This window comes from Anabaena sp. CCY 9910 (assembly GCF_963920875.1).
In the GTDB taxonomy this organism is placed as follows: Bacteria; Cyanobacteriota; Cyanobacteriia; order Cyanobacteriales; family Nostocaceae; genus Trichormus; species Trichormus variabilis.
This window is the reverse complement of the sequence record NZ_CAWUDJ010000010.1, coordinates 57,672-115,342: the sequence shown is the minus strand read 5'-3', so window position 1 is coordinate 115,342 and position 57,671 is coordinate 57,672. Positions and strand designations below refer to the sequence as shown.

At 41.3% G+C, this 57,671-nt stretch carries 45 protein-coding genes and 2 pseudogenes (2 of these 47 cut by a window edge); 24 read left to right on the top strand and 23 right to left on the bottom strand.

The features are described 5' to 3' along the window. Together ACM5QX_RS10600 and ACM5QX_RS10595 are read left to right on the top strand one after the other, a co-directional pair. On the top strand, window positions 1-2,993 hold the 3' portion of the coding sequence (locus ACM5QX_RS10600; protein WP_414753477.1) for an AAA family ATPase. The gene continues 2,350 nt to the left of window position 1, outside the view; 2,993 of the gene's 5,343 nt are visible here — the last part of the coding sequence; its start codon lies off the left edge, out of view; it ends in the stop codon at window positions 2,991-2,993. Window positions 2,994-3,358: 365 nt separating this feature from the next. After that, a complete protein-coding gene (locus ACM5QX_RS10595) occupies window positions 3,359-4,744 on the top strand; it encodes a protein kinase domain-containing protein (protein ID WP_414753476.1) in 1,386 nt (461 codons plus the stop codon). Window positions 4,745-4,781: 37 nt separating this feature from the next. On the opposite strand, the gene ACM5QX_RS10590 is transcribed toward ACM5QX_RS10595, so the two are convergent. Then, entirely contained in the window at window positions 4,782-5,684 is a 903-nt protein-coding gene (locus ACM5QX_RS10590; protein ID WP_414753475.1) for a DUF3365 domain-containing protein, read from the bottom strand. Between the two features lie 112 nt (window positions 5,685-5,796). Here ACM5QX_RS10590 and ACM5QX_RS10585 point away from each other — a divergent pair, with 112 nt between their 5' ends. Next, window positions 5,797-6,651 (top strand): phosphate/phosphite/phosphonate ABC transporter substrate-binding protein, encoded by an 855-nt coding sequence (locus tag ACM5QX_RS10585; RefSeq protein ID WP_414753510.1) that lies wholly within the window; start codon window positions 5,797-5,799, stop codon window positions 6,649-6,651. Between the two features lie 120 nt (window positions 6,652-6,771). Here ACM5QX_RS10585 and ACM5QX_RS10580 read toward each other — a convergent pair whose 3' ends face one another. After that, window positions 6,772-7,200, bottom strand: coding sequence for a hypothetical protein (locus tag ACM5QX_RS10580; protein WP_190565270.1), 429 nt, complete (start codon window positions 7,198-7,200; stop codon window positions 6,772-6,774). A gap of 51 nt (window positions 7,201-7,251) precedes the next feature. After that, window positions 7,252-8,121, bottom strand: coding sequence for a zinc metalloprotease HtpX (locus ACM5QX_RS10575; protein ID WP_011316985.1), 870 nt, complete (start codon window positions 8,119-8,121; stop codon window positions 7,252-7,254). A gap of 382 nt (window positions 8,122-8,503) precedes the next feature. On the opposite strand from ACM5QX_RS10575, the pseudogene ACM5QX_RS10570 reads away from it, so the two are divergent. The 3 genes and pseudogenes from ACM5QX_RS10570 to ACM5QX_RS10560 form a co-directional block, all read left to right on the top strand. Beyond that, window positions 8,504-9,130, top strand: a pseudogene (locus tag ACM5QX_RS10570) (universal stress protein); the annotation flags it as partial. 106 nt (window positions 9,131-9,236) lie between these two features. Then, window positions 9,237-10,373, top strand: coding sequence for a glycosyltransferase family 4 protein (locus ACM5QX_RS10565; protein ID WP_414753474.1), 1,137 nt, complete (start codon window positions 9,237-9,239; stop codon window positions 10,371-10,373). 73 nt (window positions 10,374-10,446) lie between these two features. After that, window positions 10,447-13,026 carry a GAF domain-containing protein gene (locus ACM5QX_RS10560; RefSeq protein ID WP_414753473.1) on the top strand — a complete coding sequence of 860 codons (2,580 nt, stop codon included), beginning with the start codon at window positions 10,447-10,449 and terminating at the stop codon, window positions 13,024-13,026. A 107-nt stretch (window positions 13,027-13,133) separates the two neighbouring features. Here ACM5QX_RS10560 and ACM5QX_RS10555 read toward each other — a convergent pair whose 3' ends face one another. Continuing rightward, window positions 13,134-13,403, bottom strand: a complete 270-nt coding sequence (locus tag ACM5QX_RS10555) for a hypothetical protein (RefSeq protein ID WP_414753472.1) — start codon at window positions 13,401-13,403, stop codon at window positions 13,134-13,136. Between the two features lie 865 nt (window positions 13,404-14,268). Between ACM5QX_RS10555 and purC the strand changes: the two genes are divergently transcribed. The 6 genes from purC (at window position 14,269) to lpxB (ending at window position 21,694) form a co-directional block, all read left to right on the top strand. After that, on the top strand, window positions 14,269-15,006 hold the full coding sequence (gene purC / locus ACM5QX_RS10550) for a phosphoribosylaminoimidazolesuccinocarboxamide synthase (protein WP_414753471.1): 738 nt from the start codon (window positions 14,269-14,271) through the stop codon (window positions 15,004-15,006). A gap of 279 nt (window positions 15,007-15,285) precedes the next feature. Continuing rightward, the gene (locus ACM5QX_RS10545) at window positions 15,286-17,802 is read left to right on the top strand and encodes a BamA/TamA family outer membrane protein (protein WP_414753470.1); all 2,517 of its coding nucleotides are present in this window, start codon (window positions 15,286-15,288) and stop codon (window positions 17,800-17,802) included. A 112-nt stretch (window positions 17,803-17,914) separates the two neighbouring features. Further along, window positions 17,915-18,757 carry a UDP-3-O-acyl-N-acetylglucosamine deacetylase gene (lpxC, locus tag ACM5QX_RS10540; protein ID WP_414753509.1) on the top strand — a complete coding sequence of 281 codons (843 nt, stop codon included), beginning with the start codon at window positions 17,915-17,917 and terminating at the stop codon, window positions 18,755-18,757. A 76-nt stretch (window positions 18,758-18,833) separates the two neighbouring features. Then, the gene (fabZ, locus tag ACM5QX_RS10535; protein ID WP_414753469.1) at window positions 18,834-19,349 is read left to right on the top strand and encodes a 3-hydroxyacyl-ACP dehydratase FabZ; all 516 of its coding nucleotides are present in this window, start codon (window positions 18,834-18,836) and stop codon (window positions 19,347-19,349) included. Between the two features lie 248 nt (window positions 19,350-19,597). After that, window positions 19,598-20,416: an acyl-ACP--UDP-N-acetylglucosamine O-acyltransferase gene (gene lpxA / locus ACM5QX_RS10530; protein ID WP_414753468.1), complete on the top strand. Its 819-nt coding sequence runs from the start codon at window positions 19,598-19,600 to the stop codon at window positions 20,414-20,416. A 123-nt stretch (window positions 20,417-20,539) separates the two neighbouring features. Further along, complete coding sequence (lpxB, locus tag ACM5QX_RS10525; protein ID WP_414753467.1) at window positions 20,540-21,694, top strand: lipid-A-disaccharide synthase; 1,155 nt, start codon at window positions 20,540-20,542, stop codon at window positions 21,692-21,694. Between the two features lie 79 nt (window positions 21,695-21,773). Here the strand turns inward: lpxB and ACM5QX_RS10520 are convergent, their stop codons facing one another. The 3 genes from ACM5QX_RS10520 to ACM5QX_RS10510 all read right to left on the bottom strand — a co-directional run bounded on the left by ACM5QX_RS10520 (window position 21,774) and on the right by ACM5QX_RS10510 (window position 22,889). Next, window positions 21,774-21,971, bottom strand: coding sequence for a type II toxin-antitoxin system HicA family toxin (locus tag ACM5QX_RS10520; RefSeq protein WP_414753465.1), 198 nt, complete (start codon window positions 21,969-21,971; stop codon window positions 21,774-21,776). Then, entirely contained in the window at window positions 21,964-22,188 is a 225-nt protein-coding gene (locus ACM5QX_RS10515) for a type II toxin-antitoxin system HicB family antitoxin (protein ID WP_414753463.1), read from the bottom strand. The genes ACM5QX_RS10520 and ACM5QX_RS10515 overlap by 8 nt, the downstream gene beginning before the upstream one ends. Window positions 22,189-22,304: 116 nt before the next feature. Continuing rightward, complete coding sequence (locus ACM5QX_RS10510; RefSeq protein ID WP_414753462.1) at window positions 22,305-22,889, bottom strand: Uma2 family endonuclease; 585 nt, start codon at window positions 22,887-22,889, stop codon at window positions 22,305-22,307. A gap of 235 nt (window positions 22,890-23,124) precedes the next feature. On the opposite strand from ACM5QX_RS10510, the gene ACM5QX_RS10505 reads away from it, so the two are divergent. Next, window positions 23,125-24,420, top strand: coding sequence for a DNA cytosine methyltransferase (locus ACM5QX_RS10505; protein WP_414753461.1), 1,296 nt, complete (start codon window positions 23,125-23,127; stop codon window positions 24,418-24,420). 257 nt (window positions 24,421-24,677) lie between these two features. Here the strand turns inward: ACM5QX_RS10505 and ACM5QX_RS10500 are convergent, their stop codons facing one another. The 5 genes from ACM5QX_RS10500 to ACM5QX_RS10480 all read right to left on the bottom strand — a co-directional run bounded on the left by ACM5QX_RS10500 (window position 24,678) and on the right by ACM5QX_RS10480 (window position 31,421). Next, window positions 24,678-25,538 carry a CmcJ/NvfI family oxidoreductase gene (locus tag ACM5QX_RS10500; protein ID WP_414753460.1) on the bottom strand — a complete coding sequence of 287 codons (861 nt, stop codon included), beginning with the start codon at window positions 25,536-25,538 and terminating at the stop codon, window positions 24,678-24,680. A gap of 39 nt (window positions 25,539-25,577) precedes the next feature. After that, a complete protein-coding gene (locus ACM5QX_RS10495) occupies window positions 25,578-27,020 on the bottom strand; it encodes an NAD(P)-binding domain-containing protein (RefSeq protein WP_414753459.1) in 1,443 nt (480 codons plus the stop codon). Between the two features lie 475 nt (window positions 27,021-27,495). Beyond that, window positions 27,496-28,734 (bottom strand): acyl-CoA dehydrogenase family protein, encoded by a 1,239-nt coding sequence (locus tag ACM5QX_RS10490; RefSeq protein ID WP_414753458.1) that lies wholly within the window; start codon window positions 28,732-28,734, stop codon window positions 27,496-27,498. 72 nt (window positions 28,735-28,806) lie between these two features. Beyond that, the gene (locus ACM5QX_RS10485; RefSeq protein ID WP_414753457.1) at window positions 28,807-30,153 is read right to left on the bottom strand and encodes an LLM class flavin-dependent oxidoreductase; all 1,347 of its coding nucleotides are present in this window, start codon (window positions 30,151-30,153) and stop codon (window positions 28,807-28,809) included. A 179-nt stretch (window positions 30,154-30,332) separates the two neighbouring features. Continuing rightward, window positions 30,333-31,421: an LLM class flavin-dependent oxidoreductase gene (locus ACM5QX_RS10480; RefSeq protein WP_414753456.1), complete on the bottom strand. Its 1,089-nt coding sequence runs from the start codon at window positions 31,419-31,421 to the stop codon at window positions 30,333-30,335. Between the two features lie 488 nt (window positions 31,422-31,909). On the opposite strand from ACM5QX_RS10480, the gene ACM5QX_RS10475 reads away from it, so the two are divergent. Beyond that, window positions 31,910-32,914 carry an aldo/keto reductase gene (locus ACM5QX_RS10475; RefSeq protein WP_414753455.1) on the top strand — a complete coding sequence of 335 codons (1,005 nt, stop codon included), beginning with the start codon at window positions 31,910-31,912 and terminating at the stop codon, window positions 32,912-32,914. Window positions 32,915-33,012: 98 nt separating this feature from the next. On the opposite strand, the gene ACM5QX_RS10470 is transcribed toward ACM5QX_RS10475, so the two are convergent. From ACM5QX_RS10470 to ruvC, 8 genes and pseudogenes are all read right to left on the bottom strand, one after another. After that, entirely contained in the window at window positions 33,013-33,678 is a 666-nt protein-coding gene (locus tag ACM5QX_RS10470) for an HAD family hydrolase (protein WP_414753454.1), read from the bottom strand. Window positions 33,679-33,818: 140 nt separating this feature from the next. Continuing rightward, window positions 33,819-34,697, bottom strand: coding sequence for a bile acid:sodium symporter family protein (locus ACM5QX_RS10465; RefSeq protein ID WP_414753453.1), 879 nt, complete (start codon window positions 34,695-34,697; stop codon window positions 33,819-33,821). 242 nt (window positions 34,698-34,939) lie between these two features. After that, complete coding sequence (locus ACM5QX_RS10460) at window positions 34,940-37,300, bottom strand: arylsulfatase (RefSeq protein WP_414753451.1); 2,361 nt, start codon at window positions 37,298-37,300, stop codon at window positions 34,940-34,942. Then, window positions 37,290-38,246 (bottom strand): formylglycine-generating enzyme family protein, encoded by a 957-nt coding sequence (locus ACM5QX_RS10455; RefSeq protein ID WP_414753450.1) that lies wholly within the window; start codon window positions 38,244-38,246, stop codon window positions 37,290-37,292. The genes ACM5QX_RS10460 and ACM5QX_RS10455 overlap by 11 nt, the downstream gene beginning before the upstream one ends. Window positions 38,247-38,667: 421 nt before the next feature. Further along, window positions 38,668-39,315, bottom strand: coding sequence for an HAD-IA family hydrolase (locus ACM5QX_RS10450; RefSeq protein WP_414753448.1), 648 nt, complete (start codon window positions 39,313-39,315; stop codon window positions 38,668-38,670). A gap of 310 nt (window positions 39,316-39,625) precedes the next feature. Next, the gene (locus ACM5QX_RS10445) at window positions 39,626-40,537 is read right to left on the bottom strand and encodes an exosortase-dependent surface protein XDP2 (protein ID WP_414753447.1); all 912 of its coding nucleotides are present in this window, start codon (window positions 40,535-40,537) and stop codon (window positions 39,626-39,628) included. A 400-nt stretch (window positions 40,538-40,937) separates the two neighbouring features. Next, window positions 40,938-41,126 (bottom strand): annotated as a pseudogene (locus tag ACM5QX_RS10440) (universal stress protein); the annotation flags it as partial. Window positions 41,127-41,193: 67 nt separating this feature from the next. After that, window positions 41,194-41,685, bottom strand: a complete 492-nt coding sequence (ruvC, locus tag ACM5QX_RS10435; protein ID WP_414753446.1) for a crossover junction endodeoxyribonuclease RuvC — start codon at window positions 41,683-41,685, stop codon at window positions 41,194-41,196. A gap of 171 nt (window positions 41,686-41,856) precedes the next feature. On the opposite strand from ruvC, the gene ACM5QX_RS10430 reads away from it, so the two are divergent. Further along, the gene (locus ACM5QX_RS10430; protein ID WP_414753445.1) at window positions 41,857-43,227 is read left to right on the top strand and encodes a gluconeogenesis factor YvcK family protein; all 1,371 of its coding nucleotides are present in this window, start codon (window positions 41,857-41,859) and stop codon (window positions 43,225-43,227) included. 303 nt (window positions 43,228-43,530) lie between these two features. On the opposite strand, the gene ACM5QX_RS10425 is transcribed toward ACM5QX_RS10430, so the two are convergent. Next, the gene (locus ACM5QX_RS10425; RefSeq protein ID WP_190565236.1) at window positions 43,531-43,770 is read right to left on the bottom strand and encodes a hypothetical protein; all 240 of its coding nucleotides are present in this window, start codon (window positions 43,768-43,770) and stop codon (window positions 43,531-43,533) included. 308 nt (window positions 43,771-44,078) lie between these two features. On the opposite strand from ACM5QX_RS10425, the gene tsaE reads away from it, so the two are divergent. Next, window positions 44,079-44,537, top strand: coding sequence for a tRNA (adenosine(37)-N6)-threonylcarbamoyltransferase complex ATPase subunit type 1 TsaE (gene tsaE / locus ACM5QX_RS10420; protein ID WP_011317014.1), 459 nt, complete (start codon window positions 44,079-44,081; stop codon window positions 44,535-44,537). 1,188 nt (window positions 44,538-45,725) lie between these two features. Here the strand turns inward: tsaE and ACM5QX_RS10415 are convergent. Further along, window positions 45,726-46,898: a patatin-like phospholipase family protein gene (locus tag ACM5QX_RS10415; RefSeq protein ID WP_414753444.1), complete on the bottom strand. Its 1,173-nt coding sequence runs from the start codon at window positions 46,896-46,898 to the stop codon at window positions 45,726-45,728. Window positions 46,899-47,004: 106 nt separating this feature from the next. Continuing rightward, window positions 47,005-48,324: a dihydroorotase gene (locus ACM5QX_RS10410; protein WP_414753443.1), complete on the bottom strand. Its 1,320-nt coding sequence runs from the start codon at window positions 48,322-48,324 to the stop codon at window positions 47,005-47,007. Window positions 48,325-48,615: 291 nt separating this feature from the next. Between ACM5QX_RS10410 and lepB the strand changes: the two genes are divergently transcribed. From lepB to speB, 8 genes are all read left to right on the top strand, one after another. Continuing rightward, window positions 48,616-49,263 carry a signal peptidase I gene (gene lepB / locus ACM5QX_RS10405; protein WP_011317017.1) on the top strand — a complete coding sequence of 216 codons (648 nt, stop codon included), beginning with the start codon at window positions 48,616-48,618 and terminating at the stop codon, window positions 49,261-49,263. 107 nt (window positions 49,264-49,370) lie between these two features. After that, window positions 49,371-50,159: an MOSC domain-containing protein gene (locus ACM5QX_RS10400; RefSeq protein WP_414753442.1), complete on the top strand. Its 789-nt coding sequence runs from the start codon at window positions 49,371-49,373 to the stop codon at window positions 50,157-50,159. Window positions 50,160-50,799: 640 nt separating this feature from the next. After that, on the top strand, window positions 50,800-50,955 hold the full coding sequence (locus ACM5QX_RS10395; protein ID WP_153228449.1) for a hypothetical protein: 156 nt from the start codon (window positions 50,800-50,802) through the stop codon (window positions 50,953-50,955). 45 nt (window positions 50,956-51,000) lie between these two features. Beyond that, window positions 51,001-52,836 carry an EAL domain-containing protein gene (locus ACM5QX_RS10390; protein WP_414753441.1) on the top strand — a complete coding sequence of 612 codons (1,836 nt, stop codon included), beginning with the start codon at window positions 51,001-51,003 and terminating at the stop codon, window positions 52,834-52,836. Window positions 52,837-53,017: 181 nt separating this feature from the next. Beyond that, window positions 53,018-54,430, top strand: a complete 1,413-nt coding sequence (locus ACM5QX_RS10385) for a response regulator (RefSeq protein ID WP_414753440.1) — start codon at window positions 53,018-53,020, stop codon at window positions 54,428-54,430. A gap of 193 nt (window positions 54,431-54,623) precedes the next feature. Continuing rightward, on the top strand, window positions 54,624-55,784 hold the full coding sequence (gene ldpA, locus ACM5QX_RS10380; protein WP_414753439.1) for a circadian clock protein LdpA: 1,161 nt from the start codon (window positions 54,624-54,626) through the stop codon (window positions 55,782-55,784). Window positions 55,785-55,823: 39 nt separating this feature from the next. Beyond that, window positions 55,824-57,563, top strand: coding sequence for a R3H domain-containing nucleic acid-binding protein (locus ACM5QX_RS10375; RefSeq protein WP_011317022.1), 1,740 nt, complete (start codon window positions 55,824-55,826; stop codon window positions 57,561-57,563). Window positions 57,564-57,654: 91 nt separating this feature from the next. Further along, on the top strand, window positions 57,655-57,671 hold the beginning of the coding sequence (gene speB / locus ACM5QX_RS10370) for an agmatinase SpeB (protein ID WP_414753438.1). Its footprint extends 1,021 nt past the window's final position; 17 of the gene's 1,038 nt are visible here — the first part of the coding sequence; it begins with the start codon at window positions 57,655-57,657; its stop codon lies off the right edge, out of view.

Genomic DNA, 57,671 nt, shown 5'->3' with positions numbered 1-57,671 from the left:
ACTATTATGAATTAACTCTTGATCTTCACGTAGAAACTGTAGAATCCGAGTATTTGAATACAAATTTCGAGGAAGCAGAACCATTATTGGCCACTGTTATCACTAACAGTAGAAATATTCTTGATACTGTTAAGGTCTATGAGAAGAAAATTCAATTTTACGTTGGTCAAAATCGAATGCGAGAAGCATTAGATTTAGATTTACAGGTATTAGAAATGCTAGGAATTTCTTTGTCCCAAACTCCACCAACAGAGTTAAAAATTGAAGAATTAATCAATCTGCCAGAAATGATTGACCCTAGTAAGCTGGCTGCAATGAGGATACTAATGACAGCTATGCCTCCTGCTTATTTAGCAGATCCTGCACTTTTACCATTGATTGCTTTTACAATGATTGAGCTATGCTTGCAGTATGGCAATTCATCTTTTGCAGCTTACGCCTATGGTTTTTATGGCCTCATTTTGTGTGGGCCTCTTAAGAATATCGAATCAGGTTATAGATTTGGTAAATTATCCTTACAAATTTTAAATCAATTCAATGCCAAGGAAATAAAGTCTAAAGTTTATGCCTTGTTTAATATTTTTGTGAGACATTGGAAAGAGCATATTCAAGCAACTATAGAACCTTTACAAGAGGGTGTTAAAAGTGGTTTAGATACAGGGGATATTGAATATGTAGGATACAATGGTCTACTAGTTTGTTGGCATCCTTTCTGGAGCGGAGAAAATCTAGAAACTGTTGAACAAAGATTAGATAAATATATTAACTTAGCACAAAAGATACAGCAAGAACACTTTACCGTTTGTTTGCTGATCTTGAAACAGCTACTAACTGAACTTAAACAAGGTCTGAAAAATGAAGTTTACTTAGATGGTGATGACTTCAATGATTCCATAATGCAGAGAATGGCAGGTAACATTACAGCTATATTTTATGCTTATCTTGCTAAAAGTATGTTGAGTTATTTTTTTAAAGATTATAGTCAGGCTGTAAAAAATGCTGAATTAGCACAGCAGTATGAAGTTGCTGTTGGTGGCACCTTTTATTTAATTGAATATAAGTTTTATTACTCTCTGGGACTGCTAGCTCTTTGTTTAAATATAACCTCTGATGCAGATATAAAATCTGCCTTAGAAAAAGTATCAGAAAATCAGCAACAATTAAAAGAATGGGCAGATCATGCACCTGCAAATAATCAACATAAATATGAACTAGTAGAGGCAGAAAAAGCACGAGTATTAGGACAAGTATTAATAGCGATGGAGTATTATGAGTGTGCCATTCAAGGCGCGCATAAGTTTGGATATATTCATGAAGAAGCACTAGCTTATGAATGTGCGGCAGAATTTTACTTTAGTTTGAAGAGAAATGAATTTGCTTGCCTCTACATAACAAAGGCACACTATGGTTATCGTCATTGGGGAGCAATTGCTAAAGCTAGAAATTTGGAATCCAAATATCCAGAATTAACTGCTAAGATATCTAATCAATATCCGGCAGGTTTTATAAATACTAATATTACTACTTCTACTGCTAGTGAGAAATCAGGTGGATTAGATTTAATTACGGTTATTAAAGCCTCACAGACCCTGTCAGAAGTTATTTTACTAGATAATTTACTAGAAAAGTTAATGACAATTTTGATTGAGAATGCTGGCGCTCAAACTGGTATTCTGCTGTTGGAGAAAGCCGGGAATTTATTGATTGAAGCTAAGGCAAGTGTAGATAAAGATGATGTAACTGTTGGTCAATCAATACCATTTGAAGATAGTCAAAAATTACCAATATCTGTGATTAATTTTGTCAGAAGAACAAGGAAAGATGTAGTTCTGTCTGATGCCAGTAATGAAGGAAGCTTTACCCTAGATCCCTACATTGTTAAGCATAATATTAAGTCTATTATCTGTACTTCTATTTTGAATCAAGGTAAATTAATCGGTATACTTTATTTAGAAAACAACTTAATAGTAGGAGCATTTACCGCAGACAGAATACAGATATTAAAATTACTATCTTCACAAGCAGCTATTTCCCTTGAGAATGCTCAACTTTACGCTAATTTAGAAGAAAAGATAGAAGAAAGGACTAGGGAATTAAATGAAAACAACTTGCGCTTAAGGCAAACATTACACGAATTGAAATCGACACAAACTCAGCTTATTCAGACAGAAAAAATGTCTAGTTTGGGGCAAATGGTTGCTGGCATCGCTCACGAAATTAATAACCCTGTAAGTTTTATTCATGGTAACTTAAGTCACATTGATAATTATGCAAATGATTTACTTACTTTAATTGACATTTATCAAACTATTTATCCTGAAGCAACGCCAGAAATTGAAGAGTTTTTAGAAAATATTGACGTTTATTTTATTAAAGAAGATATGCCGAAAACTTTATCTTCTATGAAAATTGGTACACAGCGTATTCGGGAAATTGTGCTGAAACTGCGTAATTTCTCCCGGTTAGATGAGGCTGATATGAAAGCTGTGAACATTCATGAGGGGATTGAAAGTACTTTACTGATTTTACAAAGTCGTCTCCAAGCCAAACCAGGTAAGCCTGCAATAGAGATTATTAAGAATTATGCTGAATTACCAAAAGTTGAGTGTTATACTGGTCAATTAAATCAGGTATTCATGAATATCCTCAATAATGCCATTGATTCTTTAGAAAAGTTAAATCAGGAACATAATTTAGAGGAGATAAAGACTGATCCTAGTGCGATCGCTATTCGTACCGAAGTAGTCAATCCTGATTTAGTCGCTATTTCCATTAAGGATAATGGGTTGGGCATGAGTGATAGCGTTAGAAAAAGAATATTTGACCCTTTCTTCACGACTAAACCTATAGGACAAGGTACTGGTTTAGGATTATCAATCAGTTATCAAATTGTAGTAGATAAACACCGGGGTACCATAGAGTGCATTTCTACACCTGGGCAAGGTGCAGAATTTATCATTCAAATTCCCTGTCGGCAAAAGCAGGTAATATAGTTTAATTGTGTCTCGTTAGTTTATCAGGTTACCTCAAATTTTCCTTCGCATTCCTTAGCGGGCAAGGATTTCCCTATGAATAGGGTATCTCAGGTGTTAGCATTAACGTAGCTGGAATCGGGAATCTAGAGAAGACAGCACAGCCTCTCCTGTCAAAGAGTGGACACTTAGTTTACAGTTTGACTAACATTGATTTAGTAATCCTTAGATAGTAAGTGAAGTAAAAACTTATTCATTCCTTTTTACTAGCTCTTACGTAACAAATATTTATGAGTTAAAATAGTTACATAATTTCTTCATTAGATTTTATTCGCTAATATTAATGATTATGTCAAGATGAATGTAAGACTTAAAAAAGTCATGCAATGTTAGGCACTTTACTAGTCGGTCGTTATCAAATCCGTCAAATGTTAGGCGGAGGTGGATTTGGTAAAACTTATATCGCACTTGACACTCAACGCCCTGGTCAACCTAAATGTGTCGTCAAGCACTTTCAACCTGTAACCCATAACCCAGAGTTTATGGAAACGGCCAGACGGCTGTTCACTAGCGAAGCAGAAACACTAGAAAGACTGGGATATCATGATCAAATTCCTCGTCTTTTAGCATACTTTGAAGAGCATCAAGAATTTTTTTTGGTACAAGAATTTATTGACGGGCATTCACTAAAAGCAGAAATGCCACCTAATCAACCTTGGACGGAAAAAAAAGTCATAGCACTTCTACAGCAGGCCTTAGATATCTTGCAATTCATTCATCTTCATAAAGTAATTCATCGAGATATCAAGCCGGAAAATATGCTCAGAAGGCTACATGATGGTAAGTTAGTGCTAATAGATTTTGGAGCAGTTAAAGAAGTCCAAACACAGATCAGCGCAATTAGTGGGCAAACCGAAATGACTGTTGCTATAGGCACACCAGGATATATGTCTTTAGAACAGTTCCGAGGTAAACCCCGTCTCAACAGTGATATTTATTCTCTAGGTATAGTTTGTATTCAGGCATTAACAGGAGTACATCCCAGAGAACTAGCAGAAGATCCCGTATCAGGAGAAATTCTCTGGCAAAATAATGCGGAAGTTAGCCCTATGTTAGCGTCTGTGTTATCTAAAATGGTACTCAACAACTTTAAACTCCGCTACCAATCGGCTACAGAAGTTTTAGAGGCGCTACAACAGAATTTTCATCTTCAAGCAGAAACTCAAATAACTGTTGCACCATCGACATTGACACAACAGCCTCAGCTTAATCTATCTCAACAGCAAAGATTAGGGTTAAATAGCAGCAATAGTTCTATTCTTTCCGTAGAACAGTATAACTATCTAGAAAATGTACTCACAACTTTCGTTGGTCCCATAGCAGCAACGTTATTGCGAAGAACAGCATCAGCTTCTAGTTATCAAGAATTGATTGATAGTTTGGCTTTACATTTAACAGCCAATCAACAAACTGAGTTTAAGAAGAAAGTAGAACCGCTCCTTGAGCAACCGACCATTAAGTACGAAAATACCTCTAAGAGTGTACCAGAAAAAACCCAACCAACTACAAACTCTGGTATTAATGATACTTTGATCCGTGAGTGTGAACGGGAGTTACTAGACTTAATTGGCCCAATTGCTGTTTTCCTCATTCAAAAAGCAAAAAAATCTACCAGTGCAACAACCTCCCGTGCCGAATTTATTAAAATTATATCGGATGAAATTCCTGATACTCAAAAAGCTTGGCAATTCCAGCAGCGATTACTTCCTTAAAAGTTGATATAAATGCTGCATTTCTTGTTAATATTGTTCATTCATTTTGTTTATTTAGCATATCCATAGCTATTGTTAAGCTATATTTCATGCGATTAAAAGCTGCTGCTAAACCGCCAATTTCATCATTAGTTTTATCTTCAAATTCTGCACTCATGTCTCCAGTACTGACTCTTTGCGCGATGTTTTCAATTTTTCTAATGCGCTGAATTACGGTTTTCTTAATGAGAAAGTTAATTATAATCACAACTATGGCAAAGATAACAACCAAAAATGCCATAATTCCTAACCAAGTACTTTGGGCATTATTAAAGACTTCCTCCGAAGGAACAGAGATAATCTGAGCTGCGACAATCTCATTTAGTTGCCACCCGAAACCATTTTCTGAACCATAAGTTACCAATTGGCTCTTGGGTGCTTTTTCTGGTGTGGAATGGCATTGTAAACAGCTTTGTTCTTTAATAGCCAATGGCCTGGCAATATAAAATACTGTGCCTTCAGGCAAAGTACGAAAGCTAGCAATTTCTGGTAATGAAGGATTCTTGCGAAAGCGTTCCACGATCGCCGCTTCATAGGTATCGGCTTTGTCTCGTAAATTAGTTGGATTCAGTGTAGCTTCTTTATAAAAGAAATTTTGATACTGTTCATTTTTACGTAAGTTTTCAAATACTTCTGTCGCGGAGAAAGCGGGAACTGTTTCTGGAATAAAGGCTGCTTCAGTCTCTAGTTGAGGCAACAGCAAATTTCTGACTCTATCTTGTGTATATTGTCTTACGGAAGTCATTGTGTTCAAAAGAACCAAAGCTTTAGAAATTACTTCTGTTTGCGCCCGATTCTGGAGTATGCTGGATAAAGCAGCCCCACTTACTACAATGCTAATGACAAAAACAATAGTTAATAGTAAGTTGAATTTTGTACCGATCTTTATTTTTTTTAACATTAGTGTAAATTTTTTAGATAAAGCTTTATCAGGGATTGTAGTAAAATACTTTAGCGAAGATAGCTTATAAAAGCAAGATAGTTTATTAATTAAAATTAGTAATGTCTAGTAAATTTTCACGGCGTTTTTTTTTGGACAATCAATTTTCCTAATAGTTAATGCCTGTACATCTCAAAAGCAATCTAATGGTTTATTAACTATTGGTGTAATTAACTATGATGGTGGAGAGAAAATAATCAATCAGTATGCTGGATTTAAGCGTTATTTAGGAGAAAGAACAAAAGCTAAGATTACTTTAGAACCTACTTTTAATGAAAATAAAGCGATTGAACGCCTGGAATCTCGTGCCTGGTCATTAGTATTTGCTCCGCCAGGCATAGCAGCGATAGCAATTTCCCGCTATCAATATATTCCTCTATTCCCTTTAATTGGTGTAAATAATTTGCGTTGCGTTTTCATTACCCGCGAGGACAGCAACATCCGTGATTTACAAGATTTACAGCGTAAAACAGTAGCTTTAGGACAATTAGGGTCAGCTACAGGATATTATTTACCTCTTTATAATCTATATGGTTTAACGCTGGCGGAAATTTTGTCTGCACCTACACCAAGAACTATTATGGAATGGGTAGCTGAAGGAAAAGTAGCAGCTGGTGCTGTTTCTATGGCAGAATTTAATCTTTATAGATCAAAATTCCCAGGAACTAAATTTCGTGTCCTCTACACAGATCCACACTATGTTCCACCTGGTGTTGTGTTGATGGAATCAACTATAGAAAGCAAACGCCAAGAATTCATTCGCAAAGTTATGAGTGAGTTTCCTTCAACTTCGGCTCAAGAGATTGGCTATATACCCAATGCACCAATCCCAAATTACAAATACATGATTAGTGTGGTGGAACGAGTACAACCAATTGCTTCTCAATTGCAAAGTAAGCCGGTACAGTTATTTAATAAAACAATTTAAATTTTTTTTGTCGGCGAGAAAGACTGAGGGCTATAGCTTAGAAAAGTATTGAAGTGCGAAACCCTACCTCGTTTTAGCTGATAGCAAAATAAGGTAGGGTTTTGTGGTAATTTAATATGTCTAACCTTGATGGCGAGGGGCATTGAAGGCTTCCCAGGCAGCTTTGGCGGCATTTTGTAGACGGACACTAAAATCTACAAAATCTTTCATCATTAAGTGCCAATTTTTTTCGGTTTCGTCCTTCAAAACAGCCCAAAAGTATTCTAAGCGATCGCTGCGATCCATAATTCTTTCCCTATCAAGATTTTCTCGTATCTTCCGAACAGCGTTTAAGTAAGTTTCGCGGGTGAAAGTTCCTGCTGATTCAGCTTCAGCTTGCGCGCGTCTTCTGAGTGCTTCAATCAGCGCTTTAGTTTCGCGCTTTACTTCGTCAGTTTCGCCAGCCATTTCCGCTTCCACTATTTCATCAGTTTGAGGACTAATTTCTACCACCACGGTAGATTCAACAATTTCGACAGATTCGATAATTTCGATGTTGTCAGCATTCATAGTTGAAATATCCTTGGAGTCATGAGTTAACAGTCGATAGTTATCTACTACCTAAGCTATTGTCGGCAGTTGTTTTTCTAACTTCAGCAGTGCTTGAACTCTTGCTTCGGTGGATGGATGGCTGGAAAATAAGTTACCTAAAAACTGTCCAGAAATGGAGTTGATAATTAATAGCGGCTCAAAAGCTGGGTTAGCATTTAAAGGTATTTGTCGCGCTGCGGCTTCTAGTCTTTGTAATGCGCGGGCTAGGGCGCGGGGATTACCTGTTAATCTGGCAGAACCAGCATCAGCAGAAAATTCTCTAGTGCGGGATATAGCTAGCTGAATGATAGTAGCTGCTATCGGTGCAAGCACAACAGTTAACAAAACACCTAAAGGATTTCCGCCTCTTTCGTTATCTCGTCCACCTATTCCGCCGAACCATAAGCTATAACTCACCATTTGCGCCAAGAAAGAGATAGCACCGGCAACAGTAGCGGCTACAGCTTGTGTTAACGTGTCGCGGTTAATAATATGTGTAAGTTCGTGGGCAATGACCGCTTCTAATTCATCTTCTGGCAATATATTTAAAATACCTTCGGTGACAGCCACCGCCGCGTGTTCTGGATCTCTTCCTGTCGCAAAAGCATTAGCAGTTTGACCTGGAACAATATACACTCCTGGCATGGGAATATTAGCGCGTTGTGATAATCTTTGCACCATACGATAAAGTCTTGGCGCTTGACTTTCACTCACAGGTTGGGCGCGGTAAACTGCCAAGGCAATCTTATCTGATTGATACCATGAAAGCAGATTTGTCACTGCCGCCAAGCCAATGCCAATAATCAAGCCGCTACTACCGCCAATTACCCAATAACTGATAGCAATTAGTAAGCCACTGAGGGCAGCAAGCAAAGCAAGCGTTTTAAATTGATTTCCCATATTTGCGCTCTCCTGCTAATGCTGTATTGATTTTTTTAATCTTTATCTAGACAACAAGATTACTTTAGTTGCACTTTGATTGTATCTATCTAAACAGGGATTTATCAGGTAGAAATTGCGCTCCAACATGAGTACGGTTTTCCGTCTCAAGTGGCAATAATATCGTGTTAATTATTCAATATCATTTTGGAATTACTGTATTGCTTAATACTATTTTAGAATTAATTAATAGTTATTTAAACGCATACCGCCAAGGTGGAAATTTCAGGTTAGAAGCGCAGAGATTTAGGGAATATTTTGTGTTTTAAAACGTGAAATTTTCTCTAAATGAGGGATAATTTTAGGGTATTTAGGAATTAGTTTGACTCGTTTGAGATTTAAGAGTAACTGGAACTGGCACGAAAGACTGTTTCTGCTACCAGGAAACTCAGCTAAAGCCACAGTGCAAGCCGCTATTGGGGCAATTCCCCTAGCCCAAGGTATTGCGGGAGGAGAGATAATTTTAGCGATCGCCGTCCTGTCAATTCTCATTACTGCACCCTTGGGCGCTTGGGCAACAACTGTCTTTGCACCCAAATTGTTAAGGAGAGGAGAAGTTGACCCGACAAAAGTGACAATAGCTACACGTACTTTATTGCTAGCAGCAGTAGATACATCAAGTTTAGCCATAGAGGTTTTAACCAAAGTTGCAGATTTAGCACGACGCAGTAACGGTGAGGCGATCGTGTTACACGTAGTCAATACCTCGAATCAGCAAGATGTTGAACAAATACAAGCACAAGCAAAACAGCTATTATCCGATATTAGATATAAATTCCTCACTATTACTGGTGCTGTTCCCGAAGAAATTCTTCGCATTGCCGAGACATATAATGCAACGGCAATTGTGATGGGAAAACGGGGGCATCAACCTTGGGAGAAAGTACTGATTGGCTCAGTCTCCCAAACTGTCTTAGAAAATAGTTCCATCCCTGTCATCTTGCTGGACACCCGCCCGAAAAAAAATTAAATCTGGCTGTACAGAATTGATTAGACTACGGAAGACAGTTTACTCTGTTGTAGATATCGAAATTCAACAGAAGTTGGGACTATCTCCCGTTACTGCATAGTTTTGTATGAGAATTGCCTTATTCACCGAAACTTTTTTGCCTAAGGTTGACGGTATTGTGACACGCTTGCGCCACACCGTTGATCATCTACAACGTCTGGGAAATGAAGTTTTAGTGATTGCCCCTGATGGGGGAGTTACTGAACACAAAGGAGCGAAAGTTTACGGCGTTAGCGGCTTTCCCTTGCCTCTGTATCCAGAGTTAAAAATGGCACTTCCTCGCCCAGCTATTGGTTACGCCTTAGAAGAGTTTCAACCAGATATTATTCATGTTGTGAATCCGGCAGTTTTAGGTTTGTCAGGAATTTTTTACAGTAAAGTCCAAAAAATTCCCTTAGTAGCTTCTTACCATACTCATCTACCCAAATATCTCCAACATTATGGTTTAGGAATGTTGGAAGGGTTGCTGTGGGAACTGCTAAAAGGAGCGCACAATCAAGCCACCTTAAATCTTTGTACTTCCACCGCGATGGTGGCAGAACTATCAGGACACGGTATCGAACGAGTGGATTTATGGCAAAGAGGAGTAGACACAGAATTATTTCACCCTGATTTAGCCAGCTTAGAGATGCGATCGCACCTCTCACAAAACCACCCAGAAAACCCCCTATTATTGTATGTAGGTCGTCTTTCTGCCGAAAAAGAAATTGAGCGCATCAAACCCATCCTAGAAGCAATTCCCCAAGCGAGATTAGCCCTGGTGGGAGATGGCCCCCACCGCCAAGCATTAGAAAAACACTTCTCCGGTACAAATACTCATTTCGTCGGTTATCTCACAGGACGTGAATTAGGTGCGGCTTTCGCCAGCGCCGATGCCTTTATCTTTCCCTCTCGCACAGAAACCCTCGGTTTAGTATTACTAGAAGCAATGGCGGCTGGCTGTCCAGTAGTCGCAGCCTGTTCCGGCGGTATTCCTGATATAGTCACAGATGGGGTAAATGGTTATCTTTTCAACCCAAAAGCCGATATTCAAGATGCCATTAATGCAACCGTTCGCCTTTTAGAAAACGCCCAAGAACGTGATACCATCCGTCAAAATGCTCGTCGAGAAGCTGAAAGGTGGGGATGGGCAGCTGCTACACGTCAGCTACAAGATTATTACCAAAAAGTGTTGATTACAGAAAAATTAGCAAAAGTAAGTTGAAGAAAGCAGAGGAAAAGAAAACTATTAGCAACGGACAACGGACAACGGACAACGGACAACTGACCAATAACTAATGACTCTTCCCAATCCTGGTAGCGTTTTGGCTTCGTTAACAGAACTGACTCAAGTTAATCGTACCCACGCTTTATTGCGTCGGGTCAAAGACCTTTCTGTTAACGAATTTGTTTGCCTGCTAGACTTTATCACTGCCGAATTTCAACAGTTTCTCAGAGCAATTGAACTCATTAACAATGAAGCTCTGGAGAATATGCTGGAAAAAGTGTTAGAAGCAATTACACTGAAAATCGGTCAAATTCTGCAAGCAGAACACACAGCTATTTTTTTAGTTGATTATGATAAATGTCAACTGTGGTCAAAAGTTCCTCAAGATAATGGGCAAAAATTTTTAGAAATTCGTACTCCCATTACCGTGGGAATTCCTGGTCATGTTGCTAGCACAGGTCAATATTTAAATATCTCTGAAACTTCTACCCATCCTTTGTTTAGCCCAGAATTAGAGAAACAAATGGGCTATAAAATTAATAATATTTTATGTATGCCTGTCCTTAGCAGTAAAGATCAAATTGTCGCAGTAGTACAATTAGCAAATAAGACAGGAAATATACCCTTCAATCGTGATGATGAAGAATCTTTCCGTGATTTTGCTGCTTCTATTGGGATTATTTTAGAAACCTGTCAATCTTTTTATGTTGCAGCTCGCAATCAACGGGGAGTCACAGCACTTTTACGCGCTACTCAAACACTAGGGCAAAGTTTAGATTTAGAAGCTACTTTGCAAATAGTGATGGAACAAGCCCGAATTTTGATGCAGGCAGACCGCAGCACATTATTTCTGTATCGCAAAGAAATGGGTGAACTCTGGACTAAAGTAGCAGTAGCAGCAGATACCACACAGTTAATAGAAATTCGGATTCCCTCTAACCGTGGTATTGCTGGTTATGTAGCATCTACAGGGGATGCGCTAAATATCGCTGATGCTTATAAAGACCCCCGTTTTGATCCCACAACAGACAGAAAAACAGGTTATTTGACCAGAAATATTTTGTGTTTGCCAGTCTTTAATTCAGCCAATGAGTTGATAGGAGTAACACAGTTAATTAATAAGCAACAAGGAAGTTTTACTGCTTCTGATGAAGAGTTTATGCGGGCTTTTAATATTCAAGCCGGAGTTGCTTTAGAAAATGCTCGTTTATTTGAAAATGTATTACTAGAAAAACAATATCAAAAAGACATTTTACAAAGCTTGTCAGATGCTGTAATTTCTACAGATATGGCTGGGAGAATTGTCACAATTAATGATGCAGCCTTGGAATTACTGGGCTGTCCTTTAGCTGATGCTCATCATAAAAGTAATAAGCTGCTGTGGGAACAAAACTTAATTGGTCGCGTAGTTTGGGAAATTGTGCCAATTGAAAATTTGCAGATGCGCTTAGAAGATAGTTTAAAAAGTGGTGCTAAACATTATGTGCCAGAACAAAGTTTGACGGTGGGAATTTATCAATTACAAATGTCTGAAAGTCGGGTTTTGCATGAAACTCAAGACTACTCTATTTTGACAGTACGCGATCGCACCAACCCAGATATTTTTCTTCCCTGGAATTTACCCCAAACCCCCCAGTCGCAGTTTATCACCCCGGAAAAGTTACAAATCCTCGAACGCAGCATTAATCTCACCGTTAATCCCTTAACGAACCCAGAAGGCGGCGTTCGTGGCGGTTTGGTGGTTTTGGAAGATATTAGTCAAGAGAAGCGCCTCAAAACTACTATGTATCGCTACCTTACACCCCATGTCGCTGAACAAGTAATGGCTTTAGGGGAAGATGCTTTAATGGTCGGTGAACGCAAGGAGGTGACTGTTTTGTTTTCAGATATCCGAGGCTACACCACACTTACCGAAAATCTAGGTGCGGCTGAAGTGGTATCACTCCTGAACCAATATTTTGAAACAATGGTTGAAGCAGTTTTCAACTATGAAGGCACATTGGATAAATTTATCGGCGATGCTTTAATGGCTGTTTTTGGCGCGCCATTACCACTCACAGAAAATCATGCTTGGCAAGCCGTACAGTCAGCCTTAGATATGCGCCAACGCCTGAAGGAATTCAACCAACGACGCATCATTCAGGCACAACCACAAATCAAAATTGGTATTGGTATTAGTTCTGGAGAAGTAGTTTCCGGCAATATCGGTTCTCACAAACGCATGGATTACACTGTCATTGGTGATGGTGTAAATTTAAGTTCCCGCTTGGAAGCTGTTACCAAAGAATATGGTTGTGATATTATTCTCAGCGAATTTACTTACCAATTATGCAGCGATCGCATTTGGGTACGTCAGTTAGATAAAATTCGAGTCAAAGGGAAACACCAAGCTGTAAATATCTACGAATTAATTAGCGATCGCAGTACTCCCTTAGATGACAACACCCAAGAGTTCCTCTTTCACTATCATAATGGTCGGACTGCCTACTTATCCCGCGATTTTACACAGGCGATCGCTTGTTTTAACTCAGCTAAACATATTCGACCCACAGACCAAGCCGTCAATATTCACCTAGAACGCGCCTACAATTATCAGCACACTCCACCACCTCCTCAATGGGACGGCGTATGGACAATTTTCACAAAGTAGGATTGCTAAGTATTGAGTGATGAACAGGGTGTTAGAGTTAATTTTGTACTCCTGCGGAGAACCCGTAGGGTATTTTGAATTTTGAATTTTGAATTGATTCCCCTCTCTCATTGTCCAGCACTTTCAGAGTTATCATCTCCATTTTGAAATGGATTTTCGCCGATTTGTAGTTGTTTTCTGGTGCGTTTTAAGTGTTTCCACAAAGCTTTTATTTGGTCGTAAGCTTCGTCTGGCGACAACTTCCCTCCTGTCTCCAAGTTGCAAATATAACTTACTTTCTGGGCAAATTCCTGTAAATTAGCGTTGAAAACTAAATTTTCTGGCTTTACTTGCCCGTAATAACGGCCACGAGGATAGAGAAAATTGTCTTTGCTCATTATGCTTTTCCCCATTTTATTTAACTCCTTTATGTTTAACATCTAAAGATAAATCTCTAGTAGGCCTCTCCACTGGAATTCCGTAGAAATACAGTACGACGACCAATAGTTAGTTAATTTATTTCATCTTCTCCAATAAATAATATTTGTCTATTTAAAATACTTTTGAGATTTTTATGTGTTGCTGGTTACATTTTTACGAAATTCGAGCTAGTTAGCTATTTTTGCGACGAGTTTAAAACCTCAGATAATAGAAGGCTTTATTTCATTTATCTTATTTACATCTCGATTAAAAGTATCAATGTATACTTGCAGCTAAATACAAAAATTTAATAGTTACAAAAATTATTCTTGGTGTTGGTCCAATCTGAACATTGATGTAAAAAAGTACACACTAAGCTATGCTGCCTTTAATTTGCACAGTCCATTATGAGGTCTATCAACGGTAACAGCCCTGATTAGTAGTTATGCAGTTTAGGTGTGCATTAGCTTACTCTCGAAAGATATCGCCAATCAAGAAGTATTGCTTCTGCTTGAGGTAAGAATTCAGTTCGTCATAGTGATGTGGCAATCCCTAACTTAGGTGAGAATCGCCATATCAGGGGATAGATAGAGCCAATAGGACATCACACCCATCTAACATGAATATTTCTCTTAATTTTGCCATATTTCTCAGGTTAAAGGTCTTAACTTATCATCAGCTATTTTGCCCCGTTGTCAGGTGCAGCATAGATTTTCTGCCATATTCCCCACCCAAAATTGCCTCACTGACTACAGACGAATAGCTAATCGTGAATAACTAAAGATAAAATGGTGAAGCCCGAAAGGACAAAAGCTGCTCATCGCTCAAACTTTACCTCCCACCATGTCTGTTCATTCCAAGCTATACGAAGGCAAAGCTAAAATTCTCTATACTACCGACGAGCCAGAAGTCTTGCTGGCTGATTTTAAAGATGATGCCACTGCCTTCAACGCACAAAAGCGCGGCAGTATCATTGGCAAAGGCAGAATCAACTGTAGTATTTCCAGCCAGCTTTTTCAGCAGTTGGAAGCATCTGGGATCAAGACGCACTTTATTGATAGCCCTACCCCCAACCAAATGCGGGTAAAAGCCGTCAAAATTATACCGATAGAAGTAGTAATACGTAATATCGCTGCTGGTAGTTTATCTCAGCAAACAGGTATAGAGCTAGGTACAGTCTTAAAACAGCCCCTAGTCGAGTTTTATTATAAAAACGATCAGTTAGGAGATCCACTATTAACACGCGATCGCCTGCTGTTAATGGAACTAGCCACGGCGGAACAAGTAGAGGAAATTACTCATCTAGCATTGCAAATAAACGATTTCCTCAAAAACTTCTGGCAGAATTGCGGTATCACCCTAGTAGACTTCAAACTAGAATTCGGTTTGGACTCACAACAGCAAATACTCTTAGCTGATGAAATTAGCCCTGATACTTGCCGTTTGTGGAATACAACAGAAGCCGACCCCAATCGCCGGGTTATGGATAAAGACCGTTTCCGGCGCGACTTGGGAAATGTAGAAGATGCTTATCAGGAGGTTTTACAAAGAGTACTAACAGCAGTAGAAATTAAAAATTAGATGTATCAGAAATAATTTTTGATTATTGCAAAACAAACAAGTATATTTTGGGGCTTACGCATGAAAACGAAAAATCGAGGGTTTAGACAAGGATGTAGGAGTATAGGCAAGGGTATAAATCTTCGGAACCCTTGCACCTCCATACCCTTAGACCCTTACACCCGTTTTCAACAGATAACTTGGGTGCGTAAGTCCTAATATTTGTTATTTTACCTTTGGCATAAGCAATTGCCTGGTATTGGTGTGTGGATGTGAAGAGGAAGAAAGGAATTAAAGACGATGCGTTTATCTCCTGTATTGGTGGCGGCTGTAGCAATCACAGCACCTTTAAGTAGTTCTTTAACTGCAAATGCCCAAACTCCTACAAATTCAGAACAGACATTAGAGGCGATCGCCCCAGCGACAAATCAGCAGTCAGAACAAAATGTGAGTTTAGAATCCCCGGAGAATTTCACAACTGTCAAGGCGCTGGCAGATATACAATCCCCATCAGGGGAATTATCGACAGATAAGTCAAATAAATCCGCAGCAACGACGAAAAAAGATGTGATTGTACCCACTGTAGAGACTTTAGTGGCTACAAATCCGCCCATGCAAGAGAGCAACTCCGCCAGTAAGATAGCGCCTGTAGAAATTGGCAAACCAACATCGAGCGCTGTTTTTAGGAGTCAGTATCAGACAATAAATTATGGTAATTATGGGCGATCGCTGACATCAGGTGTTAGCTCATCACCATCACCACAGAAAAAAGCCAATTTACCCTCCCCAGTTCCTAACCCCCTCGAAACCGGAGCGACAACAGCCAAGCAACTTGTACAAGCCCCAGAACAACCTGCACCCCAACCAGAAGTAGCCCCCCCAAGCACCGAGGAACCAGCCCCAGCCCCAGAAACTACTCCAGGGACGGAAAATTTCAACACTCCTAACGCCACACCTGAAACCACAGAACCCCGTGTATTAGTTTCAGAAGTCCTCGTGAGACCGCAATCAGGACAACTAACTCCCGAATTAGAAGCCCAAGTTTACAACGTAATTCGCACTCAACCAGGACGGACAACCACCCGTTCCCAGTTACAAGAAGATATTAACGCCATCTTTGGCACAGGCTTTTTCTCCAACGTCCAAGCATCACCAGAAGACACACCATTAGGGGTGCGAGTCAGCTTTATCGTCCAGCCCAACCCCGTCTTAAGCAAAGTAGAAATTCAAGCCAACCCTGGTACTAACGTTCCCTCAGTCCTACCCCAGGCTACTGCTGATGAAATTTTCCGCCCCCAGTATGGCAAAATTCTCAACTTGCGGGATTTACAAGAAGGGATTAAAGAATTAACCAAACGTTATCAAGACCAAGGTTATGTTCTCGCCAATGTTGTAGGCGCGCCCCAAGTTTCCGAAAATGGAGTTGTCACCCTGCAAGTAGCTGAAGGAGTTGTTGAGAATATTAGCGTCCGCTTTCGCAACAAAGAAGGACAGGATGTCAACGAACAAGGACAACCAATTCGGGGACGGACACAGGACTATATCATCACGCGAGAAGTGGAATTGAAACCAGGACAGGTATTCAACCGCAACACCGTCCAGAAAGACCTACAACGGGTATTTGGGACAGGATTGTTTGAAGATGTCAATGTTTCCCTTGACCCCGGTACAGACCCCACCAAGGTGAATGTGGTGGTAAATGTGGTAGAACGTAGCAGTGGTTCAATTGCTGCTGGTGCTGGTATCAGTTCTTCTAGTGGGTTGTTTGGTACAGTCAGCTATCAACAGCAAAACCTTAACGGCAGAAACCAAAAACTAGGCGCAGAAGTACAACTTGGCGAACGAGAATTGTTGTTTGACCTCCGGTTCACAGACCCTTGGATTGGGGGTGATCCTTACCGCACCTCTTACACAGCGAATATTTTCCGCCGTCGTTCCATCTCCTTGATTTTCGACGGGAAGGATGAAGATATTAGAACATTTGACCCTGGTAATCCTAATGATACAGACGAGCAAGACCGTCCTCGTGTCACTCGTCTAGGTGGTGGTGTTACTTTCACCCGCCCTCTATCAGCTAATCCCTTTGAAAGAGCAGAATGGACAGCCTCAGCAGGCTTGCAGTATCAGCGAGTTAGTACCCGTGATGCTGACGGCAACTTGAGAAAAGAAGGTGCTGTATTCGACGATAATGGCAACCGTACCAGTGAACTCGTTCCCCTCAGCTTTTCAGGGACGGGAGAAGATGACTTATTATTAGTGCAACTAGGCGCACAGCGCGACCTCCGCAACAATCCCTTGCAACCTACTAGCGGTTCTTTCTTACGTTTCGGCGTAGATCAATCAGTACCAGTAGGCTCAGGTAATATTTTCCTCACTCGGTTCCGGGGTAGCTACAGTCAATATCTCCCCGTTAAATTCACAGGTTTTAGTAAGGGGCCGGAAACCATAGCCTTTAACATTCAGGGTGGCACAGTCCTTGGTGATTTGCCCCCCTATGAAGCCTTTACCCTTGGTGGTAGTAACTCAGTACGTGGTTATGAAGAAGGTGCTTTAGGTAGCGGACGCAGCTTTGTGCAAGCATCTGTTGAGTATCGTTTTCCTGTTTTCTCTGTAGTTAGTGGCGCTTTATTTTTTGACGTTGGTAGCGACTTGGGAAGCAGTACCAGAACTGCTGAAGTGCTGAACAAAAGCGGTAGCGGCTACGGTTATGGTCTTGGTGTGCGCGTGCAATCACCATTGGGACCAATTCGTATTGACTATGGTATCAACGATGACGGTGATAGCCGCATCAATTTCGGTATTGGAGAAAGGTTTTAGGTTGGTCAATGGTCAAGACTTAAAGACTAGGGATTATGGACTGTGGATTTTCAGGGTGTTTACCAAAGATGAATATGAATCACAAAAATCTCTATATACTGACTGTATTCCTATGAAACAGCACACTCTAGCAGAGGCGATCGCTCATACTGGAGTAGGGCTGCATAGTGGTGTCAGTACCCATGTACGCATACTACCTGCTGATGCGGGTAGTGGTCGTTACTTCGTGCGGGTGGATTTGCCAGACTCTCCAATTATTCCCGCCCAAGTGGCGGCGGTGAGTCAAACCGTCCTCTCCACTCAGTTGGGGAAAGGTGAAGCAGCTGTCCGTACAGTCGAGCATTTATTAGCAGCCCTGGCGGGGATGGGTGTAAATAACGCCCGTATTGAAATTGATGGTTCAGAAGTCCCGCTTTTAGATGGTTCGGCCCAGGAATGGGTAACAAGCATTGCTGAAGTTGGCTTAGTAGCCCAAGCAGTTACAGATAACACAGTTTCCGGGGATATTCAACAACCAATTTGGATTCATCAAGACGATGCTTTTGTAGCTGCTATCCCGGCATCCGAAACCCGCTTTAGCTATGGTATTGACTTTGACTTACCAGCCATTGGTAACCAATGGTACAGTTGGTCACTAACTACTGAGTCAGATACTAGCTTTGCCAAGGAAGTCGCCCCTGCTCGCACTTTTGGTTTATTGCATCAAATCGAATATTTACAAAAATCTGGGTTAATCAAAGGTGGTAGCTTGGATAATGCCCTTGTTTGTGGCCCCGATGGCTGGGTAAATCCACCATTAAGATTTGCAAATGAGCCAGTACGTCATAAAATCTTGGATCTAGTAGGAGATTTAAGTTTACTGGGATATTTTCCCCGTGCTCATTTCCTAGCGTATAAAGCCAGCCATAATTTACACATTCAACTGGCACAGCGAATTTTAGCCTTGAGTAACTAAATTTCGGCTTAGAGCTAAAATTCCTTGTTAGACGTACCTACATTCATGCCAAGATTACAAATTAACCACCTTGCCCATGTCAACCCTCTCTGAAGTGAAAGCACCCACATCTACAGAACAACCCGCCACTAATGAGGCGACGACACCACCCGGAATTAAAACGACTTTTACATCTGAAGAAATTCAGAAATTATTACCCCACCGCTACCCATTCTTGCTGGTAGACAAAATTATTGACTACACACCAGGAAAACAGGCAGTAGGTATTAAAAATGTCACTATTAACGAGCCACATTTCACTGGTCATTTCCCAGATAGACCACTGATGCCAGGGGTGCTAATTGTTGAAGCAATGGCCCAAGTAGGTGGTATTGTGATGACGCAACTACCAAACTTGGAAGGTGGTTTATTTGTATTCGCGGGTATCGATAAAGTCCGCTTCCGCCGTCAAGTAGTACCAGGAGACCAACTGGTAATGACAGTGGAACTGTTATGGATTAAACAACGTCGTTTCGGTAAAATGCAAGCCCGTGCCGAAGTTGACGGTCAACTAGCAGCTGAAGGCGAATTAATGTTTTCGCTGATCAACTAACAACTAGCTTTCGTGGTATGGGTACAACCGTGAAGTACCTTTGCTCAATCCTGAAACAGGATATCAGTAAAAAAAAATTGCCACAAGAGCATCTTATAATTTCTTGATTTTCGCCGCTCACACACTCAACTTGCTTCGCCCGACACTTTTGGTCACTGACCATTTACATACTCAGCAACGCCAGAGGCTGAAACTTTGATAACCAAAGCAAAGCACTGGCTCCTCAAGACAGTTCTGGAGATTCACCCTTGAAGACGCTTATTCATCCAACTGCTGTAATTCATCCAAATTCGGAACTGCACCCAACAGTGCAAGTCGGTGCTTATGCTGTGATTGGAGCGCACGTCAAAGTCGGCCCGGAAACAATTATTGGCGCTCATGCTGTGATAGAAGGGCCTTGTGAGATTGGCGCGCGAAATCAGATTTTTACAGGTGCAGCTATCGGCATGGAACCCCAGGATCTCAAGTTTGTGGGAGAACCAACCTGGGTCAAAATTGGTGATAATAACTTAATTCGGGAATATGTCACCATTAACCGGGCGACTGGGGCAGGAGAAGCCACAATTATTGGCAATAATAATTTGCTAATGGCTTACACCCATGTAGCTCATAACTGTGTGATTGAAGACTCCGTAGTTATAGCCAACTCCGTCGCTTTGGCTGGTCATGTCCACATCGAATCACGGGCTAGATTAAGCGGGGTTTTAGGTGTCCACCAATTCGTACATATTGGTAGACAAGCAATGGTAGGTGGAATGGCACGAATTGACCGTGATGTACCGCCATATATGTTGGTAGAAGGCAACCCAGGCAGAATTAGAACTCTGAATCTGGTAGGACTCAAGCGCTCTGGGATGGAAGCCAGCGACTTGCAACTGCTCAAAAAAGCCTTCCGTATCCTTTACCGTTCTAATTTGCTATTTAAAGAAGCATTAGAAGAATTAGAAACCTTAGGTGATACAGAACACTTACAACACCTGCGCCGCTTCCTATTACTGTCGCAAATGCCAGGCAGAAGGGGCTTAATTCCCGGCAGAGGAAAATCGGTTGGGAGTGATGAATCATAGGCAGGAGGTAGGAGGCAGGGAAGCAGAGGGGCAGAGGAGCAGAGGGGCAGAGGAGAGAACCTACTCAAAGATTTTCCCCCTTCCCCAGTCCCCAATCCCCAATCCCTAATCCCTAGTATTAAAATGCGTATATTTATTAGCACTGGCGAAGTTTCTGGCGATTTGCAAGGGGCGCTGTTGATTGCGGCCTTGAAGCGTCAGGCTGTGGCTATGGGGATGGAGTTAGAGATTGTAGCCTTAGGTGGCGACAAAATGGCGGCGGCTGGGGCAACTATTTTAGGCAATACCAGTGGTATTGGTTCAATGGGGATTTTTGAGTCTCTGCCCTATGTTTTGCCTACTTTGATAGTACAGCGACGAGCGATCGCCTATTTAAAACAAAATCCCCCAGACTTGGTAGTCCTGATTGATTACATGGGGCCGAATCTCGGTGTCGGCACTTATATGCAGAAACATTTACCAAATGTGCCTGTGGTGTATTACATAGCACCACAAGAGTGGGTTTGGTCGATGAGTTTGCGGAATACATCCCGAATAGTTGGTTTTACAGATAAGTTATTAGCTATTTTCCCGGAAGAAGCTCGTTATTTTAGTCACAACGGTGCAAATGTTACCTGGGTAGGACATCCTTTACTTGATAGGATGCAGGATGTTCCTAGCAGAGAAGAGGCCCGTGCTAAGTTAGGCATTACACCAGAAAAAAAAGCGATCGCTCTTTTGCCAGCTTCCCGTCGGCAAGAGTTAAAATATCTACTACCGATAATTTTCCAAGCTGCCCAAACTATTCAAGCTAAATTACCAGAAGCTCATTTTTGGATTCCCCTGTCGTTGGAAGTTTACAGAGAACCAATCGAAGCAGCCATCAAGGGTTATGGTTTACGGGCTACAGTCGTATCTGGTCAACAAAAAGAAGTATTTGCGGCGGCTGATATTGCTATTACCAAATCAGGTACAGTTAATTTAGAACTGGCATTGTTAAACGTGCCGCAAGTTGTAGTTTACCGTTTAAGTCCTGTTACTGTTTGGATTGCGCGGAAAATCCTGAAAGGTTCTATTCCCTTCGCCTCCCCACCTAATTTAGTGGTGATGAAACCAATTGTGCCGGAGTTGTTACAAGAACAAGCAACCCCAGAGAATATTACTCAAGCATCGATGGAATTATTGCTTAATTGCGAGCGTCGAGCGCAAACCTTGGCAGACTATCACGAAATGCGCCAATGTTTGGGAGAACTAGGAGTATGCGATCGCGCAGCTCAAGAAATTTTGCAGATGCTTTAGAGTGTGCAGGATCAAGTTGCTTCTCTACAAGACGTTGCACATTAAGCCTTGGTGCAGGCTTTACGCTCCAATTCAAAATTCAAAAAAGGTCAATGGCTTGTATAACCTGTTTCACTATTTTTGGGTGCAATATTTTCCCTGAATGAAAAGGAATCACTACTCTCACTTCTTCTCGAAAAAAAATCCTGTGACTTCCTTTACCTCTAATTTGAATAAAACCTGCATCTAATAAAAGTTTTTCAGCTTCTGTTGCAGTCAAACGTGGCAGCTTAGGCAACTTTTACCTCCAAGGTTATTGTGAAGATTTCCTTGTTCTGAAGCGCCTGTTTTTCTGAATTTGACAAGGTTTCTATATAAAGTTCAACTGCTTCTTTAATATTTACCTGTACTTCTTCTAGGGAATCACCTTGAGATTGACAACCGGGAAGTTCAGGACAATAAGCATAATATCCATATTCATCTTTTTCAATAACAATGCTAACTTTATACGACATATAAAAGTTACCTTTACTAGTTCAATAACTATTATCACCTCTCATTCCCCTCTTGTTAGGAAGGGTCAATATAGTATGAATACTGGGTTTCTCAAATTTATACCAGACATAGCCTATTACGAATTGTCATAACTAGGTAGACTCAACTTAAATCCTGGCAATATATTTTCACCCGATAATTCTGTGGGTAGGTTCTGCATTTCTACGTTTTGGCTTTGACGATATATTTCTACTTGCTGCTGTTGAGGATTAATTAACCATCCTAGCTGCACCCCTGCATCTATATATTCCCGCATTTTTTGGCGCAGCTTTTCCAAATCGTCTGTTGCTGACCTTAATTCAATGACAAAATCTGGTGCAATGGGGGGAAATTTACGTCTTTGTTCTAGAGTGAGTGCTTCCCAACGTTCCCGACGAATCCACGCTGCATCAGGAGAACGGTCTGCACCATTGGGTAATTTAAATATGGTAGAAGAACTGAAAGTATAACCGAGTCCCGTTTGACGATTCCAGATACCCAAATCAATCATTAAATCTGCTTCTCGATTACCGCTTTCACCGCCAACGGGGGGCATAATAATCAGTTCTCCAGTGGGAGTGCGTTCAAATTTCCATTCACTGTTATTTTGACATAGTTGATAAAACTGTTCGTCTGTGAGGTGAACGGTGTCTAGGTTTAATGTCAAAGGACTAATAACCATAGAGATAGTTAAAATAGCGTTGCGTAATACTATGCTAATTCTTCGGGAATTGCCAAAACAGTCCTGAAATCTTGAGTCAAAAGCACTGAGTCACAACAGTTACAGATAAATCACGATGATTTACAGATTCATCTTGTTATAGAATATACTAATTTTAATTTTCCTCAGCATAGTTTGATTCATCGCTGGTTCAACAATCCGTATTACAGTTTGTTTCTTAGCGTCTGCATCATCAATGAGTTCCAGCACCCAGGAATTAAAACGCAACAATAGGCGACGAAGACCCATCGCCGTAGATTTGTTTGCAGGTGCAGGGGGGATGACTCTTGGTTTTGAACAAGCTGGTTTTGATGTGTTGGCGGCGGTGGAAATTGACCCCATTCACTGTGCAGTACATGAGTATAACTTTCCTTTTTGCTCAGTTTTGTGCCAAAGTGTAGAAGAGACGACAGGAAAAGAGATACGCGATCGCTCCAAAATTAATAATCAGGACATTGATGTCATTATTTGCGGCTCGCCCTGCCAAGGTTTTTCCCTCATGGGTAAGCGAATTTTTGATGACCCCCGTAACTCCTTGGTATTTCACTTTCATCGGTTAGTACTGGAGTTACAACCGAAATTTTTTGTGATGGAAAATGTGCGGGGGATAACTCTTGGTGAACATAAACAAATCCTCCAAGCCTTGATTTATGAGTTTAAAAGCCACGGTTATCAGGTGGAAGAGAATTATCAAGTTCTCAATGCAGCTCATTATGGAGTACCGCAGGCGAGGGAAAGATTATTTCTCATTGGTGCAAGGGAAGATGTCAAGTTACCCAAATACCCCAAACCAATTACCAAACCAACTAAATCAAATAACTCAAAAGCCAAGAATTTATCTCGTCTGCCACATTGTCCCACTGTTTGGGAGGCCATTGGCGATTTACCGGAGGTAGAACAATACCCAGAATTGTTAACAAGAGATTGGATAATTGCCGAGTATGGCAAACCCAGTAATTACGCTGCCGTACTTCGCGGTATTAGTACTTTAGCAGATGATTATTCATGCGATCGCCTATTTGATTCTCGTCTTCTCTCTTCTAGCCTCAGAACCAAGCATTCACAGACAACCATCGAACGCTTTGCAGCTACAATCCCAGGTGAAAGAGAACCAATCAGCCGATTCCATAAACTGCATCCATCGGGTGTCTGCAATACATTAAGGGCAGGAACAGATAAATTTAAAGGTTCTTTCACCTCTCCTAGACCAATTCATCCATTCACACCCCGATGTATTACAGTCCGAGAAGCCGCACGCTTGCATTCTTATCCAGACTGGTTTAGATTTCATATCACCAAATGGCATGGTTTTCGCCAAGTCGGTAACTCTGTACCGCCATTACTAGCAAAAGCAGTAGCCAGCGAGATTATTTGCAGATTGAATATATCACCTGTTAAACCCAGTATTCACTATCCATTGGGACAAGAAAAGCTACTACAATTCAACATCTCCCAGGCTGCACAGCATTATTCTAGTTTGAAAGGGGTGTAAGGGTGTCTGACAGGTGTAGGTTTTTTACACTACACCCCAAAACACGGGTTTAGGGTTTAGGGTGTAGGGGTATAAGGGTGTAGGGATTGATGAAACTATTATGCTTGTGTTAGTGCGAGAGTTATCACTCATCACTTTAATAAAGGCGTTGCATAAATGCGGGATGAATTGAGACTTTTGTACAAAGCAGAATATTGATTCTTTGCGTCTTTGCGCCTTTGCGTGAGACAAAAATCATCCCACTAATCAGCAACGCCTTAATAAAAAACAAATGTCCGCAACTCTATACTCTCTCTAGGCCGTGCATCTATAGGACTGCTGGGATCTTCAAAGGCTGTGTGAGCAGCAAAGCGTGCGCGTCCGTCTTCCGCAGAGTCGAAACATTTGATAAATAGAACCTCGTCCCTTCGCATTTGCGGAAAGTAGAACCATTGGTGTTCTGGATTATAGGTGACTGTGTAGGTTTCACCAATGCGATCTCGATACACCAAGTCTCCAGCTACAAGGTCTGATGGTGCAATGCTTTGAGCATCACAAACTGCTAAGGGTGACTCTTGAATTGTGTTAGCGATGCCTCGCCAAACATTGATAATGGCAAACCGTTGTTGTAATAGCCTATCAATGTCTTCTATACCTCGTGCAGCTAACTCCAAACGCGCCCGTGTATAGCCAGATTTAGCGGTAAAGTCGTTATGTACACGCTTCGCCGGCTCTTTAATGTTGTTCTCACCTGGCTTTGATTGCGCCGCATTACGCAGGGTGTGATCAAATATCACAATTTGAGAAGCACCGGTGAGTTCCTTCAGTAATTGCTCTGCTTCTGGATAGTAAACTTGGCGTATTTCTTCCTCGTCATAAAAGTCGCGGACGCTGGTGTTGTAAGCAGTAAATGCAAAACCTTGTTCATCTAGAGAGATTTTCTCTGATATAGAACGAGCATTATAAATTGGCAGTTTATAAGTCTGAAAAGTTCCGTTAGTGCGAGGAACTCCTGGTGGCGGTTCATAGGTGTAGTTGACGGGTTTTTCTGCCATCGGTATCAAATAGCTGAGGTTAGCCTCTACCGATGGCAAGCCGTAGGAAAGCGGTTTATCTAGAACTTGGTTATTTAAGCTCATAGGTTATACCTGTTTGAGAATTATAAAATCTACGCAGATTTAGCTGACTGCCACCTTAGCTGTCTCTTTCCATACTGCATCTGCGTACAGTGATGGCTCGAAGTCTGGTACCACGTTATCACTAGTAATCCGGGCTTCGTGTAATGACCAGTCAGCAAAGAATAAGTCGTGGCTGATACGTGATACTATTGCTGGCACATCACGCCTGATGCTAGGTACATCGCCAATGGGCAGACCGAAACTGACGAAGCCAGCAGGATTGAAAACATGAATATCCTTTAAGTAAGGCGCACTACCAAGGACTTTTTCTTGATATTCATGGGCGTTACCAAGATAAGGGTAAGTACTAAGTTGTTCGTTGTGCTGACCGGCTGGTGGCTCGTAGCGATCGCGCCAAAGGGCAATATGATGGGCAAAATCAGCAAGTTCTGGTCGCTTCGTCGGGTCAACAAAGTAGCCAGTACCAGCGATCGCAAAATCGAACTCGAAAACATTATCATTCACCTGAGCCACAATGCGATCGCCCTGGTTATGAGCCTCTCCCCAAGGTGCAGATAAGTGCAGATGAAAGTTAGAAAATGCAGTTACTCGTTCAATTGCATCTGGCGGTGGTGTAGAGCCAGCCTGATTAAATCGCCAAGCTTGGAACCAACGAGCCGCATCAGGTAGTTGTGCATAGTTATAGTAAGCACCAGGATAACCCCGCACACGAATCACAGGTAAAGATGCGATTTCAGACCGTCGTGCAAACAGGTGTACTTCTTTCGCACCTGATTCCAGTGCTACTCCTGCGGCATCGAAAGCTGAAGCCGCCGCACCCAGAACAGCTACAGTCTTGCCACGTAAATCATGGAAATCAATTTCATCAGAGGTATGTGCATATAACTTGCGCGGCAGAGATGCCAGTACAGATGGTATGTTTGGGCCACCAGTACCAGCTACACCATTGGCGAAGATAATCTTACGTGTCGTTTCTATCTGCGAAACACCGCTCACTTCCAGGTGTAGACGAAAGAAACCTGCTGCTGGCTCAATCCGCACCAACTTCGTCTGATACCTAACTGGAATATTCAAGAAATGCCGATACCAACTGAGATACTCAGCCCATAATACTCGTGGAATCCGGTCAATGGCTGCGTATGCCTCAACACCGTGCCGTGCCTCATACCAAGCTTGAAAAGACAGGGCGGGAATGCCCAGTTCTGGCCCTGGCAGATTTTTTGGTGTGCGTAGCTTTTTCATCCGCGCTCGCGTCAGCCATACACCTGCATGGCCTTCGTCAAGAGCAGCGTCGATAACTGTTACGCGACCAATACCAGCACGTCGTAGAGCAAATGCGAAAGTACTACCACTGCCACTACCACCTACTATCGTCACATTGTGGTCAATGTCTGGGCGATCGCTCACCCAGTTTTCGGGATCGGAGCCGAGTAAGCGCAACGCCTCGCGTGCGGCAAAATCGAGGTCAGTCGTTGTTGTCATATCGGTCTTTCAAGATGAAACAAGATTTTACGAAGATTAGTGCTGAGAGAACCAAAATTTTTAGTCTCCTGCAAAGAGTACAGGTAGATTAAACTGCCTCTAATATGATGAAATACTCTCCAGCTACCAAGCTTGCTTGTAGACTCTGACTAATTGCTATACAAGGGATCAAAAGAGATGCTGTTTAGTGAGAGATTTACCACAAAGTCATGTAGCAATCTTACTCACCAAATATAACTTACACACATTGATACAAAAAATCTGTACTGAAGATCACAATTGCATGATAAACTAACAATTAGCTAAACTAATATTAAGTGTTGCAAACGAATAATTACTGGGTCAATTAGATAAATTTTCTGGTTTTGCATAAATACGGGATCAATTGAGGGTTAACATCACAGTGAATCAATGTGAAGCCAGATGAATTGAAAGTTCGTTCAATCATCTTGCCTGGATGGTAGTGAAACACGCCTTAAAAAAATCCTCTCTGTGGCAAAGGCTTACCATTGATCTCGTAATCGCCAATTGCACGCGCCTTAAAGTGATTGGGGTTATGTGAGGATAAAGTACGGGCATTGCGCCAATGACGGTCAAAGTTAGAGCTTTTCTTGGTTGTCGAAGCCCCGCCGACTTCAAATAGTAAGGTGGCTGAACGTAACGCCAAATCATCAACAATTAATTTGGCTTTGGCTGCATTCAAAGAAGTTTCTAACGCTACAGCCGTTTCTGCTTCTTCACTTTGGGCTTTAGCCGCAGAAAGGCGATCGAGTCCATCGGCTGCGGCTAAAACGATCGCTTCCGCCGCAAAGGCATGAGCAGAAATTTGTCCGACGGTTTGCTGCAAGATGGGGTCATCTGCTGCTTGCTCAGATACGGCATGGTAAAAAGTCCGAGGGCGCTTATGAACTAGGGTTGTGGCATCACGCAGCACGCTACGAATAATACCAGCGTTGATTGCGGTCAAGAATAATTGCGGGACAATATTGTATGGCAGATAATCTTTATCTGTATCTGTCTCAAAAAGTACTTCTTCTGTCTCTACGCGGACATTAGTGAAGTTAGTCGTTCCTGTACCTGTAAGCCTTTGCCCAAAGCCATCCCAGTCATCTACAAGCTCAATTCCCTCACGGTTAGTAGGAATGAGAATGAACGCTGTAGTGCCGTCGGGTACTAGTACACGTACAAAAATCAAGTCTGCATAAAGGCTGCCAGTGCTGTAATACTTCGTCCCATTCAGACGATAGCCGTCGCCATCGGGTGTTAATTTTGTATTCACAACTTGGCCAGCGCCAGCCCGTTTAACTTCCAATTCGGTGGAAGCAAGTCCAATAATTGCCCCATCGGCAACAGCTTTTAGCCAGCGACGATTTCTTTCGGTGCGTTGAGAACGCAAAATTCGCTCTGTGACAGAAAAATGATTCCGCACAATGTGAGCCACGTTCGGGTCAGCATCGCCTAACTTAATCACCACCTCGAATAATTCCCGCGCCGTGCTACCACCACCACCTTCAGTAACGGGGATTCGCAATGCACCCAACCGGGAACGCCGGATTAAATCAACCACATCAAAAGGTAGAATGCGATCGCGATCGCGCTCACTTGCTCCCAGTGCAATAAAATCAAACAAAGCTTGTAGTTCAGGAGATTTAGGCGTAACCGGAGATGAAAATTTGAAGGTGGAATCTATAACTTTTTCTTCAATTTGAGTCATTGTTTTTCTCTCTATTTTTAGAACATTGGAGTATTAGGAAGAGATTTCGATGTTCAATTCAATCAAATGTATTTAGCTAGTCAATGCGGGTGTAGGTTGAAAGAAGCGGTTAGCGGGGCGAGCGAGTCCGAGATTTTCCCGTAGTGTTGTTCCCTCATACTCTTTGCGAAAGATGCCACGCCGTTGGAGTTCTGGGATTACCTCGTCTACAAAATCATTCAGTCCTTCAGGCAGAAACGGAAACATGATGTTAAATCCGTCAGAACCTTCTTCGTTCAGCCATTTTTCCATCTCATCGGCGATAGTTTGGGGCGTACCAACAAAAGCTAGTCCGCCATAACTGCCAATACGTTGAGCTAACTGACGGATAGTCAAGTTCTCGCGTTGCGCCAGTGCCACTACCCGTTCACGGGAACTGCGTCCGGCGTTAGTCTGGGGAATTTCTGGTAAGGGGCTATCTGGATCAAAACCAGAAACGTCGTAGCCCAGCGCACTATTGAGGCTAGCAATGCCACTTTCATAATGTACTAGGCTGTCCAAATGTTCACGTTTGGCACGCGCCTCTGCCACAGTTTCACCCACAATGACTAAAGCACCTGGAAGAATTTTGATGCTGTCTGGGTCACGTCCGATCGCTTGCGCCCGTCCCTTAATGTCTGCAAATAAAGCTTTGCCAGCCTCTAGATTACCAGCAGGTGCAAACACAACTTCGGCAGTTTCTGCTGCCAATTGCCTTCCGGCTTCGGATGCACCCGCTTGAACAATTACCGGCCAGCCCTGAATAGGTCTAGCGATGTTCAATGGCCCCCGCACAGAGAGATATTTTCCTTGATGATTCAAAACGTGCAGCTTGTCGGGGTCAAAATAAATCCCTGCTTCCACGTCCCGGACGAAGGCATCGTCAGCAAAGGAATCCCAAAGACCTGTAACGACATCATAGAATTCTCTTGCTCGTCGGTAGCGTTCGTCATGTTCCATTTCTTCTTCTAAGCCAAAGTTGAGTGCTGCGTCTGGATTGGCTGTGGTGACAATATTCCAGCCAGCACGACCACTACTGATATGGTCAAGAGAGGCAAAACGGCGAGCAATGTGAAAAGGTGCGTCATAAGTTGTAGAAGCAGTAGCTACTAGCCCGATGTGTTCGGTGACACTGGCAAGGGCAGACAGTAAAGTGAAAGGCTCGAAAGAGGTGACAGTATGGCTACGTTTGAGTGCGTTAATTGGCATATTCAGTACTGCTAAATGATCAGCCATGAAAAATGCGTCAAATTTGCCCTGTTCTAGTTTCTGGATGAATTTTTTGAGTGCTGGGAAATTGAAATTAGCATCGGGCAAAGCTCCTGGATAACGCCAAGCACCTGTATGTATACTTACCGGACGCATGAATGCACCCAATTTTAATTGCTTTGATTTACTCATTAGCTCTCCGCATATTTAATTAATGAATAGTGTTTTTTGTTACTGTTAGTTTTTATATATTGAGAAGATGCAATTTAATCTCAATGTTCTTGCCAATCCCCAGTTACCATTTCAATGCACCTCTACATCAAACTCGGCTTCATGTAAATATTTCAAAGCTTGAGTAATCTTTTGACCAGCTAATTCCACATAAAACTGACCAACATGGCGATCGCTGCACTTCCTACTGTTAACGCTCGCACTCTTGGTATGATCTCCCCAGCAAAACGCTCCATTTCTTTGACAAAAGGCTGGAATTGCAGCATAAAAGTATCAATTCCTACTTTGTTAAATTCAGCAATCCGATGAGCTACGGTGTCATAGCTTCCAACTAAGCCAGCCGCCGTTCCGCCATTGCTCCCCACACCAGGGTATTTAGCCATATTTTTAAACATGACTACTTCCGAATCCACTCCTTTAAGTAGTTCTGAGCGATCGTCTTGTGCTAGTACCATTGCTCTCAGGGTTTGATATTCTATTTCTGCTTCTGCGTCTGTTGGTCGAGCAATCACAAAAGCTGACATTGCAAAACCTAAAGGTTGAGAACGAGAACTAGCTTTTTGATGAACCTGAGCGATGGTTTCGCGGATAACTTCAATTGGACGACCGTTGAGGAAAAATGTATGTGCTTGTTTTGCTGCTAGTTCTTGTGCTGGTTCTGACTCTCCACCCACATAGACGCGCGGATGTGGTTTGGCTATGGATGATGGGCTAAACCTTAAGTCTTTGATCTGAAAATAATTTCCCTGAAAATTAACTTCTTCTCCACTCCACAGAGCTTTGACAACACTAATCCATTCATCCGAATAGCGATAACGCTCATCATGTTTTAAAAAGTTTATTCCTGGTTTTTCCATTTCTGGTCTAAACCAAGCACTAACTAAGTTAATCGCAAAACGACCTCGACTGATTGCATCAATACCTAAAGCCATCTTTGCTAAGACAGCTGGATGGAATAGCAGTGGTTTAACAGCTGCAATAATCTCAATAGAAGTTGTCGCTTCTGCAAGTGCAGATGCTGTTGTCCAGGTTTCTAGTTGGTCAAGTTCTTGGTTTCTGGGATTGATGATATGTTGTGCTATTAAAGTTGTGGTGAATCCGCACCTTTGGGCTAACTGAATTAAATTTTTGGCTCGTAAGTAACTAGCATCACGAGGTTCGAGAGGATGGTTCATCACGCCGCAGTTGCCGTAAACAGGTATCCAAATCCCGTAGCGTGGCTCAGTCATAGCTTTCCAGAACCCTTCTCAATAGGTGCTAAAAGTTGGTTTTGCATTTAATTTAGTTTAATTTATACGGCAAGCCAGTAGGTTTACCGTAGTATATATGAGATTTGCATATATGAGCCTAAAAAACAAGGGGGTCTTTGGATTCTGTGGTAGGGATTTATATCTAGTTATCAGATAGCCTTTGGCTCTGGTTCTCTTCACAATTGCCAGTTGTGAGCCGTTGGATTGCTCGATGAAAAATCGCCGATCTTTGTAACACAACGCAAGTTTCTGTGAAACAAACATCTCCCGCTAACCTCACGGTGTAGCGGGGAAGCGTAATCAAAATATCAGCTATATGTAATTCTTAATATTTTAATCATTAATTACGGTAAACCGATTGGTTTATAGTGTTTTATGAACTGGCTTTTGCAAAGCAATGCTCATAGCTATCCAATACTCTAGGCGAATCCATATTAAGCGTCCCAACAAAAGGTAGAGCAGACAGTATGATCAAATATGTAAATCTTGGCAAAACTGGACTCAAAGTATCGCGTATTACTCTAGGTACGATGACTTATGGCTCGCGTAAATTGCGCGAATGGGTATTAGAAGAAGAAGAGAGTCGTCCATTTATCAAACTGGCTTTGGAATTGGGGATTAACTTCTTTGATACCGCCGATGTTTATTCCTTGGGTGCTAGTGAAGAAATCGTCGGGCGATCGCTGAAAGACTTTGCCAAACGAGATCAGGTTGTGATTGCTACTAAAGTACATGGCAAAGTCGGCGATGGGCCCAATGACCGAGGGCTATCTCGCAAACATATTTTTGATAGCATTGATGCTTCTTTGCGACGACTACAGACCGATTATGTAGACTTGTACCAAATTCACCGTTGGGATCATGAAACACCAATTGAAGAAACCCTAGAAGCACTGCATGATATTGTCAAAGCAGGTAAAGTCCGTTATCTAGGAATTTCTAGTGTTTACGCATGGCAATTTGCCAAAGCCCTTTATACCGCAGATATCCACGGTTGGACTCGTTTTGTCTCCATTCAAAATCACTACAATCTAGTCTATCGGGAAGAAGAAAGAGAAGTGATACCCTTAGCCCTAGATCAAGGGATTGGTATTATTCCTTGGAGTCCCTTGGCGCGGGGATTTTTAGCAGGAAATCGCAGTAAGTCAGACTATGGGCAAACACTACGGTCAAAAACTGACGAATTCGCTCACAATCTCTACTATCAAGATTCAGATTTTAAAGTAGTTGATCGCGTAGTAGAATTAGCCGCAACACGAGGTGTTAAACCCACACAAATTGCCCTAGCTTGGCTATTACATCAACCAGGTGTAACATCTCCCATCATTGGCGCTAGTAAGATAGAACATCTGAAAGAGGCTGTCGAGGCAGTGGATTTAGAGCTTTCTGATGAAGAGCGTAAATACCTGGAAGAACCTTACACACCCCATCCCATACTAGGGCATCAGTATCCCTCTGGAAATCGTCCGTAGAGGAAACCCAAAATCGCTGGGTAAAAGTAAGCAGAGGATGCAGAGGAAGAAATCAAAAAAGTCTATACTTCCGTCTGCATTCTTTAGTTACCCAATAACTAAAGAAGTTGAGCAAGCTGCCGCATATCGTTAAACACAATCTTTGCTCCAGCTTCCAAAAGAGCAGTGCGTTGGCGCAGCCCGCCGTAGGCATCGCTGTGATAAGCATAGCCAAAAACAGTCATTCCTGCTGCGGATGCTGCTTGTACACCCGGTACGGAGTCTTCAATTACAGCACAATATTCTGGATTGGTATTCATTTGCTCGGCTGCATAAAGATACACATCGGGAAAAGGTTTGGGGCGCAAAACATCATTAGCGCTATATATTTTGCCATCAAAGTTATGTATAAGCCCCGTTAATTTCAATACCAGTTGAATATGGCGGTGGCTACTATTTGATGCCACACATTTTGGTAATGTAATTTGCTCCAACACTTCGCTAATGCCTGGAACTGGTTTTAGTTCTTTCTCCAAAGGAGCCATTTCTCGCTCTTTACAAAGTTCTATAAAGTTTTTGGGCAATGGTTTGTTGTAAGATGTCTCGATAATCTCTAAACAGTTTTTTAAGGACTTGCCAATAAATTTTTGAGTTACTTCTGCATAAGTGATAGGAAAGCCAGCTTCAGTGAGTGTTTCTGCAAAAATGCGATTAATAATTGGTTCGCTGTCAACTAAAACTCCATCACAATCAAAAATTACAAGCTCGAATTGATTTTGACCCATATTTTTACCTCAAATTTAGGATTTTCTCATAAGATTGATAATTATTTATCCTTTTTTTTAATTAATTCCATGAAAAGTTTATTTTCAAAGGGGAATTTTATTTGCATAGTCTTGATTTTTGCTTGGTAAATAAGATGCGTTTACCCTGATATCTCTAACTGTTTAATGTCTCCGTCTTTTGGCTGGTCTAATTCTATAAACTTTGGACCGACAGTCAGAACTGTTATCATCATTAATATACTTGTCACCATGATGATGCTCACAACGTTGGGATCTTCAAAATTACTTGAGCCTACTAATAATGCTGCGGCAAAATTTCGCTGTGCTGTTCCGACTCCTAGCACTCTTTGAGTGTCAATACCAGGCCCGCCTAAAAGATAACCAACGCTAAAGGAAAAAATAATAAATACTGCACAAATAAAGATTGCACCTGTTTTTAATAAACCAATAATATCGTTGGTGTGAATTATTAATCTGACTACTAATCCTAAAAATAGTCCAGTACTAGATAATTTGAATAAAATAGGCTGAATAACAGGAGCGATCGCCGCAAATTTGGCTTTGATAAATAGTCCAATTACTAATGGACTAATCATCATCAATAACAAAGGCTTGCCAATATCCCAAGAATTAATTTGCACACCTTGCACGACTAAGGGTAGCACTAATGGCATATAAAAAATTGTGCCAAACATCAGTAACATCATTAATCCCACAGAAAAGGCTATATTGCCCTTCACTATTTGAGCAAGTTTAGGCAAGGCTGGCGGGCCTGATGCTAATGCCATGATGAGTAAACCATCTTTTAATGCTTCACTCAAAGGTACTATTTGTACTAGCAGATAAACAAAACTTGGCACCAATACAAAATTTGTCAGCAAGGAAAATATGACAAGTCTGGGGCTGCGGAGTGGTTCCCAAATTTGTTTGATGGTGAGACCTAAACCTGCACCTAACATGGTGAACACAATGAATGTGAATAGGGCAAGTTTATCGATTATTACTAATATTTCATTCATGATTTATAGGTGGGTTGAGTATGGGTCATGGGGCATGAAGCTTTGTTATTTTTCCTCTGCTTCCTCACTTCCATACCCCAATCTTGATCTGACTTTTCACGGGATCTGGAAAACCCCTCTCCAAACCTCTCCCCTGCAAGGAGAGAGGCTTTGATTTCTCCCTCTTCCCTAGTAGGGAAGGGGACTGGGGGGTTAAGTCTGGCGTTAGCTTTTCCACATGACGTGAAAAGTCAGAATCTTGATTACTTCAAATCCAGGCTGACTTGTTGTAAGTTACCAGTGAAAGCAAAAGGTACTTGATAGGTGTCAACCACTGGAGTACCTGTATCTCTGCCAACATCAAAGGTTTCGTCTAGGGCTAAACGGTAAGCGATGGTTTTATCTACTCGTCCTTCAGCTACCTGTTGGTCATTGATGAATAATTTGCCGATGCCACCTGCACCTACACCACCGTCATAATCAAAGTTGAATCGGATTGTAGATTTACCGGAGGGTAATTTTTCTGGTGATTGAATAATGTAGCGGGCGGTATTGGCATAGTTGTAGATATATGTGGGCTTACCATCCTCTAGGAAAAAGCTCCAGCCAGCAAAACGACCGCCTTGGGTTAAAATTACACCTTCTGCCCCATTTTCCGGAACTTCTACATTAGCTGTAATCGTGAAGGAGCGATTTTTCAAATTTGGGGCGCTACCTTCGGGAATGCCTACTGTACCTGGATAGTAGGTGAATGTTGTGCGTCCTCTAGTGAGGCTGGGACGAATTTTAACATCAAATCTTTCAGCAATGCGATCGTCTAGCGGTAAGACTTTATGCTTCTTGGCTTCTTTTAAAAACAACTTTTGCAGTTTTTCTAGCTTTTCTGGGTTTTTCTTAGCTAGATTATTCGCCTCGCTGAAATCTTCGGCAATGTTGTACAGTTCCCACTCATCTGTATCAAAGTTACCTTTAACAGTTCGCTCCCAAGGTAAGCGACCGTGACGCGCCGCAGCTACCCAACCTTCATCGTAAATTGCTCGGTTACCCAGCATCTCAAAATACTGCGTTTCCCGATGAGAAGACGCATTAGGATTATTAAATGTATATGCGAGGCTAGTACCTTCTATTGGTTGTTGCTTCACCCCATTTACTTGTTTAGGAGCAGTAATTCCCGCAACTTCCAAAATTGTGGGTGTAATATCAATTACATGATGGAATTGGCTGCGAATGCTGCCTTGGTCTTTAATCCCTGCGCCCCAGGAAATCACTAAGGGGTTGCGAGTACCGCCAAAGTGAGAGGCGATTTGCTTTGTCCATTGGAAGGGAGTGTTGACTGCCCATGCCCAAGCAGATGGAAAATGGTTGAAGGTTTTGGGGCTACCCAAGTCATCATAAGCAGCTAGCAGTTGTTGGAGATTTTCGGGTACACCATTGAAAACTTGCAGTTCGTTGACGCTACCTGTTAAACCGCCTTCGGCACTAGCACCGTTATCTCCCACCACATAGATTACTAAGGTGTTATCCAGTTCACCGAGTTGGTCAACGGCATTAATTAACCTACCGATTTCATAATCTGTATGGGCTAAAAATCCAGCAAATACCTCGGCCATGTGGGCATAGAGTTTTTGCTGTTCTGCTGAGAGGGAATCCCAAGCTGGCAATTCTTGAGGGCGGGGGGTGAGTTGGGCATTAGCTGGAATTACACCTAGTTGCTTTTGTCGGGCAAAGGTTTCTTCGCGTAATTTATCCCAGCCTTGGTCAAATTTACCTTTATACTTGTCAATCCACTCTTTAGGGGCGTGGTGGGGTGCGTGGGTAGCACCTGTAGCGAGATAGGCGAAAAAGGGTTTTTCTGGTGCAATGGATTGTTGATTGCGAATCCAGGCGATCGCATGGTCTACTAAGTCAGGTGTTAGGTGATAATCTGGCTTGTTGGGTTTATCTATCCGTTTAGTGTTTTCCACTAAAGCCGGACTCCACTGGTTAGTATCACCACCAAGAAAGCCGTAAAAATACTCGAATCCTAACCCTGTAGGCCAGCGATCAAAAGGCCCGACAGCACTGGTTTCAAAGTCTGGTGTATTATGCCATTTACCAAAAGCGGCTGTGTTATAACCATTTTGTCGCAGGATTTCGGCAACAGTGGCAGCACTCTTAGGCAAAACTGTTGTGTAGCCAGGATAACCTGTGGCTAATTCCTCAACTACTCCTGTATTCACTGAATGATGATTGCGTCCAGTTAACAAAGCTGCCCTGGTAGGCGAACACAGGGCAGTGGTGTGAAATTGGTTGTAGCGTAATCCTGTTTCGGCTAGGCGTGTTAAGTTGGGAGTATCTACAGGGCCGCCAAAGGTACTGGCTTGTCCAAAGCCCACATCATCTAGAATTACTAGCAAGACGTTGGGGGCGTTGCTGGGGGCGGCGATGGGTTGGGGAAAGTCTGGTTGTGATTCTTTATAGGTGAGGCCGATTTTTCCCTTAAACTCTGGTAAGGGTACAGGTAAAACCTGAGATGTAGCGGCTAGGGCGGGGTCATTGATCGTTAACAAAACTATCAATAATGATAAAGCGATCGCTTTTGCTATTCTTGGAAACAAATTCCAGGGCTTGGATTCAAACTTCATTCTTTATCCTTTCTGTAGTCAAGTTCTTCACTAAGCGAAATCCGATATGTGTTGTTCCCGTATCCGGTGCTTGAGATTCTCGTGCTGCTGGACGGAAGCGGCTGCAATAGTTAGGCGCACACAGATAAGAACCACCTTTAATTACGTGTAGGGCTTGTTCGCTGGGTTTATTGGGGTCAAAACTTTGTTCCGGGCCTGTAGGATTAAAACTGTGGGTTTTTTGGTTATGTCCTGGCATAAACCAATCAGATGTTAATTCCCAAACATTGCCAGTCATGTCATAAAGTCCATAACCGTTGGGTGGAAAGGAACCAACGGGAGCAATACCTGTATAACCATCTTTTTTGGTATTGAAAAAGGGAAATATTCCTTGCCAAGTGTTGGCTTTTTTCTCCGAGTATTGGTCACCCCAAGTATAAGTTGCAGCATCTAACCCACCACGGGCAGCGTATTCCCACTGGGCTTCAGTGGGTAGTGATTTCCCTGCCCATTGGGCGTAAGCTACAGCGTCTTCGTAAGCAATATGAACAACTGGATAGTTATCTTGATGTACAATTGCGCTTTCTTTGCCAAAGGGATGTCGCCAATTTGCCCCAGTCTGCCAATGCCACCAATTCAGTACTTTTGCTTCTGGCTGTACTATTGCAAACACTAAAGAACCCGGTAATCTCTGCTCATCTGGCAAGTCGGGAAACTGTTCCTTTGATAAAGGGCGCTCTGCAACTGTCACATAACCCGTCGCTTTGACAAACTCTGCAAATTGGGAGTTTGTGACCTCGTATTTATCTATACAGAAATAACTAACTCTTACCTCTGGTGCTGAGAGTTCTTCTATATAACCGGAATTATCCGATCCCATCGTAAATGTCCCGCCGGGAATCATTACCATTTCTGGAGAACAGGGATTAACGGTAGCAGCAAAAGCGGGAGGAATCGCCGTAGACATCGCTACTCCTATAACCAATAACAGCGCTAAAAAACTTTTCCTTAACACAGTGGTGTTGACTGTTAACAAGAAGACATCAAAATGACTCAATATTGCTGATAAATATTCATCAGTAGTCTATAAATATGCAAAAAATCAGCAATTTTTCATTTATCGAAAATTGCCATGAATTTGCACTAATTTAAAAACCTTATATTTTTTTAAATTTACATCATACTTTATATCGATAAATTTACCGTAGTTAAAGCAATATTGATAACCTACCTCTTAAGCAAAAATAAGTCAAGAACTTTGTTTGCTGGCATTGATATAGCCTGTCAACTCCTAGACTATCGCAATAGAAGGATTCCTAATTCAGACAACGGTTCTCGATATGTCCTGTCACCGAAAGTTATTAACTTATTACATATCGTGGGGTATTTTATGAGCGATCGCATTTCATCGCGTAAATATTATCAAGCCGTTTTTTAAGAAATTTCATATTAGAAAATACATTAGTTCTTTCCTCTGCTTCTTCCTCTGTTGAATATTTAAAAGCATAGATTCCGGCTGAATGTGCGGCTTGAATTCCGACATCGCTATCTTCAATTACAACACAAAATTCAGGAGGAAAGCCCATTTTATTAGCTGCGTATAAGAATAAACCTGGGTCGGGTTTCCATGAGCCTACATCATAAGAGCTAAACAAGCGATCGCCAAAATAATGCGATATATTTGTGACATTTAGAGCCGTGCGAATTTTTGCCATTGGCGCGCTTGAAGCCACGCAAATAGGATATTCCAGAGTTTCAAGCATCTCTGGAACGCCTGGGATTGGTTGCAAGTAAAATTCAAATAGTTCATTCACTTTTTGACGATATATTACCTCAAAATCAACAGGTAACCTTACGCCATATCTTATTTCTATATCCGCTAAAATTAAAGCTAATTTTCTACCACGATATCGATAAATCAGACTATCAATTGATTCGTTGATAAAAAGTAGTAAATCGATAAATGCTTGGTTACAAAGTCTCTCGCTATCAACCAACGTTCCATCTAAATCAAAAATGATACAAATATTCTTCATTTATGAACAATGACAAAAGAAATTATTACGTTTCAAATCGTTGACGGTTAACAGTCAACCGTCAACAGCCAACTAACTTTGATAAGGGCGCGGTAGTTGACGCAATTTATGAGCAGTGTCTAATTCACTATTATTTTTTCTGCCATATCCCCAACCTACAATGCGACGATATTCACCCATAATCCCACTGTCAATTAACTCATCCTCTTTGACTGCAACATTGGTATGAGATTGGGGTGCATTGGTAGGGCAAACCTAAACGCAGACATTGCAATTAATGCAGAGTTTATGGCTGACAAGCTCGATTAAATCAGCCTCTAACTTGTGTCCGACGTTTGAAGAGGATTCCGACACTAGTAACAGCTAGTAAACTTACAAAAGTAGCAGGTTCAGGAACAGTTTCAATATTAGCTGCCACAATTTTAAAGTCTGGGCCGTTATCTCCAGGAACGTTAGAATTCGCCCTGTTATTATTAGCACTGGTTAATCTTAATGTTTTTGTGCCAGTTCCATTCAAAGTAATACCGATAGAACCGATATTGAAAGGCCCATTATTCAGGATTGGCTCAACTACTGTACTAATGTTATAGTCAGCTTTGGTATAGTTTTGTCTCAAGATTTTGTAACTAGCGATAACAGCATCGTTATCATCTAAAGCTTCTACCAATAAATCGCTATCTCCAGCAATATTTGAGCCTGCTGCTCCACCACGTTCCCAAAAGAAGAAGGTATTCACTGGATTAGCAAATGAAACTTCGATAATAGCTTTATCTGCGTTTTCTCTTGTGACTAAAATACTATTTAAATTTAAGTTTCCTAAAGTACTGACAATATCTTGAGGAGTTGGATTTGGTTTTGAAGGCCCTTCTGGGACTAAGTTATCATTAGCAGTATTTGGCCCTCGTCCTGAATGGAGTACACCAAAAATATCACCATTAGGCAAAGTGTAAGTATCATTTTGAAGAATCGTGGCTTCTGTAACAACTTCAAAGTTAGAAATTTTTCTACTATTGAATTCGACTGAATCTAGCCGGATATCTCTAGTTGGGTCATTGAGTAGTTGGCCTGTGGGATCATTAATCGCAGTGGCAGTAACATTGGTTTTAAACGAAAATGCACTGAATGTTGCGGCTTGAGCAGGTAGTGTCACCAAAAAACAACCCATTGATATAGAAGCAACACTTGTCAAGAGCTTAATTGTTTTTACCAACACAATTTTCATTCGTATTACACCTGAGTAGACATTACAAAAATTTGCATCAGTGAATCAAATAGACTATTCAGCAGGATAAATTTGGACACAAAATCAAAATCATGTGACCAAATTTCTGCGTTTATAAAAGTCTCAAATCTTTTCACAACGCTATTGATTAGTCCTTTTGTCTGGGGAATATTTCAATAAAGGACTTATTAACTACTAAAACTCGATTAAGTTACCGTAGATAAAAGAAATATCTCATAGCTTTTTGCCTGTGTCAATCATCAGTACTTTTGATCGGGAGTTAGGCAGATTTTAAGCAGCAAATACCCTAATTTTTAATTATTGGCTGGCTTCAGGCTACTCTACGAGAACGCTTATCGGCGAACCCGTAAGTATTGCAAAAAACAGCGAATTATTATGGTCAAGGTAAAATAATTGTCACGACTGGACATTGAGCTTTACTAACAATGGCATCAACTCGGTGACCAAAAAAAGCCCTGTCTGTAACCATACGGTTATTGCTAAACAAAATAATTAAGTGTACCGTATGAATTTGGGCATAGGTGAGGATTTCTCTTTCTGAGTTGCCGTGGAAAATATCAGTTTTGACTACAAATGTGCCAGGTAGTTTCCGACTTTATTCTCCAGTTTCCAACTATATTCTCTTTTGAGAAAAATCACATTTGATACCAAGCTGTCAAAGCTACAGCCAAAGCATCAGCAGCATCATCAGGCTGAGGAATTTCTGCTAAATCTAACTCTCGTGCTACCGCCTCTTGCACTTCAGATTTATCAGCGTTGCCATATCCCGTTAAAGCTAGCTTAATCTGTGCTGGTGTAAATTCGACATAAGGCAAATGGTGCTGTGCTAAGGCTAACATTACTACACCTCTAGCTTGTGCCACAACAATTGTACTTGACATACGATAGAAGAACAGTTTTTCAATTGCGACTACATCAGGCTGTAAATTATCAATCACTGTGTGCAAATCATCGAACAAGGTACACAAGCGTTGCCCAATCTCGATATCTGCTGAGGTTTTGATGACTCCAAAGTCCAAGATATTGACTTTTGTACTTTGTAGTTGGGTTAAGCCTGGTGTACAAGTAATTGCCCCAAATCCTAAAATTGCCAGTCCTGGGTCTAATCCTAAAATTCGCTTTTCCATTAAATTATCTTTTACCAAGTTATGGTTTGATGGACATACTGGCAGCCTTGATGACTTGCTTTTAGTTTAAGTGGAACTAAAAAAAGGTTTCATAATTTCATACTTGGTGTTAAAACCATTTAGTGTGCATTTTCTGTTAGTTATTGTTTGTACCACGGCTCCGAATCAGGTATGTCAATCGGTTTTCTCAGACAAGCCCTCAACGCATTGCAACAGCAGTCACGCAGTCGAACTTCCCATCGGGTGAACCAGTGGTTCAAATGGTTGTCCCCTGGATTATCGATAAAACGCTGGTTGCTAATCAGTGTTGGGGGTGTATTGCTAGCGATTTTAGGGTTAGCTATTTGGGTGAAGCTGACTCCCATTTTTTGGCTGTTGGAGTTGGTTAGGGGTTTCTTGGGAGCTGTCGCTAACATTTTACCCAACTATATCAGTGGCCCTGTGGTTATTTTGGGTGGTTTGTTATTGTTGCTTTGGGGACAAACGCGCACTGTCGGCTCGATTACTCAGGTTTTAAGACCGGATGCGGAAGAAGAACTCATTGACGTACTGTTAGCCCATCGGCGCTTGTACCGGGGGCCGAAAATAGTAGTCATTGGTGGTGGTACGGGGCTATCTACTTTGCTTAGAGGATTAAAAACCTATAGTGCTAATATTACGGCTATTGTGACCGTAGCTGATGACGGTGGCTCTTCTGGGAGGTTACGTCAAGAATTCGGTGTTTTACCACCGGGAGATATTCGCAACTGTTTAGCAGCCTTAGCAGATGAAGAAAAATTATTGACTGAGTTATTTCAATATCGTTTTCGGGCTGGGGATGGTTTAACTGGTCATAGTTTTGGCAATTTGTTCTTAACCGCGATGAGTGATATCACTGGTGATTTGGAACGGGCTGTAGCTGCTAGTTCCAAAGTCTTAGCTGTGAGAGGACAAGTTTTGCCTGCTACTCTCAGCGATGTTCGCCTCTGGGCAGAATTAGCCGATGGTCGCCGCATCGAGGGCGAGTCTAGCATTCCCAAGGCTGGCGGTAAAATTGTCAAGATTGGTTGCATTCCGGCTAATCCTCCGGCTTTGCCAGCAGCTATTAAGGCCATCAAAGAAGCCGACTATATTATTATTGGCCCCGGTAGCCTCTATACCAGTTTAATTCCTAACTTATTAGTATCAGACATTGCTGATGCGATCGCCCAATCCCAAGCCCCTCGGATTTATGTCTGCAATGTGATGACCCAACCGGGGGAAACTCAAGGATATACCGTTGCTGACCACATTCGCGCCATTGATGCAGCTTGTGGACAAAGACAACTGTTTGATGCTGTGCTAGTACATAAAAAATCCCCTTCAGCCCAATCACTCATCCGTTATGCTCAACAAGATTCCCATCCTGTGTTCTTAGACAGAGAAGCTGTCTCTCAACTAGGGAGAAGAATTGTCTTAGCTAATGTTTTGTACGAGGACGAAACAGGATTTGTGCGTCACAATCCCCAAAAGTTAGCCAAAGTCCTATTGAAGTGGTATGGTGGAGCGCATCATGGAAAGTGAAGAGAATCACTCATGGTAAGAGATGGTATAACTTAACTTGGTTAGGGCAACAAATAGTATGAGTATGATTGTCCCAATCAAGGATAAAAGAATTTTTGGTAAACCTCTTGGCGCTTTTGACTGTTTACTTCTCTTTGGGCTGATTTTTCTTTTACTCTCTGATTACTGAATTGGTGTTCTAGAATCTCAATAATAGTGTGTTTCCCGCCTTTGCTGTCCAGACAAGTTATATCTAATCTAAAACCACTTTAAGAATTAAATCCAGTTGACATTCCCTTTGATCAAAGTAAAACTTAGCTTTATTTAAGAATTAGACGGTTTATCCTGCTTGACTTTATCCTGCTTGACTTTTTTAATTACTTCCATATATACATTAATCTCACTAACTTCTACATCATGCTCAACTCTGGTTACTTTCCATCTCTCTTTTTGTAAATATACTTCCTCGCCGACTCTGGGAATAAATTGTAAATCATAGAACTTTTTGACAAAATCCTTTTGATTTTCTTCCCATAAAATAACTTTAACTGCTTCTCTACTCATTAGATCAGTCCTAATTTTTGACTAGGTTAAACTCAGTAATCTGATGACATACACATGGAAATTTTATATTACTAATTCCATCAAATAGCGTATTTAAAACCACATTTTCTCTATATTGGGACTCATACTTGATTTTTGAAATATTAAGTAGGGTGGGCATTGCCCACCAAAACCATGAGCCTGTACCCTATACCCTCTTTCAAGACAGACATTAAGATGCAGAGGGGTAAAAGAAAATGATTAGCAACCAATAACTGTACAGACGCGATTAATCGCGTCTCTAACAACTGACAACTGACTATTGACCAATGACTAAAATTTTTCTTGCAGATAAAGAGTCAACACTCAACTTAGGTATTCTCTTAGGAGAAACTTTAACTGCTGGTAGCGTGATTTTACTAGAAGGTGATTTAGGTGCTGGTAAAACTACTTTGGTACAGGGCTTGGGTAAAGGTTTAAGTATTACTGAACCCATTGTCAGTCCTACTTTCACTCTGATTAATGAGTATATAGAAGGACGTATACCCCTTTACCATCTGGATTTATACCGCTTAGAGCCACAAGAAGTATTAAGTTTAAATTTAGAAATTTATTGGGAAGGGATTGAGGTAATTCCGGGTATTGTAGCGATTGAGTGGTCGGAACGAATGCCCTACAAGCCAAGTACCTACATTAACGTACTTTTGACTTATGGCGATGAGGGCAGTCGTCAAGCCGAAATTACACCATTCAATTGCACCATCAGCGATTTAATTGCTACCAAGTGAATGATTTTATTTCCGAATTGGGTAAAAACGCTGCCTAGTACTGTTGTAATATTAGGGCTATTTACCACTGAGTAGAAACAGTAAAAAAGTTACCCCAAATTACATTAGTTTTATCCTAAATTTACCAGCACATCAACGCCATACCCAATCAATCTCTACATGATAACGACAAAATTTTTACTGATAGTCGAGGCAGAATTTCACACTCGTTCTATCTACCACTACCGCGCTCATCACAGAAATTCACTAACATAATTGCCTTCATAATCTTAAAATCGGTGAATTACTTTTCAACAGAACATTTGGTTACTTTCTCCATCTACTGAGATTAGCTACGGTTGCATCTTCTCATCATCAGTCTTGTTGTAGATGGTTAAAAAAATCAAATCTAAGTGTCTTCAAGAACTTTATGCAGGTGATATCTAGGAATTTGGAAGATGTTTTTAATACCTGCTCTTTCGGAAAATTAGATTGATATTAAAAATGACATAAACTTGTCCTCTGGTAGATCGTATAGCTGATAAGGCTTACAGCAGACTTTTATTAAATCAGTCAATACTGGTAAAGTCTTTTTATTTTTTGCACCATTGTTATTCTTATTGACCTATTCCTTGGATTATCTCTGTAAAATTTGTTCTAAATTGTGCAAGAACAAATACTGATTTATATTTTCTTGCTAGGTTTTGCTCAGTAATGTTAGTATCCTCAGCAATCCCATGCCCAGAAGGATTAAAGAGTCAGAGATGTAAGAAATAGGTTTTTAGAACCTACAAATCAGGTGCAGATAAAATTTTTATATGTATAAAACATTGTTTTCACGAAAATTTGCCCGTTTACTTAACCCTATTTTTCTCTACAGTTATTTGGTAAAAAATCCGGATAGTTAAATGCAAAAAGCTAATGGGGAGAAGTAAAAGGCTTACTACTTTCCGTACTAGCTGCCAATCTATCCGCATACTTAAGTGTTCCCAAAACAGATTCAGGATATATACCCGTAAAGTTACTAATTATTAACTTATTAATTAAATTAATCAAACAAAAACTTTATAAAAAAAAATCTTATATTAACAATCGGTTGACCAAGTTAAAGCTATTTCTAAGGTGCTGGACGAGACGGACTACGCCAATATAACTGATCACTGAAACAATACTGACCCTAGTAGGGATAGAATTTTTTACGTAAATATGCTAATTAGCTTGAATAAAAGATGCGATCGCATCTTTTACTTGAGGCCCACAGTCATTTCTGGTATAGAAAGTACAACCTTTATCAATAAACTTGGATGTGGCATCGATGAGATATCTCAAAATATCGTCCCTAGTATCATCCATCTCTTCCGTAATTGGAGTTTGGGTAAATCTGTTAACTCTTTGTCCTGGCTTGAGGACTTGACGAGTGTCTTTGTAGGATTCCACTTTGTTAGGTTGAAATCTTTCATTTAAATCAAACTGAAGACGTAAATATCTTTGAGAATTAAATCCACCCATAATTTGCCGGCAGATTGTACTACTAACTTCCGATGTCGGCTCCATAAATATATCAATAATATGTTGCGCCCAATCTATGCCTCGCCAATTTTGCACCTGATCAAATGAATATGGTTCGCCAGTTTGACCTGTACCAATAGAAAGGATAGCAATATCATCTAAATTGATCCCATCTAAATTATGTTGTTGTTTGATTGCAGAGGAGACTGAAGATTGAGACAACCTCATTACCAAACTGAGTGCGGCTAGTGCTGGGTTATTGGCAGCGATTCCTCCATCAATGTGAGGGAATACCCAATTTCCATATTTTTCTTTATTTACAGGCTCTAATTTATATGGGGGAAAAAAGGTAGGAGCTGCGGCTGAAGCGGTACAAATTTCCCATAGGTAACAATCATCATACCATCTATCGCCCAAGTCGGGATGGCAATTAGTAAAAAATGTTGTGTTGCGATAAAGAGTATCGTAAGCGAGAATCAAAATTATCGGGCCTTCCACATCCTTAATTCTTGTGTCACCCAAAACATTTTTCAGGACATTAATTAGCCCTTGATGAGAATATTTAGGCAGTGAAAAAGCTTCAATCAATGGTTGCAGGAAACTGGGAATTTTTTTGTAGCGTTCTTTTCTTTCGATAGGAAATATTTGCTGACCTTGTTCCTGATACAGTTGAACTAGCTCACTACTATTTTTTTTCGCGGCAATTCCCGCCGTTAATATGGAACCTGTGGAAGTGCCGGCGATTAAATCAAAGTATTCGTGTAAAGACTTCCCTTGCTGCTGTTGAATTTGTCGCTCCACTTCTTGGAGGATGCGTGCTGTAATCACGCCGCGTATACCACCACCATCCAGACTCAATATTTTGAAGGACATTTTAATTCTCCTTGGTAGATTAGGGGCTGGGGATCAGGGAAGAATGATTTCTTTCGCCTAAATCTGTTTTACAGTTGTAATCTACGTAATAGGAGAATATTATTTGCTACACGAAACTTAAAGCTTGACCGCGCACTTCGGTGTTTAACTTGCCTTTGTGGTAGACAATCTGACCGCCAACTATGGTTGTGTCGGCCCATCCCGTGAGGTTCCAGCCTTCAAAGGGACTCCAGTGACATTTGGTTAAGAGTTCTTCGCGGAGGACGGGGCGGTATGTATGCAAATCAACAAGTACTAAATCAGCATCGTAACCAGGGGCGATCGCACCTTTATTGGGGATACCATAAGCTACAGCTACAGCTTTGGACATCCAGTTGGCTACTTGGGCAATGGTACATTTCCCCTCCATTGCCGCCGTCAACATCACAGCCAAAGATGTTTCTACCCCAGGCATCCCAGAAGGACTGTTGGGATAGGGTTGGGCTTTTTCTTCTAAGGTGTGGGGGGCGTGGTCTGTAGCGATAAAATCAATCACACCATCCCGCAACGCTTGCCATAAAACTTCGTTATCGTGGGGCGATCGCAAGGGCGGATTCATCTGTGCTAATGTACCAATACGGTCATAATCACCAGTATTCAAGACTAAATGTTGTGGTGTGACCTCGGCTGTTACCCAACTAGGTTTGTCTTGGCGCAGTAATTCGGCTTCGTCGGCTGTGGACATATGCAGAATATGTAACCGACGCTGGTATTTTTTAGAAAGTTTTAATGCCAACTGTGTTGCTAACAGTGCCGCTTGATTATCTTGAATTTGGGAGTGAATTGCCGGGTCTTGAATCCCCGCAAATTCTTGACGGCGCTGGTTAATTCTGGCTTGGTCTTCGGCATGAACAGCAATGAGGCGTTGACCTTGAGCAAATATCGACTCCAGTACAGCATCTTGATCAACCAACAACTGACCGTGCATTGAACCCATGAAAATCTTAATGCCTGGTGTTGGGTTGGCGGCTAATAATTCTGGTGTGTTCTCCCCCGTAGCCCCAATAAAAAACCCATAATTTACCAAACACTTACTAGCAGCCCGTTGTAACTTATCATCTAGCGCTTGCTGGGTAGTTGTCAGGGGGCGCGTGTTGGGCATTTCTAAAAAAGAAGTCACCCCACCTTTGGCACAGGCGCAGCTGGCTGTAAACAAATCTTCCTTATGTTCTAGCCCCGGTTCGCGGAAATGCACCTGGGGGTCTATGACTCCTGGCAACAAAGTCAAACCTTTCGCGTCAATCTCTGTAGCTGGTGTAGTGTTGACTATTTCTATCCCTACTTCAATGATATGGCGATCGCGTATCAGCACATCTCCCAGCAAAAATTCACCATTCGGTAAAAGGATGCGAGCGCCGCGAATTAGCAAACTTTGTGGAGAGGACATAAAACTAACAATTTTTCAACCAGGAGCTATAGACTATAGAAAACTATGCTTTTAGGTCAATCTCAACAGCACTTTTTGTAATATTTTTTTGCAGTTATTTACAAAAAAGATTATTTTGCTCTTATGAGTCAGACCACTTGCTAGGGTCAACAGTCCAGAGTCAGAAGCCATAACTAATGACCAACTACAAATAACTGATGACCACCTAATCTGCTTTCTCCCGTTAAGATTAACAAATATAGTCTCCCTCAGCGAGTTAATTACTTACACTTTTCTTACTTCAGTAATTTCATGCAAAATCAAGTGTCTGACAACAATTCTAGTAAACAACCTGATAATTCTTGGATCGCAGAGCTAGGTAGAACAGTTGTATTAAGTATTGTTCTCGCCTTGGGCATTCGTACCTTTGTGGCTGAAGCACGCTGGATTCCTTCTGGCTCGATGGAACCCACTCTCCACGGAACCCCCAACCAGTGGGAAGCCGACAAAATTATTGTTGATAAGTTGAAGTATAGATTTTCTCAACCACAGAGGGGAGACATTGTAGTTTTTTCCCCTACAGAAGAGTTACAAAGGGAGCAATACCAAGATGCCTTTATCAAACGGGTGATTGGCTTACCTGGGGAAACCGTAGAACTCAGAAACGGCAGAGTATATATCAATAAAAAACCCCTTAATGAAGGGACATATCTCGACTCCAAACAAGCCACAGTCATTGATGTCTGTACATCAGGTCAGCAACCAGCTTTCTTAACGAAACCCCAGACTATACCTGCTGACTCCTATTTAGTGCTAGGAGATAATCGTAATAGTAGCTATGACAGTCGTTGTTGGGGTGTTGTCCCGCGTCAAAATATTATTGGTCGTGCAGTTCTTCGTTTTTGGCCACTCAACAATGTGGGAGAAATCGATAAATCGCCTCTATACTCTCCAAAGTAAAAAACTATATATAAAACAAAGGCATAGTCAACAGTCCACCGTCTGGGATTTTTGTTTCACAAGCCATAAACCAATGACTGTTGACTATTGGCACAGAAATTTTTAAGATGCCTTACCTAGCTAAAATCTTAATCTACCCAATTAAATCACTAGACGGGGTGGAAATCCAACAAGGACGAATAATCAACGGTGGTGCGCTAGAGCATGACCGTGAGTTTGCTATATTTGACGAACATTCGAGAGTGGTGAACGGCAAACGAAATCCCTCTATTCATCAATTACGTTCCTATTTTCACATCTCCCATCGAGAAATATCGCTTCAATTTCCTGGAAAAGATTCAGAATATGTCTTTCATCTAGACGAAGAAAGACAAACACTAGCAGCTATCTTGAGTGATTTTTTTGGCTTTGCCGTCACCCTAGCGCAAAACTCCCAAGGAGGATTCCCTGATGATTTACAATCACCAGGGCCAACAGTAATTAGTACCGCAACCTTGGCAGAAGTAGCTTCTTGGTTTCCTGGTGTAACTATCGATGAAATGCGCCGTCGAATGCGTGCTAATCTGGAAATTGATGGCGTTCCGGCATTTTGGGAAGATCAGTTATTTAGCGAATCAGGTGAAGTTCTTTCTTTCCAAGTTGGAGACGTGCAATTTTTTGGTGTTAACCCTTGCCAGCGTTGTGTAGTTCCCACAAAAGACTCTTTTTCAGGTGTCGCTTATCCAAGTTTTCAAAAAATATTTGTTCAAAAGCGTCAAGCTACATTGCCGGAATGGTCTGCTACATCTCGTTTTAATCATTTTTATCGTTTAAGCGTAAATACAAAATTACCCAGTTCGGAAGCAGGGAAATTCATTAGTGTGGGCGAAGAAATTAAAATTATCTATAAAAATTGAGATTTTTTAAAACAAAATAAACATACTCATTCGGGATAAATCTAACTACTAAGTAGTAAATACTTGCCCCTTGCGTCTTTATGTATAAAATTTTACCAATCATTTTGTCTTCAATTGGTAAAAATAGCGACATTTTTCTAGTACAAAATTTTTTGGTTAAACAGTGTAAATATATCTGGCAACTCATTGAATAATACATATTCATGTATTGTCAGGTGCAATAGAACAAATTATGGTGTTATAACAAAGTTTAAGCCTTGATATCAGAAAGAAGCACCCCAGTAGACCAAATATGCCTAAAGATATTTTAGTATCCTTTGACATAAGTATCAGCTACTTGCTTGATGATATTTGCTATTGTAGACAGTACTAACCCTTAAGCTCAAAGTAGCTGATATATCGTAGATTCCCTGGGGTTAACATTGAGAAAATTTTTTACAAATGATGTTAGTCAAACTTCAGTCCGTCAACTCCTGTTACTGCTCAATTGGCAAAAAATTTACTAAAAAGTCCCTCAGATTATTCCTCATTGTGCCTTTTGTCCTGCAAACGTATTTGGCGGCGGAAACAGTGAGGCATCTAGCGTTGCAAAATGGGCAGGGAATATTAGATTATTACCACACAAGGAGAATATCGCATCTTGGTAGTAGATGATGTGGCTGACAGTCGGTTGTTGGTGAAACTCCTGTCATCTATTGCTTTTGTGTTGTATGAAGCCATACGCTTCATTCGCTCTTCTGAAACAGTTACTCCAGAAAAATCAACTTTATCATTTTCTGAAGGATTTACTAAATAACTATCAGGTTGAAAAAACTATGGCACTAACTAAAACAAATATAGAATGAATTATAAACAGTTAGACCCATATAAAAAGGATATTTTGATTATTGATGACATGGCAGACAATCTGCGCGTCTTGTCATCAATTCTTGCTAGGGAAGGATATAACGTTCGTAAAGCCTTAAACTGGCAAATGGCTTGTACAGCTTGTCAAACATTATTACCTGATTTGATTTTGCTTGATATTATGATGCCAGAGGTAGATGGTTATGAAGTTTGTCAAAGATTTAAAGCTTGGGAACTGACATCTGATATTCCAGTAATTTTTATTAGTGCTTTAGATGATGTTTTTGACAAAGTTAAGGCTTTCAAAGTTGGTGGGGTAGACTATATTACTAAACCTTTTGAATTAGAAGAAGTCTTAGTACGTGTAAAAAATCAAATAGAATTGCGAACGGCAAGAATAGAAATCTTAACGCTGAATGCTGAATTAGAACAAAGAGTGAAGCAGCGTACTTGGGAGTTAGAAAAGGCTTTGCAAAAACTCCAAATAGAAGTTAGTGCGCGTCAAAAGTTACAAGGCAAATTGCTGGATATGGCGCTCCATGACGCTCTTACTGGTTTACCAAACAGAATTTTGTTTATCAGGAGATTAGGAAAAGCTTTAAATCGCGCTAAAGAAGAATCTAATTATCAATTTGCAGTACTATTTTTAGACTGCGATCGCTTCAAAGTTGTCAATGATTCTTTAGGGCATTTAGTAGGGGATGAATTACTTATTTCTATCGCTAATAGACTCCAATCTTGCCTCACAACAGACTCTACTCTAGCAAGACTAGGCGGTGATGAATTTGGCATTTTGTTAGAGGATATAAAAGACATCCGCATGGCAATTCAAATAGCCGATTACATTCTGCAACAACTATCTATGTCTTTTAAACTGTCTAGATACGAAGTTTTTATGAATGTCAGCATTGGTATTAATTGGGGTCATCAAGGATATGATCAACCAGAATATCTGCTGCGAGATGCTGATACAGCCATGTATCGTGCTAAAGATTCAGGAAGGGCTAGATATCATGTTTTTGACCCAGCAATGCACGAGGAAGTGATCAAAGCCTTAGAAAAAGAAAATGACTTACGTAGGTCAGTGGAAAAACAAGAGTTTGTTATTTATTACCAGCCAATTATTTCTCTGACTACAGGCAAAATCTCTGGATTTGAAGCACTTGTTCGTTGGCAGCATCCAATTCACGGTTTGATTGCTCCGACAGAATTTATTCCAGTAGCCGAAGAAACTGGTCTAATTAATATTATCAATATGTGGGTGTTGCAGTCCGCTTGTCAGCAACTACGCATCTGGCAATCTCATCCAATGACCCCTAAAAATCTCAGTATTAGTGTTAATTTAAGCGCGAAATTATTTTTGCAGACTAATTTCATAACACAAGTAGATCAAATTATCAAAGATACTCAAATAGATCCATCTAATTTAGAGCTAGAAATCACAGAGACCGTGATTATGGAAAATAATAATGAAATTAAAGTAATTCTCCAACAATTAAAGGAGCGTAAAATTAAATTGATAATGGATGACTTCGGCACAGGTTATTCGTCCCTGAGCTATTTACATATATTTCCTTTTAATGCCCTAAAAATCGATAAATCATTTGTTAATCGGATGTTGGATAATCAGGAAAATATGGGATTAGTACCTGCGATGATTAGCATTGCTGCATCTATGGGTATGTCGGCGATCGCAGAAGGAGTTGAAACCCAAGAACAATTGGAACAACTGAAGAGTTTAAAATGTGATTTTGCACAAGGATATCTATTTTCTCGACCCATAGCTCAGAACATGGTAATGGATTTTATCGCCTTAGCAACCAAATGGTAATTTGGTTTGCTATTTCTGATTTATATTTTCTCAATTCATATCTATATAACTTTATTTTTTAGCAATTTGATGCTATCAATCTCATCAAAATATTTGTTTAGTTAAGGCAATTTTTATATAAGTCCGTCCAAACAGCATTTAATATATTTATGAGGGGATAAATAATAAATTTTAATTCATAATGAATTTAAATAATAACAATAAATATAAAGGCAATATTTTGGTAGTAGATGATACACCAGATAATCTACGGCTGTTATCAGCAATGTTAACTGCACAAGGTTTTGAAGTCCGCAAAGCTTTGAATGGGAAAATGGCGCTGACTGCGTGTCAGATGCTTTTACCTGATGTCATTTTGCTGGATGTTAATATGCCGGAGATGGATGGTTATCAAGTTTGTCAGCAACTGAAAGATGATGAACACACATCTGACATACCAGTGATATTTATTAGCGCGCTGGATGATGTTCTAGATAAAGTAAAAGCTTTTGACGTTGGTGGTGTAGACTATATTACTAAACCCTTTCATGGTGCGGAAGTAATCTTAAGAATTGAAAATCAAATAAATTTACGGTTGTTGCAACTTCAATTACAAGAAAGAAATCTCTTATTGCAAGATGCCCTGAATAATTTAAAAGCCTCACAGGTTCAACAAATTCAAAATGAGAAAATGGTGGCACTGGGGCAATTAGTAGCAGGTATTGCCCATGAAGTTAATAACCCCATTAGTTTTATCTATGGCAACCTGCAATATGCCAATGAGTATATCCAAGATTTAGTGAAGATCATTGAAGTTTATCAACAGGAGTATCCAAATCCCACACCCAAAATTCAACAACTAATTCAAAAGACAGACTTGAATTTTGTGATGCAAGACCTGCAAAACTTAATGGGTGCTATGTACAGAGGATCTGATCGGATTCGGGAAATTGTGCTGGCGCTGCAAAACTTTTCCCGCCATGACGAAGCGGAAATGAAACTGGTAGATATTCATCAGGGAATAGACAGCACCTTGGTGATGTTAGAGCATCGACTCAATGCCACATCAAATCGTCCAGCAATTGATGTAGTTAAAGATTATAGTAACTTACCTTTGATTACTTGTTATCCAAGCGAATTAAACCAAGTATTTATGCACATCTTAAATAATGCCATAGATGCTTTGGAGGTGAGGGAGGAAACCGATTCTGGCGTAATACCAATGACTCCCAGACTGCGCTTACAAAGTAGCCAAGTCAATCCTCTGTGGGTAAGCGTTCGTCAAGCAACGGCTAATTTCCAGTCTTTGGGAATCACCAAAATTAAGGAAGAACTCCCAAACCAAAATCCTCAAATTCGCATTAGCACAGAATTACTCGACTCACACACTGTGAGGATTGCGATCGCCGATAATGGTGTAGGTATAGATCAATCTTGGCAATCTCATCTGTTTGACCCATTTTTCACCACAAAAACCGTAGGTAAAGGTAGTGGCTTGGGATTATCTATCAGCTATCAGATTGTAGTGCAGAAACACCAAGGACAAATCACCTGTGCTTCTGCATTAGGCCAAGGAGCAGAGTTTGTCATTACAATTCCCATTACACCAGTCTGAGTAGACAGGAAGATGTGCTTTATTATCGACTGTAGAGACGTTGCATGCAACGTCTCCATGATCTCTCTACATCATTTATTTGGTGCAACTTCATAGAGAATTGGGATGAGTCAAATAACACTACAAAAAATAAATTAGGATTTTTATTCAACACAAGCTACTATTTTCATTCACATAAAAGCATAATAGAAGTGTGACTGATCTGTTAGCCCCTTTACAATCATTAAACCAAGGTCACTGGTTCAAGCTCATCTGTGGAGCTAGTTTCCAGCACCTACCTGCTGTGAGAAGTTTAACATTAGCCTACACTTTAGCTGGTGCTGACTGCATAGATGTGGCTGCTGACCCAGCAGTGATTAGAGATGCTAAAGAAGCAATACAAGTAGCTAGAAATTTGGTGAAAGCAGCTCAAGCAAGAGGATTGGATTACAAAGGTCATGCACCTTTATTGATGGTGAGCTTAAATGACGGCGAAGACCCTCATTTCCGCAAAGCCGAGTTCAATCCCCACCATTGTCCCTCCGATTGTCCCAGACCTTGCGAGAAAATCTGTCCTGCTCAGGCAATTGTATTTAATCATCAAAAAGATAATTTTTCCGGAGTTGAATCTCAGAAATGCTACGGTTGCGGCCGTTGTCTGCCAGTTTGTCCTTATGATATAATTTATACAAATTCCTATATGTCAACGCCAGAGGCGATCGCGCCAATGGTCATGTCAGCAGGAATAGATGCCGTAGAAATCCATACAAAAGTGGGACGTTTGGCAGAGTTTAAGCAATTATGGCAAGTAATTTCACCGTGGGCAGACCAACTGAAGGTATTGGCTATCAGCTGTCCCGATGGCAAGCATCTAGTTGAATATCTCCAATCAATCTATGAACTAATTTCTCCACTTCCTACCACCTTAATCTGGCAAACCGACGGTCGCCCCATGAGTGGCGATATTGGCGATGGTACTACTTTAGCAGCAGTGAAACTAGGGCAAAAAGTCCTAGCAGCTAAATTGCCAGGATATATACAGCTAGCAGGTGGCACTAACAGCTACACAGTTGCTAAGTTAAAGGCAATGGGACTACTGAAAAAAGCAGGGGAGCAGGGAGCAGGGAGCATGGGGGAAATTTCTTCTCCTCTGCCCCCTGCCCCCCGCCCCTCCGCCTCCATCGCTGGAGTTGCTTACGGTAGCTACGCCCGTGTAATGCTGTCACCGATTATTGAGCAGTTAGAAAAGAAGGAGGTGAGTAATAGCAGTGTTAAGGCCACAGTACGCCTTGAAGAAGAACCAGAATTGCTTTGGCAAGCCGTAGAGCTTGCCCGTTCCCTCGTTTCCCAGCTCAAGTCACAGCAGGAGAGCTAATTGCTCTTCGTTATCTCTCAAAACGTCACAATAGAAAGCATGACGACTACAGACGATCTCCAAAAGTTGTTAGACATTTTGCCCCAAGACCTGCGACAAGTACTAGAGAACCATCCCAAACGAGATAGTTTAGTAGAAGTGGTCTTGGATTTGGGTCGTCGCCCAGAGGCTAGATTTCCTAATCAAGCCGAGTACCTGAGCGAAACACCCGTTACTCAAGCACAGATAGATGATTGCGTTCAGCGCGTAGGAAACTTTGGTGGAGATAATCGGGCAGGAATTGAGCAAACTTTGCATCGGATCAGTGCTATCCGCAACCGCAGTGGTAAGATAATTGGTCTGACCTGTCGTGTTGGTCGAGCTGTATTCGGTACGATAGGCATGATCCGCGATTTGGTGGAAACTGGTAAATCAATTCTCATGCTAGGACGGCCTGGTGTAGGTAAAACTACAGCTTTACGAGAAATTGCCCGTGTTTTAGCAGATGAATTGCATAAACGTGTGGTTATCATTGACACCTCCAACGAGATTGCTGGGGATGGCGATGTTGCTCACCCAGCCATTGGTCGTGCTAGGCGGATGCAGGTAGCTCATCCAGAACTGCAACATCAGGTAATGATTGAGGCAGTAGAAAATCATATGCCAGAAGTCATTGTCATTGATGAAATTGGTACAGAACTGGAAGCTTTAGCAGCCCGTACCATTGCCGAAAGAGGTGTACAGTTGGTAGGTACTGCCCACGGAAACCAGATAGAAAACCTGATCAAAAACCCCACACTGTCTGACTTGGTTGGGGGTATTCAAGCTGTGACACTGGGAGACGATGAAGCGAGGCGCAGGGGTAGTCAAAAAACTGTTTTAGAACGGAAAGCCCCCCCTACCTTTGAGATTGCCGTGGAAATGCTAGAACGGCAACGTTGGGTAGTACACGAAAGTGTTGCGGATACAGTGGATACGCTTCTCCGAGGCCGTCAGCCTAGTCCACAAACTAGAACAGTGGATGACCAAGGCAAAGTCGCCATCACACGACAATTATCTGTTGTTAATGGTCGTGGCGGACAGTTGGCAACTCCTGAAGAATCTTTTTCACCAGCTAGAGCATCTAATGGTTGGCGTGCATCAGGACAAATGCTAGCCATCCCATCATTACCCCTAGAGCGAGAAAGAATTTCTGGACAAAGCGAATTTGACCGCTTGCTAGATGAATCGTTTAACTACCCAGAAGCTATCGATTTCGGCAGTAGTGCTAGACAACCAGGCCCCAACGGTGAAGATTTGCCACTGCACATTTACCCTTATGGTGTGAGTAGACATCAGCTAGAACAGGTGATTAGTGTTTTAACTTTGCCCGTGGTATTGACAAAAGATATAGATAATGCTGATGCAATTTTGGCATTGCGATCGCACGTCAAAAACCACGCTAAATTAAGGCAGATGGCTAAAGCCCGTCATGTACCTATCCATGTGATTAAGTCGAGTACCATTCCTCAGATTACCCGTGGATTGCGGCGCTTACTTAACTTGGACGATCCAGAAATAGCGGATGATCGAGAACTACAATTGTTTCTGCACAACGGTAGTGACGACGAAATGGACGCTTTAGAAGAAGCCAGACTAGCCGTTGAGCAAATCGTCATTCCCAAAGGACAACCAGTGGAGTTATTACCCCGTTCTCCGCAAGTCCGCAAAATGCAGCACGAGTTAGTAGAACACTATCGGCTCAAGTCCCATAGTTTTGGGGAGGAACCAAACCGTCGTTTACGGATTTATCCAGCGTAAACTGGCTGAGTTTGTCAAGTAAATCCAGCGATCGCTCTCCAATATTTTAGGGCGATCGCTTTTAGTTGGTAAAATTAATATCCAAAAATCTATGATTAATCAACTCCA

Bases quoted from the DNA above. Each gene is read 5' to 3' on its own strand.
- ACM5QX_RS10460 (WP_414753451.1), bottom strand. From the start codon at position 37,300: ATGAAGTTTGAATCCAAGCCCTGGAATTTGTTTCCAAGAATAGCAAAA.
- ACM5QX_RS10445 (WP_414753447.1), bottom strand. From the start codon at position 40,537: ATGAAAATTGTGTTGGTAAAAACAATTAAGCTCTTGACAAGTGTTGCT.
- ACM5QX_RS10575 (WP_011316985.1), bottom strand. From the start codon at position 8,121: ATGGGAAATCAATTTAAAACGCTTGCTTTGCTTGCTGCCCTCAGTGGC.
- ACM5QX_RS10465 (WP_414753453.1), bottom strand. From the start codon at position 34,697: ATGAATGAAATATTAGTAATAATCGATAAACTTGCCCTATTCACATTC.
- ACM5QX_RS10565 (WP_414753474.1), top strand. From the start codon at position 9,237: ATGAGAATTGCCTTATTCACCGAAACTTTTTTGCCTAAGGTTGACGGT.
- ACM5QX_RS10555 (WP_414753472.1), bottom strand. From the start codon at position 13,403: ATGAGCAAAGACAATTTTCTCTATCCTCGTGGCCGTTATTACGGGCAA.
- ACM5QX_RS10390 (WP_414753441.1), top strand. From the start codon at position 51,001: ATGAATTATAAACAGTTAGACCCATATAAAAAGGATATTTTGATTATT.
- ACM5QX_RS10505 (WP_414753461.1), top strand. From the start codon at position 23,125: ATGAGTTCCAGCACCCAGGAATTAAAACGCAACAATAGGCGACGAAGA.
- ACM5QX_RS10545 (WP_414753470.1), top strand. From the start codon at position 15,286: ATGCGTTTATCTCCTGTATTGGTGGCGGCTGTAGCAATCACAGCACCT.
- ACM5QX_RS10560 (WP_414753473.1), top strand. From the start codon at position 10,447: ATGACTCTTCCCAATCCTGGTAGCGTTTTGGCTTCGTTAACAGAACTG.
- ACM5QX_RS10375 (WP_011317022.1), top strand. From the start codon at position 55,824: ATGACGACTACAGACGATCTCCAAAAGTTGTTAGACATTTTGCCCCAA.
- ACM5QX_RS10500 (WP_414753460.1), bottom strand. From the start codon at position 25,538: ATGAGCTTAAATAACCAAGTTCTAGATAAACCGCTTTCCTACGGCTTG.
- ACM5QX_RS10430 (WP_414753445.1), top strand. From the start codon at position 41,857: ATGTCAATCGGTTTTCTCAGACAAGCCCTCAACGCATTGCAACAGCAG.
- lepB (WP_011317017.1), top strand. From the start codon at position 48,616: ATGCAAAATCAAGTGTCTGACAACAATTCTAGTAAACAACCTGATAAT.
- ACM5QX_RS10480 (WP_414753456.1), bottom strand. From the start codon at position 31,421: ATGACTGAGCCACGCTACGGGATTTGGATACCTGTTTACGGCAACTGC.
- ACM5QX_RS10470 (WP_414753454.1), bottom strand. From the start codon at position 33,678: ATGGGTCAAAATCAATTCGAGCTTGTAATTTTTGATTGTGATGGAGTT.
- purC (WP_414753471.1), top strand. From the start codon at position 14,269: ATGTCTGTTCATTCCAAGCTATACGAAGGCAAAGCTAAAATTCTCTAT.
- ACM5QX_RS10515 (WP_414753463.1), bottom strand. From the start codon at position 22,188: ATGTCGTATAAAGTTAGCATTGTTATTGAAAAAGATGAATATGGATAT.
- ACM5QX_RS10595 (WP_414753476.1), top strand. From the start codon at position 3,359: ATGTTAGGCACTTTACTAGTCGGTCGTTATCAAATCCGTCAAATGTTA.
- fabZ (WP_414753469.1), top strand. From the start codon at position 18,834: ATGTCAACCCTCTCTGAAGTGAAAGCACCCACATCTACAGAACAACCC.
- ACM5QX_RS10455 (WP_414753450.1), bottom strand. From the start codon at position 38,246: ATGTCTACGGCGATTCCTCCCGCTTTTGCTGCTACCGTTAATCCCTGT.
- ACM5QX_RS10490 (WP_414753458.1), bottom strand. From the start codon at position 28,734: ATGACTCAAATTGAAGAAAAAGTTATAGATTCCACCTTCAAATTTTCA.
- ACM5QX_RS10385 (WP_414753440.1), top strand. From the start codon at position 53,018: ATGAATTTAAATAATAACAATAAATATAAAGGCAATATTTTGGTAGTA.
- ACM5QX_RS10475 (WP_414753455.1), top strand. From the start codon at position 31,910: ATGATCAAATATGTAAATCTTGGCAAAACTGGACTCAAAGTATCGCGT.
- ACM5QX_RS10400 (WP_414753442.1), top strand. From the start codon at position 49,371: ATGCCTTACCTAGCTAAAATCTTAATCTACCCAATTAAATCACTAGAC.
- ACM5QX_RS10415 (WP_414753444.1), bottom strand. From the start codon at position 46,898: ATGTCCTTCAAAATATTGAGTCTGGATGGTGGTGGTATACGCGGCGTG.
- lpxB (WP_414753467.1), top strand. From the start codon at position 20,540: ATGCGTATATTTATTAGCACTGGCGAAGTTTCTGGCGATTTGCAAGGG.
- ACM5QX_RS10450 (WP_414753448.1), bottom strand. From the start codon at position 39,315: ATGAAGAATATTTGTATCATTTTTGATTTAGATGGAACGTTGGTTGAT.
- ruvC (WP_414753446.1), bottom strand. From the start codon at position 41,685: ATGGAAAAGCGAATTTTAGGATTAGACCCAGGACTGGCAATTTTAGGA.
- ACM5QX_RS10510 (WP_414753462.1), bottom strand. From the start codon at position 22,889: ATGGTTATTAGTCCTTTGACATTAAACCTAGACACCGTTCACCTCACA.
- ACM5QX_RS10425 (WP_190565236.1), bottom strand. From the start codon at position 43,770: ATGAGTAGAGAAGCAGTTAAAGTTATTTTATGGGAAGAAAATCAAAAG.
- lpxC (WP_414753509.1), top strand. From the start codon at position 17,915: ATGAAACAGCACACTCTAGCAGAGGCGATCGCTCATACTGGAGTAGGG.
- ACM5QX_RS10495 (WP_414753459.1), bottom strand. From the start codon at position 27,020: ATGACAACAACGACTGACCTCGATTTTGCCGCACGCGAGGCGTTGCGC.
- ACM5QX_RS10410 (WP_414753443.1), bottom strand. From the start codon at position 48,324: ATGTCCTCTCCACAAAGTTTGCTAATTCGCGGCGCTCGCATCCTTTTA.
- ACM5QX_RS10580 (WP_190565270.1), bottom strand. From the start codon at position 7,200: ATGAATGCTGACAACATCGAAATTATCGAATCTGTCGAAATTGTTGAA.
- tsaE (WP_011317014.1), top strand. From the start codon at position 44,079: ATGACTAAAATTTTTCTTGCAGATAAAGAGTCAACACTCAACTTAGGT.
- ACM5QX_RS10485 (WP_414753457.1), bottom strand. From the start codon at position 30,153: ATGAGTAAATCAAAGCAATTAAAATTGGGTGCATTCATGCGTCCGGTA.
- ACM5QX_RS10590 (WP_414753475.1), bottom strand. From the start codon at position 5,684: ATGTTAAAAAAAATAAAGATCGGTACAAAATTCAACTTACTATTAACT.